Source organism: Curtobacterium sp. MCBA15_004 (assembly GCF_001865055.2).
Lineage (GTDB): Bacteria > Actinomycetota > Actinomycetes > Actinomycetales > Microbacteriaceae > Curtobacterium.
This window is the reverse complement of the sequence record NZ_CP126266.1, coordinates 227,926-284,508: the sequence shown is the minus strand read 5'-3', so window position 1 is coordinate 284,508 and position 56,583 is coordinate 227,926. Positions and strand designations below refer to the sequence as shown.

57 protein-coding genes and 2 pseudogenes (2 of these 59 cut by a window edge) are annotated in these 56,583 nt (G+C 65.2%); 18 read left to right on the top strand and 41 right to left on the bottom strand.

The features are described 5' to 3' along the window. The 3 genes from QOL16_RS01405 to QOL16_RS01395 all read right to left on the bottom strand — a co-directional run. Window positions 1-931 carry the 5' portion of a Mu transposase C-terminal domain-containing protein gene (locus QOL16_RS01405; protein WP_071245666.1) on the bottom strand. Its footprint begins 473 nt before the window's first position, so the window shows 931 of its 1,404 coding nt (coding positions 1-931); its start codon is at window positions 929-931; its stop codon lies off the left edge, out of view. 6 nt (window positions 932-937) lie between these two features. Further along, on the bottom strand, window positions 938-1,540 hold the full coding sequence (locus QOL16_RS01400; protein ID WP_055960814.1) for a recombinase family protein: 603 nt from the start codon (window positions 1,538-1,540) through the stop codon (window positions 938-940). Window positions 1,541-2,249: 709 nt separating this feature from the next. Next, window positions 2,250-3,314, bottom strand: a complete 1,065-nt coding sequence (locus QOL16_RS01395) for a TDT family transporter (RefSeq protein ID WP_240614499.1) — start codon at window positions 3,312-3,314, stop codon at window positions 2,250-2,252. A 165-nt stretch (window positions 3,315-3,479) separates the two neighbouring features. Between QOL16_RS01395 and QOL16_RS01390 the strand changes: the two genes are divergently transcribed. After that, window positions 3,480-4,412, top strand: a complete 933-nt coding sequence (locus QOL16_RS01390; RefSeq protein ID WP_208385475.1) for a LysR family transcriptional regulator — start codon at window positions 3,480-3,482, stop codon at window positions 4,410-4,412. Here QOL16_RS01390 and eno read toward each other — a convergent pair. From eno to QOL16_RS01360, 6 genes are all read right to left on the bottom strand, one after another. Further along, entirely contained in the window at window positions 4,397-5,731 is a 1,335-nt protein-coding gene (eno, locus tag QOL16_RS01385; protein WP_083393829.1) for a phosphopyruvate hydratase, read from the bottom strand. The genes QOL16_RS01390 and eno overlap by 16 nt on opposite strands. 145 nt (window positions 5,732-5,876) lie before the next feature. Further along, complete coding sequence (locus QOL16_RS01380) at window positions 5,877-6,362, bottom strand: inorganic diphosphatase (RefSeq protein WP_055960822.1); 486 nt, start codon at window positions 6,360-6,362, stop codon at window positions 5,877-5,879. Window positions 6,363-6,388: 26 nt separating this feature from the next. Next, a complete protein-coding gene (locus QOL16_RS01375) occupies window positions 6,389-6,760 on the bottom strand; it encodes a CrcB family protein (protein WP_055960823.1) in 372 nt (123 codons plus the stop codon). Next, window positions 6,757-7,260: a CrcB family protein gene (locus QOL16_RS01370; protein ID WP_228506157.1), complete on the bottom strand. Its 504-nt coding sequence runs from the start codon at window positions 7,258-7,260 to the stop codon at window positions 6,757-6,759. Before QOL16_RS01370 ends, QOL16_RS01375 begins: the two co-directional genes overlap by 4 nt. Beyond that, a complete protein-coding gene (locus QOL16_RS01365; protein WP_055960826.1) occupies window positions 7,257-8,000 on the bottom strand; it encodes a 2,3-diphosphoglycerate-dependent phosphoglycerate mutase in 744 nt (247 codons plus the stop codon). Before QOL16_RS01365 ends, QOL16_RS01370 begins: the two co-directional genes overlap by 4 nt. Then, window positions 7,997-8,503, bottom strand: a complete 507-nt coding sequence (locus QOL16_RS01360; protein WP_060915497.1) for a universal stress protein — start codon at window positions 8,501-8,503, stop codon at window positions 7,997-7,999. The genes QOL16_RS01365 and QOL16_RS01360 overlap by 4 nt, the downstream gene beginning before the upstream one ends. Window positions 8,504-8,937: 434 nt before the next feature. On the opposite strand from QOL16_RS01360, the gene QOL16_RS01355 reads away from it, so the two are divergent. Further along, window positions 8,938-9,471, top strand: a complete 534-nt coding sequence (locus QOL16_RS01355; protein ID WP_071282847.1) for a hypothetical protein — start codon at window positions 8,938-8,940, stop codon at window positions 9,469-9,471. A 142-nt stretch (window positions 9,472-9,613) separates the two neighbouring features. On the opposite strand, the gene QOL16_RS01350 is transcribed toward QOL16_RS01355, so the two are convergent. Further along, the gene (locus QOL16_RS01350; protein ID WP_175473046.1) at window positions 9,614-9,772 is read right to left on the bottom strand and encodes a hypothetical protein; all 159 of its coding nucleotides are present in this window, start codon (window positions 9,770-9,772) and stop codon (window positions 9,614-9,616) included. Between the two features lie 507 nt (window positions 9,773-10,279). Here QOL16_RS01350 and QOL16_RS01345 point away from each other — a divergent pair. After that, window positions 10,280-10,612, top strand: coding sequence for a hypothetical protein (locus tag QOL16_RS01345; RefSeq protein WP_071282843.1), 333 nt, complete (start codon window positions 10,280-10,282; stop codon window positions 10,610-10,612). Between the two features lie 52 nt (window positions 10,613-10,664). Here QOL16_RS01345 and QOL16_RS01340 read toward each other — a convergent pair whose 3' ends face one another. Beyond that, window positions 10,665-11,213: a hypothetical protein gene (locus QOL16_RS01340; RefSeq protein WP_071245658.1), complete on the bottom strand. Its 549-nt coding sequence runs from the start codon at window positions 11,211-11,213 to the stop codon at window positions 10,665-10,667. Between the two features lie 55 nt (window positions 11,214-11,268). Further along, entirely contained in the window at window positions 11,269-11,769 is a 501-nt protein-coding gene (locus QOL16_RS01335; RefSeq protein WP_071282841.1) for a hypothetical protein, read from the bottom strand. 579 nt (window positions 11,770-12,348) lie between these two features. Between QOL16_RS01335 and QOL16_RS01330 the strand changes: the two genes are divergently transcribed. Together QOL16_RS01330 and QOL16_RS01325 are read left to right on the top strand one after the other, a co-directional pair. Continuing rightward, complete coding sequence (locus QOL16_RS01330; RefSeq protein ID WP_139266338.1) at window positions 12,349-12,522, top strand: DUF4177 domain-containing protein; 174 nt, start codon at window positions 12,349-12,351, stop codon at window positions 12,520-12,522. Window position 12,523: 1 nt separating this feature from the next. Then, a complete protein-coding gene (locus QOL16_RS01325) occupies window positions 12,524-13,099 on the top strand; it encodes a hypothetical protein (RefSeq protein WP_139266337.1) in 576 nt (191 codons plus the stop codon). A gap of 158 nt (window positions 13,100-13,257) precedes the next feature. Here QOL16_RS01325 and QOL16_RS01320 read toward each other — a convergent pair whose 3' ends face one another. The 3 genes from QOL16_RS01320 to QOL16_RS01310 form a co-directional block, all read right to left on the bottom strand. Further along, window positions 13,258-13,548, bottom strand: coding sequence for a hypothetical protein (locus tag QOL16_RS01320; RefSeq protein ID WP_071282836.1), 291 nt, complete (start codon window positions 13,546-13,548; stop codon window positions 13,258-13,260). Window positions 13,549-13,644: 96 nt separating this feature from the next. Continuing rightward, entirely contained in the window at window positions 13,645-14,058 is a 414-nt protein-coding gene (locus QOL16_RS01315) for a hypothetical protein (protein WP_066651463.1), read from the bottom strand. 21 nt (window positions 14,059-14,079) lie between these two features. Next, complete coding sequence (locus QOL16_RS01310) at window positions 14,080-14,313, bottom strand: hypothetical protein (RefSeq protein WP_139266336.1); 234 nt, start codon at window positions 14,311-14,313, stop codon at window positions 14,080-14,082. Window positions 14,314-14,981: 668 nt separating this feature from the next. On the opposite strand from QOL16_RS01310, the gene QOL16_RS01305 reads away from it, so the two are divergent. Next, the gene (locus tag QOL16_RS01305; RefSeq protein ID WP_071282834.1) at window positions 14,982-15,296 is read left to right on the top strand and encodes a hypothetical protein; all 315 of its coding nucleotides are present in this window, start codon (window positions 14,982-14,984) and stop codon (window positions 15,294-15,296) included. A gap of 252 nt (window positions 15,297-15,548) precedes the next feature. Next, on the top strand, window positions 15,549-15,728 hold the full coding sequence (locus QOL16_RS01300) for a hypothetical protein (RefSeq protein WP_139266335.1): 180 nt from the start codon (window positions 15,549-15,551) through the stop codon (window positions 15,726-15,728). A gap of 275 nt (window positions 15,729-16,003) precedes the next feature. Here QOL16_RS01300 and QOL16_RS01295 read toward each other — a convergent pair whose 3' ends face one another. Next, window positions 16,004-17,113, bottom strand: coding sequence for an acyl-CoA desaturase (locus QOL16_RS01295; protein ID WP_066651471.1), 1,110 nt, complete (start codon window positions 17,111-17,113; stop codon window positions 16,004-16,006). Window positions 17,114-17,616: 503 nt separating this feature from the next. Here QOL16_RS01295 and QOL16_RS01290 point away from each other — a divergent pair. From QOL16_RS01290 to QOL16_RS01280, 3 genes are all read left to right on the top strand, one after another. Beyond that, window positions 17,617-18,117, top strand: coding sequence for a hypothetical protein (locus QOL16_RS01290; RefSeq protein WP_139266334.1), 501 nt, complete (start codon window positions 17,617-17,619; stop codon window positions 18,115-18,117). Between the two features lie 107 nt (window positions 18,118-18,224). Continuing rightward, window positions 18,225-18,464, top strand: coding sequence for a hypothetical protein (locus QOL16_RS01285; RefSeq protein ID WP_139266333.1), 240 nt, complete (start codon window positions 18,225-18,227; stop codon window positions 18,462-18,464). A gap of 94 nt (window positions 18,465-18,558) precedes the next feature. Then, entirely contained in the window at window positions 18,559-19,521 is a 963-nt protein-coding gene (locus QOL16_RS01280; protein ID WP_071282830.1) for a helix-turn-helix domain-containing protein, read from the top strand. A gap of 40 nt (window positions 19,522-19,561) precedes the next feature. Here the strand turns inward: QOL16_RS01280 and QOL16_RS01275 are convergent, their stop codons facing one another. Further along, a complete protein-coding gene (locus QOL16_RS01275) occupies window positions 19,562-20,467 on the bottom strand; it encodes a LysR family transcriptional regulator (RefSeq protein WP_071282828.1) in 906 nt (301 codons plus the stop codon). Between the two features lie 163 nt (window positions 20,468-20,630). Here QOL16_RS01275 and QOL16_RS01270 point away from each other — a divergent pair, with 163 nt between their 5' ends. After that, window positions 20,631-21,695 carry a TDT family transporter gene (locus tag QOL16_RS01270; protein ID WP_232750747.1) on the top strand — a complete coding sequence of 355 codons (1,065 nt, stop codon included), beginning with the start codon at window positions 20,631-20,633 and terminating at the stop codon, window positions 21,693-21,695. Between the two features lie 105 nt (window positions 21,696-21,800). On the opposite strand, the gene QOL16_RS01265 is transcribed toward QOL16_RS01270, so the two are convergent. The 3 genes from QOL16_RS01265 to QOL16_RS01255 form a co-directional block, all read right to left on the bottom strand. After that, window positions 21,801-22,514, bottom strand: coding sequence for a M23 family metallopeptidase (locus QOL16_RS01265; RefSeq protein ID WP_066651477.1), 714 nt, complete (start codon window positions 22,512-22,514; stop codon window positions 21,801-21,803). Between the two features lie 382 nt (window positions 22,515-22,896). Then, window positions 22,897-23,493, bottom strand: coding sequence for a DUF305 domain-containing protein (locus QOL16_RS01260; protein WP_066651478.1), 597 nt, complete (start codon window positions 23,491-23,493; stop codon window positions 22,897-22,899). A 107-nt stretch (window positions 23,494-23,600) separates the two neighbouring features. After that, complete coding sequence (locus QOL16_RS01255; RefSeq protein WP_066651479.1) at window positions 23,601-24,056, bottom strand: hypothetical protein; 456 nt, start codon at window positions 24,054-24,056, stop codon at window positions 23,601-23,603. A 203-nt stretch (window positions 24,057-24,259) separates the two neighbouring features. On the opposite strand from QOL16_RS01255, the gene QOL16_RS01250 reads away from it, so the two are divergent. After that, window positions 24,260-24,760: a DUF4396 domain-containing protein gene (locus tag QOL16_RS01250; RefSeq protein ID WP_066651481.1), complete on the top strand. Its 501-nt coding sequence runs from the start codon at window positions 24,260-24,262 to the stop codon at window positions 24,758-24,760. A 34-nt stretch (window positions 24,761-24,794) separates the two neighbouring features. On the opposite strand, the gene QOL16_RS01245 is transcribed toward QOL16_RS01250, so the two are convergent. The 3 genes from QOL16_RS01245 to QOL16_RS01235 all read right to left on the bottom strand — a co-directional run bounded on the left by QOL16_RS01245 (window position 24,795) and on the right by QOL16_RS01235 (window position 29,601). Continuing rightward, a complete protein-coding gene (locus tag QOL16_RS01245; RefSeq protein ID WP_200884126.1) occupies window positions 24,795-25,979 on the bottom strand; it encodes a permease in 1,185 nt (394 codons plus the stop codon). A 314-nt stretch (window positions 25,980-26,293) separates the two neighbouring features. Next, window positions 26,294-27,385: a site-specific integrase gene (locus QOL16_RS01240; protein WP_066651460.1), complete on the bottom strand. Its 1,092-nt coding sequence runs from the start codon at window positions 27,383-27,385 to the stop codon at window positions 26,294-26,296. Between the two features lie 1,736 nt (window positions 27,386-29,121). Further along, window positions 29,122-29,601: a hypothetical protein gene (locus QOL16_RS01235; RefSeq protein WP_071282826.1), complete on the bottom strand. Its 480-nt coding sequence runs from the start codon at window positions 29,599-29,601 to the stop codon at window positions 29,122-29,124. 996 nt (window positions 29,602-30,597) lie between these two features. Between QOL16_RS01235 and QOL16_RS01230 the strand changes: the two genes are divergently transcribed. Beyond that, complete coding sequence (locus QOL16_RS01230) at window positions 30,598-30,948, top strand: Lsr2 family protein (RefSeq protein ID WP_071282824.1); 351 nt, start codon at window positions 30,598-30,600, stop codon at window positions 30,946-30,948. Between the two features lie 51 nt (window positions 30,949-30,999). Here QOL16_RS01230 and QOL16_RS01225 read toward each other — a convergent pair whose 3' ends face one another. Together QOL16_RS01225 and QOL16_RS01220 are read right to left on the bottom strand one after the other, a co-directional pair. Continuing rightward, window positions 31,000-31,302 carry a hypothetical protein gene (locus QOL16_RS01225; RefSeq protein ID WP_071282822.1) on the bottom strand — a complete coding sequence of 101 codons (303 nt, stop codon included), beginning with the start codon at window positions 31,300-31,302 and terminating at the stop codon, window positions 31,000-31,002. Between the two features lie 36 nt (window positions 31,303-31,338). Beyond that, complete coding sequence (locus QOL16_RS01220) at window positions 31,339-31,527, bottom strand: hypothetical protein (RefSeq protein ID WP_066651452.1); 189 nt, start codon at window positions 31,525-31,527, stop codon at window positions 31,339-31,341. Window positions 31,528-31,979: 452 nt separating this feature from the next. On the opposite strand from QOL16_RS01220, the gene QOL16_RS01215 reads away from it, so the two are divergent. The 3 genes from QOL16_RS01215 to QOL16_RS01205 all read left to right on the top strand — a co-directional run bounded on the left by QOL16_RS01215 (window position 31,980) and on the right by QOL16_RS01205 (window position 33,669). After that, on the top strand, window positions 31,980-32,576 hold the full coding sequence (locus QOL16_RS01215) for a hypothetical protein (RefSeq protein WP_071282820.1): 597 nt from the start codon (window positions 31,980-31,982) through the stop codon (window positions 32,574-32,576). A gap of 278 nt (window positions 32,577-32,854) precedes the next feature. Next, window positions 32,855-33,244, top strand: a complete 390-nt coding sequence (locus tag QOL16_RS01210; RefSeq protein WP_139266332.1) for a hypothetical protein — start codon at window positions 32,855-32,857, stop codon at window positions 33,242-33,244. Between the two features lie 212 nt (window positions 33,245-33,456). Continuing rightward, the gene (locus QOL16_RS01205; RefSeq protein WP_071282816.1) at window positions 33,457-33,669 is read left to right on the top strand and encodes a hypothetical protein; all 213 of its coding nucleotides are present in this window, start codon (window positions 33,457-33,459) and stop codon (window positions 33,667-33,669) included. 387 nt (window positions 33,670-34,056) lie between these two features. Here the strand turns inward: QOL16_RS01205 and QOL16_RS01200 are convergent, their stop codons facing one another. After that, window positions 34,057-35,139, bottom strand: a complete 1,083-nt coding sequence (locus tag QOL16_RS01200; protein ID WP_139266331.1) for a hypothetical protein — start codon at window positions 35,137-35,139, stop codon at window positions 34,057-34,059. Between the two features lie 507 nt (window positions 35,140-35,646). Here QOL16_RS01200 and QOL16_RS01195 point away from each other — a divergent pair. After that, window positions 35,647-36,964 (top strand): annotated as a pseudogene (locus tag QOL16_RS01195) (ISL3 family transposase). A gap of 1,496 nt (window positions 36,965-38,460) precedes the next feature. Here QOL16_RS01195 and QOL16_RS17240 read toward each other — a convergent pair. The 9 genes and pseudogenes from QOL16_RS17240 to QOL16_RS01150 all read right to left on the bottom strand — a co-directional run. After that, window positions 38,461-39,060 (bottom strand): annotated as a pseudogene (locus tag QOL16_RS17240) (NB-ARC domain-containing protein); the annotation flags it as partial. A 1,188-nt stretch (window positions 39,061-40,248) separates the two neighbouring features. Continuing rightward, window positions 40,249-41,868, bottom strand: coding sequence for a hypothetical protein (locus QOL16_RS01185; protein WP_139266330.1), 1,620 nt, complete (start codon window positions 41,866-41,868; stop codon window positions 40,249-40,251). Window positions 41,869-42,115: 247 nt separating this feature from the next. Beyond that, on the bottom strand, window positions 42,116-43,603 hold the full coding sequence (locus QOL16_RS01180; protein ID WP_071282809.1) for an LA2681 family HEPN domain-containing protein: 1,488 nt from the start codon (window positions 43,601-43,603) through the stop codon (window positions 42,116-42,118). Between the two features lie 223 nt (window positions 43,604-43,826). Continuing rightward, window positions 43,827-44,264 (bottom strand): hypothetical protein, encoded by a 438-nt coding sequence (locus QOL16_RS01175; protein WP_071282807.1) that lies wholly within the window; start codon window positions 44,262-44,264, stop codon window positions 43,827-43,829. After that, a complete protein-coding gene (locus tag QOL16_RS01170) occupies window positions 44,261-45,154 on the bottom strand; it encodes a hypothetical protein (protein ID WP_071282806.1) in 894 nt (297 codons plus the stop codon). The genes QOL16_RS01175 and QOL16_RS01170 overlap by 4 nt, the downstream gene beginning before the upstream one ends. Further along, window positions 45,147-45,911, bottom strand: coding sequence for a hypothetical protein (locus QOL16_RS01165; protein ID WP_071282804.1), 765 nt, complete (start codon window positions 45,909-45,911; stop codon window positions 45,147-45,149). Before QOL16_RS01165 ends, QOL16_RS01170 begins: the two co-directional genes overlap by 8 nt. A 50-nt stretch (window positions 45,912-45,961) precedes the next feature. Beyond that, entirely contained in the window at window positions 45,962-46,804 is an 843-nt protein-coding gene (locus QOL16_RS01160) for a hypothetical protein (RefSeq protein ID WP_139266329.1), read from the bottom strand. Window positions 46,805-47,315: 511 nt separating this feature from the next. Continuing rightward, window positions 47,316-49,079: a restriction endonuclease gene (locus QOL16_RS01155; RefSeq protein WP_139266328.1), complete on the bottom strand. Its 1,764-nt coding sequence runs from the start codon at window positions 49,077-49,079 to the stop codon at window positions 47,316-47,318. Window positions 49,080-49,717: 638 nt separating this feature from the next. Beyond that, window positions 49,718-50,917 carry a hypothetical protein gene (locus QOL16_RS01150; RefSeq protein WP_139266327.1) on the bottom strand — a complete coding sequence of 400 codons (1,200 nt, stop codon included), beginning with the start codon at window positions 50,915-50,917 and terminating at the stop codon, window positions 49,718-49,720. Window positions 50,918-51,350: 433 nt separating this feature from the next. Between QOL16_RS01150 and QOL16_RS01145 the strand changes: the two genes are divergently transcribed. Continuing rightward, window positions 51,351-51,608, top strand: coding sequence for a hypothetical protein (locus QOL16_RS01145; protein ID WP_071282793.1), 258 nt, complete (start codon window positions 51,351-51,353; stop codon window positions 51,606-51,608). Window positions 51,609-51,801: 193 nt separating this feature from the next. On the opposite strand, the gene QOL16_RS01140 is transcribed toward QOL16_RS01145, so the two are convergent. The 6 genes from QOL16_RS01140 to QOL16_RS01115 form a co-directional block, all read right to left on the bottom strand. Next, complete coding sequence (locus tag QOL16_RS01140) at window positions 51,802-52,389, bottom strand: hypothetical protein (protein WP_071282791.1); 588 nt, start codon at window positions 52,387-52,389, stop codon at window positions 51,802-51,804. A 53-nt stretch (window positions 52,390-52,442) separates the two neighbouring features. Next, entirely contained in the window at window positions 52,443-53,600 is a 1,158-nt protein-coding gene (locus QOL16_RS01135) for a hypothetical protein (protein WP_071282789.1), read from the bottom strand. A 487-nt stretch (window positions 53,601-54,087) separates the two neighbouring features. Beyond that, window positions 54,088-54,534, bottom strand: a complete 447-nt coding sequence (locus QOL16_RS01130) for a hypothetical protein (protein ID WP_071282787.1) — start codon at window positions 54,532-54,534, stop codon at window positions 54,088-54,090. A 24-nt stretch (window positions 54,535-54,558) separates the two neighbouring features. Further along, window positions 54,559-55,323 (bottom strand): hypothetical protein, encoded by a 765-nt coding sequence (locus tag QOL16_RS01125; protein ID WP_139266325.1) that lies wholly within the window; start codon window positions 55,321-55,323, stop codon window positions 54,559-54,561. An 83-nt stretch (window positions 55,324-55,406) separates the two neighbouring features. Continuing rightward, window positions 55,407-56,033 (bottom strand): hypothetical protein, encoded by a 627-nt coding sequence (locus tag QOL16_RS01120; RefSeq protein WP_139266324.1) that lies wholly within the window; start codon window positions 56,031-56,033, stop codon window positions 55,407-55,409. A gap of 400 nt (window positions 56,034-56,433) precedes the next feature. Next, on the bottom strand, window positions 56,434-56,583 hold the final stretch of the coding sequence (locus QOL16_RS01115; protein ID WP_071282780.1) for an ATP-dependent endonuclease. The gene runs 1,671 nt beyond the window's last position; the window shows 150 of its 1,821 coding nt (coding positions 1,672-1,821); its start codon lies beyond the right edge, outside the window; it ends in the stop codon at window positions 56,434-56,436.

Genomic DNA, 56,583 nt, shown 5'->3' with positions numbered 1-56,583 from the left:
TGCGGGCGTTGTAGCGGCGGATGAACGTGTTGATGGCACTGTCGACACCGGCGAGATCCAGCGCCGGCGTCGGCGCCGGCGCCGAGGATCCGGGTGCGAGGTGGCCGGGGAGCGTTGGGAGCAGCTCGGTGTTGATGGTGCCGAAGAACCGCTCGATCTTCCCGCGGCCCTGGGGGCGAGCGACCTGCGAGTGGATGATGCGGAGGTGCAGCACGGCGGCGGTGTCGCCGATTCGGTGGCTGGTGAAGTCGGACCCGTGGTCTGTGTAGAGCACGTCTGGGATCCCGCAGACAGGCCAGTCCGGTTCCGGCTTGTGCCAGATCGCTTGCCGGAGCGCGAGCGCGGTGTTCGCGGCGGATGGGGCGCCGAGGAACACCATGTACCCGCAGACCGCGCGGGAGTAGTCGTCGAGGATCACCGTCAACCACGGCCGTTCGGGCTTGCCGTCGGGTCCGACGATGAGCAGATCGAGCATCGTGTGGTCCGCCTGCCAGATCGCGTTGGGGCGATCCGCACGACGTCGGAGCAGCAGTTCGTGCTTGTCCCGATATGACGCGGGCCCCTCAAGCGCGAGCGTCACCATCCCGGGATCAAGCCCGTTCACGATCGACCGCACAACGGAGTACGACGGCGCTGAGAGACCTCGTTTGGTGCAGTAATTGTCGACCTGGCGGTGAATCGTGGCGATCGAAGGTCGTGGCTTGGTGAGTGCGAGCCCCTCAATCAGGCGCACCAGTTCCGGTGCCGTCCGTCGGGCGCCGTGATCGGTGCGGGTGCCGTCGGCGAGAGCCGGGTATCCGCCGGTTCGGTAGCGGGCCAACCAGCGTTGCAGGGTGCGCTCAGCGACGCCCGTGGTGCGGGCCAGGGTGGCGAGCGGGATGGCGTCCTCGACGTGCAGTCGAAGGATGCCCCACCGCTCGCTCGCGTCCATAGCCAGCTACATCGTTGGGGAAGGCTTGGTTCGTCGCGCCGCGACGGGCTCGGCGTGCTTCGCGAGTGCACGGTAGATGGTGGTGCGGCTAACGCCGAGCACGTCGCCGATCTGCGCGACGGTCATGTCCTGCTGTTCGTAGAGCCGGCGTGCGGTGCGCACCTGGTCCGCGGAGAGCCGAGATGGTCGGCCGCCGGTGCGGCCGCGGGCTCGAGCGGCGGCGAGGCCGGCGTTGGTGCGTTCCTTGATGAGGTCCCGTTCGAACTCCGCCAACGCGGCGAAGACGTGGAACACGAGCCGGCCGCCGGGCGAGGTGGTGTCGATGGTCTCCTGCAGGGACCGGAACCCGATGCCGCGCTCGGCGAGAGCGTGCAGCTGATCGATGAGGTGCCGGATGGACCGGCCGAGCCGGTCGAGTCGCCAGACGACGAGAGTGTCGCCGGGGCGGAGCTGGTCGAGGAGCTTGTCGAGCTCGGGCCGGTGTTGGAGCGACCCGGACATGGTGTCGACGAACACGCGGTAGCAGCCAGCGGCGTTGAGCGCGTCGATCTGCAGCGACGCGTCCTGGTCTGTGGTGGACACGCGCGCATACCCGAGAAGGTGACCCATGAAGAGAACGTAGCGAAACTCGACCAGGAGGGGTAGTGGCGGCACGTAGATTCTGGGACTGGGTTCCGCTACAAGACACGGCGCCTCGCACCCGGACTGAGCGCCGGTACGGATAGTTGTAGCGGAATCGTTCGTATTTGTTACGTCTGCCGCGCTCGCGCGGCGAGCCGGAGTGCTTGCACGGAACGGAGGTGTTGTTCCGATCGGTGGCGGCCGTTGGCGGGAGACGGATGTGGTGCTGCGATGACCGGAAGGAGTCGGGGGTGCTCGTCCAGGGTGAAGTGTCGCATGACGCCGTCGAGGGCAACGGCCCCGTACGTGACGATCGCAGTGAGAGCGGGGAGGGCCGCGAGCAGTGTGGCGAGGGCATGCCGCCCCTCGTCGATGTCCTCGAGTCGCACGCGGTCGGGCAGTTCCCATGGGACAAGGTTCCAGCGGACGTACTCGCCGCGTGCGAGTCCGGACTCGATACGGGCTGCTCGGAACGCGGCCGCGGTCGGGCCCGGGTTGTCCTCGCTGCAGATCGCTGCGTGCGCTGCGGCGATGGTCTGGGGGCCAGGCGACTGCATCAGGACCAGGACACGGCTGAATCTGCCGCCGGATCGTGGGTCGAAGCTCGGGACGAACCGTTGGCTGCCGTCGGGCGCGGTCCGCCACGTCTCCGCGAGACCGTTCAGCGATCGAACGTCAGCGAGTTCCTCGGGGGTACTCATGCCGGCTGTGGCGGTGCCAGCAGGGTGCCACGGATGACGGATCCGTGAAAGGTGCGAAGGGCAACGGTGATCCATGCGGCGACGAGGCCGGCGTAGTAGATGACGGCGAGGACGGCAACGACGGTCAGGCCTGAGTGCAGGGCGAGCCCGTTCAGGCCGGTGACGCAGGTCCCGACGGGGAACGTGAAGGACCACCAAGTCAGGCTGAACGGCAAGTGTTCGCGGGCAGTGCGGATGGTGATCGCGAGGGCGATGACGGTCCACAGCAGCGCGAAGCCGAGCATCGCGAACCCGTACACCAGCGCCACGACCAGCAGGGCATGCGCGGTACTCGCATCGACAACGGTGGGGGCGTTCGATGCGAGGAGGTTCACCGCGGTGATCGACTGTCCGACCGGCCCGAGGACGATCCACAGAGTCGGGACCATGCCGGCGGCCCCGACCTTGTGCTGCGCGAGACGGTTCCAGATCAGCGTGATCACGACCAGCGACGTGATGAGGCTGAGGCCGAAGAAGCCGTAGCAGGACCACAGCAGCGTCTCCCGCGCCTGCCCGGCGGGGGCGTACGGCAGCAGGAGCGCACCGGTGGAGGCGGACACCATCGGCGGGACGATCGGCATCAGCCAGCCGCCGAACGCGGAGTCGGGCTTGTTCTCGTGGCGGGTGAACGCCAGGTACGGCACGAGCACTGCCGTGAGCAGTCCTCCGATGGTGCCGATGGTCCACAGGACCCAGTCGATGGTGACGGCGGCGGGCAGGCCGACCCAGTCCTTGCCGAGCAGGAGTGTCCCGGCGCCGACGGTGAGGAACGCCATCGGTGGTGCGCCGTAGAAGTGCGAGATCACCGGGTTGAGCTGGTGCCCGGCTGCAGTGCTCCGGTAGCGGATCCAGTGCAGCACCGTCGCGGTCGTGAGGGCGACGAGGAGCACCGCGGCGATCGCCCACACGACCGTCGCCGCGAGGCGCAGCCCGGGGAACTGCAGCGGCAGTGACGCAGCTGCGACAGCGACGATCCCCGTGCCCATGATCGACGCGAACCAGTTCGGTGTGAGATTCGACACGATCAGGCCTGGCCGCTCCAGGTCACGGAACAACGCCGTCTGCGGCCGTTGGGGCAGCTGGCTACCGTTCGCGGGTGCAGGGTCCGTGCGGAGCGTTGTCATGGGCCAAGCCTGCGCGAATCCTGCCTCTGGCGGTACCCGGAACCTCTTGGCAGGGCACAATCAATGATTGTGGCACTACGGCGACTCACGGACCGAACCCTCGACCTCGACACACTCGACGTGCTCGCACGCGTCGCCGAGACCGGCTCCCTCTCCGCTGCCGCTGGAGCGCTCGGCGTCACGCAACAGGCAGTGTCTGCTCGGATCCGGGTCGCCGAGCGCATGGTCGGTCACTTGTTGGTGCACCGCTCGACCACGGGGTCGGTGCTGACCGAGACCGGCAGGCTCGTCGTCGGGCTGGCCGGACCGGTCCTCGACGCGTCTCGCCACCTCGAAGCAGGAGTGGCTGCGCTGCGGACTCCCACGGGTTCGCTCGTCGTCGCAGCGTCACAGACGATCGCGGAGCTGCTGCTGCCGGGCTGGCTGCTCGAATTCCGCCGCCGCGAACCCGACGTGCGGGTGCGCCTGATCGCGGGCAACTCCGCCGCGGTGACGGACCTCGTGCAGTCGGGTGGCGCGAACCTCGGGTTCACGGAGACCCCGGTGACGGCGGCAGGTGTGTCCGCGCAGGTGATCGCGGACGATGAGCTCGCGGTCGTCGTTGCGCCGGAACATCCCTGGGCTCGGTCGACCGGGATCACTGCGGAGGTCCTGGCGGCGACGGCTCTGCTCCTGCGGGAAGAAGGTTCCGGAACTCGCGCGACCCTCGCCGCATGGCTCAGGGAGGCCGGTTTGAGCATGTCGGTTCCGGCCGCGGTGCTGGAGACCACGAGCATCATCCGGGCGAACGCGCAGGCTGGAATTGCACCGGCGGTGATGAGCCTTCGCACGGTCGCCGCCGACATCAACGACGGGTCGCTGGTGCGGGTCCCGCTCGCTGGGCCGCCACTTGCCCGGCCGTTGCGGGCGATCTGGTCGGGAGAGCCTCAGCCAGCTGGTTCTGCTTTCCTGCGCGTCGCCCACGAGGTGACCGGTCGGGGTCAGCGCAGCCCGTAGGGCAGCTCCGGATTGTTCTCCGCGATCTCGGTGAGCCGGTTGTACTTGGCGACGCGTTCTCCGCGGGCGGGTGCGCCGGACTTGATCTGTCCGGTTCCGGTGCCGACGACGAGGTCCGCGATGAACGTGTCGGTGGTCTCGCCGGACCGGTGCGACACCATGCTCCGCATCCCGAGCGAGCGTGCGACGCCGATCGCGTCGAGGGTCTGGGAGACGGTGCCGATCTGGTTCGGCTTGATGAGCGCCGCGTTCGAGAGCCCGTCCTTCCCACCGTCGCGGATGCGCTGCGGATCGGTGACGTAGAGATCATCGCCGACGATCTGGAGCATGTCGCCGAGCGCGAACGACATCGCCTTCCAGCCGCCGTGGTCATCTTCGGAGAAGCCGTCTTCGATGCTCCGGATCGGATACCGGCTGATGAGGTCGCGGTAGTAGTCGACCATGCCTGCGCGGTCGAGCCGGCGGTCCACGACCCGGTAGCTACCGTCACCGAGCGCGAACTCGTTCGCCGCCGGGTCGAGTGCGATCGCGACGGTGTCCACGCCGGGCTCGTAACCGGCGGCACTGATCGCGGCGACGAGGAGGTCGAGGGCCTCCTCGGGCGCGGCGATCGACGGGGCGAAGCCGCCTTCGTCCCCGAGACCGAGACTGCCGAACCGTTCCCGGACCAGTGCCGCCAGCGCGTGGTAGACGTCCGATCCGATCCGAACCGCGTCGGTCATGGTCTCGGCGTTCACCGGGGCGATCATGAACTCCTGGAAGTCGAGCGCGTTCGCTGCGTGCGCTCCGCCGTTGAGCACGTTGAAGTGCGGGACGGGCAGGCGGGGCGTGCTGCCGGTGACGTCTGCGATCCAACGCCAGAGCGGCAGCTCCGCTGCGGCGGCGAGAGCGCGTGCCATCGCGATCGAGGTCGCGACGACACTGTTCGCGCCGAGCCGGCGGTGGTTCGGGGTGCCGTCGAGGGCAGCGAGGGCGGCGTCGGCCTGCCCGATCGAGGTCCACGACTGGCCGGTGATCATCGGTGCGACGTCCGTCGTGATGAGGTGCAGTGCCTGGCTCACGTCGCGGCCGCCGTAGCTGCTGCCGCCGTCGCGAAGCTCGACAGCCTCATGCGCGCCAGTGGATGCGCCTGCGGGGGCGTCACCGGTGACGACGGTGCCGTCCTCGAGCTCGAGACGCACCTGGATCGTCGGGTAGCCGCGGGAGTCGAGGATCCGGGAGCCGTGCAGGCTGCTGATGGTGACGGGGCGGCTGGTGTGGGTCACGTACTCGCCCTGATGGTGGGTGGTGTGGTGGACGTTGCTGATGTAGTCGTTCACGGCGGTTGTCGCCTTTCGGGTTGGTCGTGCGGGTGTGGGCCGCGGGGAGGCGGAGGGACGACCTCCTGGCGATCACTGGGCGCCAGTTGCCTCCCCACGGCGGTTCAGGGCGCGCACTGGATGGTGTCGGGTGCGCGGGTGCCGGTCAGGGGTGCGGGGTGAACCGTTCCTGTGCGGCGCGGATGATGGCTTCGGCGTCGACACGGTTCGCCCACCCGTTGGTGGTGACGTGCTTGCCGTGCTCGATCTCCTTGTAGTGGGCGAAGAAGTGCTCGATCTCCGCCAGGACCGGCTCGGCGACGTCGGAGATGTCCTGGACGTGGTCGAAGCGGACGTCTCCGGCGGGGACGGTGAGGATCTTGTCATCGCCGCCGTTCTCGTCGACCATGCGGAGCATCCCGACCGGGCGGACGTCGATGACGACGCCGGGGAACGTGGGCCGGGGCAGCAGCACGAGCGCGTCGAGGGGGTCGCCGTCATCGCCGAGAGTGTCGTCGATCGAGCCGTAGTCCTGCGGGAACACCATGCTGGTGAACACCGCCCGGTCCAGGCGGATCCGTCCGGTGGCGTGGTCGACCTCGTACTTGTTGCCGCTGCCGCGGGGGATCTCGATCGTGATGTCGAAGTGCATGAGCTGTTCGTCTCCCAGTCGGATGGTCAAGTGAGGGTGCCGAGGGTGACGCCCCCGGCGGCTGCGGCGACGGAGACGACGAGCATCCCGAGCCCGTTCACGGCAGCCGCGGTGGTGCGGCCAGTGCGTGCGAGGCGGACGGTCTCGAAGCTGGCGGTGCTGAACGTGGTGTAGCCACCCATGAGCCCTGTTCCGAGCACCGCGACGGGGGTGGCGCCGAGGTGACCGGCGGCGCCGGTGATCAAGCCCAGCAGGAACGAGCCGGTGATGTTGATCGTCAGCGTCCCGACCGGGAGCCGGAACTGCCGACCCCGGTTGATCGCACCATCCACGAAGAACCGTGCGGCCGCGCCGACACCGCCAGCGACCGCGACGCTGAGGAAGGCCAGGGCGCTCATGATGTGGCCCCGTTCGGTCGGACCAAACCCGCGATCGCGAGGCCGCTACCGGTGGCGATCGCGCCGGCGAGGACCGTCAGGAGCGCGTACCCGGTGCCGGCCAACCCGCGGCCAGCGAGGAACAACACCGCGGTGCTGGTCGCGAGGGTGCTGTAGGTGGTGAACCCGCCGAGGACACCGGTTCCCAGAAGCAGGCGCAGTGTCCGGCGGCGACCCTCGTCAGGTCCGCGATGCGCGAGGTGTTCCAGCAGCACACCCAGTAGGAGCGCGCCGGCGATGTTGATCCAGAAGATCGCCCAGGACACCTCCTGCTGAGCGGGGAACGCGGTGCTGAGTCCGTCGCGTGCGGCGGTACCGATGGCGCCGCCGAGTGCGACGACACCGAGGTACCGCCACCGCAGATGCACTGGCCGGTCGATACGTTCCGGGTCGTTGGCGTCGATGTCTGGGTCGGGCGGGAGCTGCCCATCGGGCAGGTGCGTGTCCGTTCGGGAGGTCATGTTCCACCTTCCGCAGCGACCGCTGCCGCTGCTGCTCGTGCTGCCGGATGCAGGTACTCCCCACCCCGCGGACAGAACCCACCGTCGCCGTCGAACCGGTAGATCAGGGGTTCGCCCGTGGGGAGGTTCAGGTCCGCGAGCTCACCGTCAGTTAGGCCGTCCATGCAGGCACACAGTGCCCGCAGTGAGTTGCCGTGCGCGACGACGAGCACTGTCTGCCCGTCGCGGAGTGCCGGGGTGATGCTGTGCGACAGGACGGGTTGGACCCGGCGGATGACGTCGGAGAGTGTTTCGGTTCGACGAAGTGCCGCCCACGGCAGTCCACGAAGCGCCGGCGTCCGCCGGAGCGCCAGCCACGCGCGGATCGACATGCGTGGTGGCCGTCCCGTGCGGGTCCGACGAACAGCGAAGAACTGCTCCGCCCCCAACGCCGCTTGCGCATTCTGCTTGGACATGCCGGTGAGGGCGCCGTAGTTCCGCTCGTTCAACCGCCACGTCGACTCGATCGGCGCATCACGTCCGAGGACGTCGGTGACGAGCTCCGCCGTGTGGAGCGCCCGCTCGAGCGTCGACGTGAGCACGAGGTCCGGTCGGATGCCGGCATGCAGAAGTAGCAACCCAGCCCGATTCGCTTCGGCGCTGCCCTGTTCGGTCAGCGCGACGTCTCGCAAGCCGGTGAAGGTACCGGCAGCGTTCGCAGTGCTCTGTCCGTGGCGGAGCAGAACAAGCTGGCCGGTCACGGGGTGTCCCACGGCAGTGGGGCATCGAACCCGACCGGATCAACGGGCACTACGAGCACTGAACGGTGCTGCTGATGGGTCAGCCGTACCGCGACCGACCCCGTGAAGAACTCCGCGATTCGACCCGCTCCCGTCCTGGCCCCGACGACCAGCATCGCCGCGTCGCGGTCTTCGGCCACTTGCGACAGTGCCCGGCTCGGATCCCCGACACCCGGGACGAACGTGACGTCGACGCCGTAGGTCGTTGCGGCAGCACGTACTGCCGCCTTGTCACTGTCCGACAAGCCCTGCGGTGTCGTGTCAGCGGTGTCAGGGTCGATCGGTTCCACCATCACCGACCCGTCCGAGCGCGTACCGGCATCGAAGAGCGATGCATCCACGCTGACGCACACCAGCGTCGTACCGAAGCGCCGCGCGATAGACGACGCAACCTCGATGACCCCCGGAGCGAGGCCGGGCAGGACGCCGACGACGACCGGTCCGGAACCGATTGGTGCTGTCATGACACTCCCTACCTCAGGCGCGCAGAAGCGCGACCAGCTGAGATAGGGACTGTTGTCGACAACTGTCGAGGTTGGGTCCGGCAAGCCCCACTACCGGGTCCGAAGACACCACCATTATGCACCCGAACCCCAAGTCACGCGGGCCGTCTCGCGCACCCGCGACGTCCCGACACCGAAGGAAGCGATTCCGACGACACGGAGCGAAGCTGCCCACACTCAGGGAGTTGCTGGGTTCCGTCTCTCAGCCCGGGGCCTCCGAGCCTGTACCGGTGAACGACCGACTATCGGACGGTCGTTTGCGCATTCCGCGGCAGTATCCGTTTGCGTGACGAGCACGGCGAGACGAGCGATGTTGTGCGCGTTCGTCGACGAGGAGTGGAACGATCCGTCCCCCGAATGACGACGCGAGGACATCGGACCGACAAGATGGTTCGATGGCCTCGCAGTCGAACACGTCAACCGTCGGGCAACGTCTCGGCGCGCTGGCAGTATTCGTTGCGGTCATCCTCGTCCTCGCAGGTGTCGCGGCCGGTGGCGCGTACTGGGGTGTGTCGGCGCTGACCAACGGGCTCAAGGAAGCAGCCACGCCAGCGCAAGCCGGCGCGTACGGAGCGTGCGACGAACACTCCCCGTGGTCCTGCCGAGCGGTGCCACAACGCACCGTCGAGAACCGGTTCGGGCAGACCGTGCCCGACGACTGGACAGTCCTCACCGCGGAAGCAGAGCCCATAGCAGCCGTGAGCGGCACCCCACAGATCCAAGTGTTGCTGGAAGCGCCTGCCGGCTCTGACGTCAGCTCCTGGCTGGCACTCGTCGATGACGTTCACACCACTGCCACCACTTCAGAGGCACCACCTCTGAAGGACCTTGGCATGACTTCCGTCCGCGGTGGGACGAGGGACTTCACGAAGGTGTACTCCGGCGACTACGACGACCACATCTACGTCTGGGCATACAAGCACCTGTAGTGCGGCTCCGCCGCATACCCTGCCGGCATGTCCCCGCTTCTCGAGTCGAGGCTGCAGGGCTGCCAATCCCGCTCGGAGAACTCTGGCGCGCTGGATGTCACGCCGAGCGCGGAAGTCCTTCGTTGTGTCGATAGCCGATCGGCTACCGGGCGGTCCTCGTCTGGACGAACAGGGAGAGGCCGAACACAAGCACTCCCAGCCCGAGCGGGGCAAGGATGACCAGGAACGGCGCCCCCGCTCCTTCGGCAGCGAGCATCATCGCGACCCAGAAGAACGCGATGATGCCCGTTCCCGCGCTCACCGCCCCGAAAGTGATCGCAGTGCCCCATCGCGACGCGTCCGAAGACAACGGGACGACCAGCAGACTGCAGACGAGTGCTCCGACGATGCCCGGCACGATGCAGGACCAGAACGCAGCGTCCGCCGAAGCCCACTGGTCAGGGCCTGCTCCCGTCCAATGCACGGGCACGCGAGAAGGAGGGTCTGTCCATGCCAGGCGGAGAGCGATCACTGACGCTGGAGCAAGCCAGGCCAGCAGCGCAGCCATGACAAGCGCAGCACTCACGCGCGACCGTGGCTTGATGACGCCAGAACTCGACACTCCTGCACGGTATCGCTGCCAGACGTGCCCGGTAGCCGATCGTCAAGCGGACGGGCCGGCCTGAGGGACGAGACCTCTTCTCTGCGGTCGCGAGATCGCATGAGCACCTCGTTGCCGTCGTGCGGGTCGCGCGGATCACCGACGGGCATGAGCTGTCCGTCCGGAGCACGCAGAGCCTCCGCTGGGCGCAGGCATTAGCTTCGAGTGGTGGACGAGATCCTCAAGGTGTCAGAAGTCATCGCCCTGCTGCGGCCGATGTTCCAGGTCATGCTCACGACCCCTGAACTCGCGACGCTCACGCTGGAGATCGTGCCGATCGACGACGTCACCGGCTCAGCGCTGGACGGGGACGATCTCGTCGAGCAGAACAGTGCCGTGGTCCGCTGGCGCATCATGCGCGAACGCGGTTGGTCCGGCGGTTTGTGGGTCGAGGACGGTCTCGACGCCCTCGTTCGCAATGTGCAGAGTGATCTCCAGGACTTCATCGCGGAGAGCCGATTCGGATGGGGTCAGCTCAGAGGGCCTCACGACCTCCCGTGATGTCGACCTGGTCGACGAAGTAGCCCAGTCAGGACGCCCGGTGTTCGACCGGTTATCGCTGCTGCTGCCCCCGAGTGAGAGCGATCCGTGAGCGCACGGCCTCGACGCACTGCTCCAGCGAGTCTCGGTCGGTGTGCAGCGTCAGGTCAGCTTCGATTCGAGGCAGCTCATCCCCCCAGCGGTCGTAGACCGCGCGCAAGTGATCCTCTTGACGCGAAACTCCGCGGCTCGGATCGGCCAATGCTCGCTTGAAGGCGACTTCGAACGGTGTGGTCGTCGCGATCGTCAGCGATGGCACTCCGTCTGGTGCTTGCCGGAGCAGTTTCCGCACCTTCTCGCTCGTTCCGACGCCTTCGACGATGACGCAGCTCATCCCCGCGCGGAGCCACAGCCCCACGACTGTCTCAGTAATGCGATGGGCAACTTCCCAATCCGCGAGCGTAGGTAGCGCCATCGACGCGATCAGGTCCAGCTCAACCGCGGCAACTTGCTCGCCCTGCGCGCGAAGCGCATCGCTGAGAGCGGAGCTGAGAGCGCTCTTCCCTGACGCTTGTGGCCCCGCGATCACCACGTAAACAAGGGGTCGAGTACATGTCGTCATCCCGGCAGCGTGCTCGACAGACGCCAGGCCCGCAAGAGTCTCGACAACCGATCGGCTATCGGACACCGAATCGGGCCCAGGAGTCGGCGGGTAGCTCCGGCTGGCCTGGGACGGCGTGGTGCTCGAACGTGCACGTCGGGTCGATTTCGGTCGCGACCGTGCGCCAGAACTTCGCTGCTACTTCGTTGCGGTCCTGGTAGGCCACCGCCCATCTCCCCGGGTGCACCGCGGTCAGTTCCGTCACGGCGGCACGTCCGATGCGAGAGCGTCGTGCTCCGTGCGCGATGAAGAAGCTACTGATGATGTGTTCCTCTTCGTCGAGTCCGCGGAGGACCGCGAGTCCGACCGGGTGCGGTCCGAGGTGGAATACGTGTGCCGACCAGCCCGGCTCCGCAAGGCCGGCGTCGAGTCGTTCTTGGCGGAAGCGGCCGCGCTCATCGGGGAGCGTGCCGGTGAACGCGGACATCTCGTGCCGGAACATGGTCCAGAGCTGTTCGAGCTGATGGCGGTGTCGTTCGTCGGCGGTGGTGATGGTCAGGGGCGTTGGGGTGCTCATACAAGAAAACCTCCGCCGTGGTCGGCGGAGGTTTCGTCGCTGACAGTATATCGCCCCGTCCGGCACCCGATCGGCTACCGGGACGCGATCACGACACAGAGCGAAGCGAGAAGGACGACACAGAGCGAAGCTGCTCACAGGGACGCCCGCTCCCGAGAGCGGCGCGGAGACGCAGCACCCGCCCCCGGATGGGCGTCCGGATAGCGCCCCGCCATCGCGACTGTCTGCGGACCACCTATGTGAGACAGATGGTGAGCGCTGCGTGCGACCGCGATGACTCGTACGCCGGAGGACCGGCTACTGAGACGTCACGGAAAAGGCCGCCTTTTCGGATATGGATGCGGGACGGCGACGATCGGCGTGGCGTCGCGATGGACGGTGCGCCCGGCTGATCCTGGTGTCAGCTGCACCCGGGAACCTCGTAATGCTCGCGAACATCGAGGCACAGCGCCAAGATCTCGCGGAGATCCGGGCCGTCGGCAGGGAACGGCGATCGTGCGCCAGGGTTGAGGGTCGCTTCATAGCAGGGCAATCGTGCCCTCCCAGATTGCTACTGTCGACACGAGTCGAGAGGGCATCATGAAGCGCTACGAGTACGTCACTATCAATGTGTCTGGCGATGAGCCGAAGCATGTCGCGGCCTTCAACGAGACCATCAACCGTTACGCGGCAGAGGGATGGACGGTCGCGCAGATGGTTCGCCCGTCCGTCGTCGGTCCACTTGGGGTGCTCTTCGAGCGAGACGAAGCTTAAGGTGGCTCGCACAGAACGCCCTACCCAGGCGATGTACGCCGCGATTGGACGCACGGCGGCGGAGTCGGCCCGGGTCGAGCAGAACCTGCGCGAGTTGTTCGCGCTCTTGATCGAGTCGCCTTACGGCCGGGTGCTCGCGGCGGGCGAGGACATCTCCCGGCTTCAGCAGATGTGCCTACGAGTCGCCCGCTACAACAAGAAGATCACCGAGGCGCAGCTGGAACAGCTGATCGCGATTGACAGGGCGATCACCGCGGCTCGGCCGCAGCGCAACTTCCTCGTGCACTCGGTCTGGTACCGGATGAAGACGCCCGGTGAGCACTATGGTGAGCGGAGCAGCCGGCCCGCCACCTCCCGAAACGGTGCATCGACGTCAGAGCACGCCGTTTGGACACTCGATGACGCGAGGGAAGTCGCGAACTACTACGAGAAGATCGCGGGGTATTTGGAGCGGTTCATAGACCAGACATTCGAGGGCGTTCGCATTCCGCTGGTGATGAGTCGCGCCCAGGAAGAGAACATCCGGGAGCGTTGGGAGAAGCTCATGGGCGATGCCTGGCAGCTGCCGAGCGACTAAATCAGGTCCTCAGCCTTCGCTCGGCGGCGGCCTGGATGCCCGAGAGAGCCATTCGACGACGGTGGCGAGCGCGACCAGGGCTGATCGCTGCGCACTGGTCGATGCGTTCTCGAACGAGTGTGTCCGAGAGCGGATGCCTGGGCGGACGGTTCTGCGGTCTACAACCCCTTGCGCTTGTTGGTCTCCCAGTAGCCGAGTACCACGTCATCCTCCGGCAGCTCTCGTTCGACGAGCAGCAGCAGACGACGTCCTTGGCGTTCGTGGGAGCGCGCAGCCGCCTCAGTCGGCCAGCCAATTTCGATGCCGTAGTTCTCGTTGAAGTCGCGAGCCCATTCGAGAATCTCGCGCTGAAGTTGGGGCGAGAACGACGGCGTGCCAGCGTCGCAAGGGCCGTCGTCGTCCCACAGCGGCCAGTCGACGCTGTACTCGTTCATCAGCCGGTAGCGCATACCCGCAGGATCGCACAGCAGGCAAAACGCCGTCCGGTGGCCGATCGATCACAGGACAGCTCTGGCGCCGGTTGGAGAGGGCTGGGCGAATCGCTGTCAGCGATGATCGTCTCCGATCTGGGCGACGACGTGGAGATCAACACGGTTGCGACCGGCCCACTGCTGGACGTCGTTTGGTCGTCGGGCGACCAGGAGCTCCTGTACGTGCACGTCGTGAGCTGCGAGGTCGCGCCGGACCCGCGCACCGAATCGGCCGAAGCGCACGATCGTCGCGACCGTCACTGCGCCCGACCCGATGATCAGGACCGGGAAGATCCAGGTCGGACCGATATGCATGAGCCCGAGGGCCCAAGCCAGCGCCCAGATCGTGAGTTGCGCGGGGAACGCGATGGCGAAAGAGAGCTTCCTGCGCGCGATCTCGACGGCGTAGCGATTGCCGAGCAGCGGACGCCACGGTGCGGCGAGACGCTGGATTGCGCCCTTTGGTTGCTGGTATGACACGATGCTCACGCGCGCGGTGTGGCCGGTGGCTTATCGGCCGCTACGATCCGGCGCTCGGAGAGCGCGCATGCTGCGGAACACCCAGATGTACGCAACGACGATGACTGCCGACAGGAGCACGATCACCACCGTCCAGATGAGCCAGTCGGAACGGTCCGGGTCGCCGAGCGCCCCGGAGACGAGCGTGCTGATCGCCATCGCGGGAAACAGCAGGCTGACCCAGATGAAGACCCAGCCCTTGGCGCGCTTCGACATCGTTGCCACACAGCTACAGTCCCATTCGCCTCGGTAGCTGTCGATTCGACGATACTCAGGGTGATGCTGGCGGTCCCGATGAACCATGGGCCACCGGTCGCCTCGCTGGTCAAGCGGGATTACGTTGCTGATCGTCAAGGCGCCTGTGACGCGGTCGAGGTATCCGTCTCATGCATTCGACTGATCTGAGGTAAGCGGTCACTCGTTCGCATCGCCTGGCTAGTTCGGAGCGGGCGTCCGTCGACAGGTGGTGAAGCTGGAGTGCGTCAGGCCGTCAGCGGACGGCCTGATCTGATCGTCCGCTGCGATGAGCGTGACTCGAATCTGAACACGGGTCGGGCGCAATCGGCATGGCCGACGCCGTACTGGTCCTCGTCACCAGCGGCTGCAGGCTGATCGCTGCGAGGTCGTTGCCAGAAGGATCTTTTGCGAGGTAATCGTTCCCGTGTCGACATCGCGCTAAGGAGCTGACATCGCCCCGCGCGTTTGGGCACCGCGATGACAGTTCCAGCCACCGGTGCGTCTCCTCGGCCCGCGCATGAGGGACACCCGTTGGATGTGCCTCCGGGAGCGGCGCGTACGGTACAGGAGCGTCGTTGGACTGGGCGCGTCGGGGATGATTTTCACGGTCGCCGTCTTCTCAATCCCGCCTTGTCCCGCGGCGAGAGCGGTTGATCGTGCAGTACCTCCATTACGGGCATACCCGCATCCTCGTCACCGACATGGTCGGCAAAGCGGTGCTGGCCTACAGCGCCTCGTTGGCGCAAGCCGCGGTCGCTGACACCGTCGCAGTGCCGACCGTTGATGATGCTGGACTACCGGTGACGGTGCAGGTCATGCTCGCTCCGGCGATCCCGATCCTGTTGGAGCCGGCGCCGGAGGACGCCCTCGAGGACGCAGGCGACCTCGCCGCGCAAGACTTCCTCACGGATGCGCGCTGGAGAATCAGCGCCCTTCCCCCAACCGGTCCCGATGCCCGGGACCGCAGATGAGTAGGCACACCAGAGGTGCCACGAAGAGCTGTAGCGGCTCCCGGGGGACCAGCAAGAAGCCTGTGCACCGTCAGCCCTCGTCTCGTACCGCGCGGTGACGTGACGGTGGTGAACAGCCGATTGCGCGCACCGGCGCTCAGGCGGTCCACTTGCGCGCGCCTGATACGGAGCCGAGCTGCATCGTTGTGCCCGCTGGGCAGGTCATTGGGCAGAGCCCGAGCGGATTGCTGCACATCGGAGATCGGAAGGCCCATGGAAGCTGAGCCGGGAGGAAGCCCGGCCGAGACGATGGCGTTCGTGGTCGGTGCTCTGCGGGCACGAGGTCATGTCGTCGATGCGGACACCACTGACCGCATTGCACGGATCCTCGCCGGCGACCTGACCGCAGAGCGGGCGCGGGCCGAGATCGCTGCGAAGTATCGTCAGCGGTGAACGGCCCGTCAGACCGCCGATCCGAGCCGGTTGTCGCCGTGATGTGGATGGCTGCCGGTTAGGTGCTGGTGGTCCAGCGGTGCCAGGCGTCGATTTGGTCTTGTGCGGCTTCGAGCGAGTGGTGGGTGCCGTGAACGGAGCCATCGAAGGTCACCGCTGTGTAGTCGCCTGCGGCGATGCCGGAGCCGACGACCGCTCCGGCATCGTCCGTCGCAGTCCACAGCTCCGTGTCATGTGAGCTCCAGTGCAACAGTGAGATCCGTTTTCCGCTCACGTCAGTGGATCCGCATCTGCGCGACCATCGGGCAGAAGAACGGGTCGCGGGCGCTGAGACCCACCCGGTTGAGGTACCGCACGACGATCCCGTACGAGCGCAGCAGCGTGGTCTCGGTGTACGGCACGTCGAGGGTGTCGCAGTGGTCCCGCACCAGCAGCCGCGCCTGCCGGAGCGCCGGCCGTGGCATCGAGGGGAACAGGTGGTGCTCGACCTGGAAGTTCAGGCCACCCATCAGGGACGACACCCACCACCCGCCGCGGATGTTGCGCGAGGTCCGGACCTGGCGCGAGAAGAAGTCGACCTTCGCGTCGTGCGCGATCGTCGGCATGCCCTTGTGGTTCGGCGCGAACGAGGCGCCCATCATCACGCCGAACACGGCCAGCTGCACACCCAGGAACGCGCACGCCATCCCGAACGGCAGGAACCAGAACACCACCGTCAGGTAGATGCCGAAGCGGGCGAGGAGCAGGACGCCCTCGAGCCAGCGGTGTCGGACGTCCGCCTTGGTGCCGGTGCCCGTCAGGACCGAGGTCACGGCGTACCGGTGCAGGTTGACGCCCTCGAGCGTCAGCAGCGGGAAGAACAGCCATCCCTGGAAGCGCAGGAACGTCCGCATCAGCGGGCCCTTCGCCGCGGCGGCGTCATCGGGCAGGAAACGGATGCCGTCGGGGGCGATGTCCGGGTCCTTGCCCACGGTGTTCGGGTTGCCGTGGTGACGGGTGTGCTTGTTCATCCACCACGAGTAGCTCAAGCCCACCAGGAAGGTCCCGACCCAGCGGCCCGCGTGGTCGTTCCACTTCTGCGACGCGAACACCTGGCGGTGCGCGGCCTCGTGCGACAAGAACGCGAACTGCGTGAACAGCACGCCAAGCACCCCCGCGACGATCAGCTGGAACCACGAGTCGCCGAGGAACGAGAACGCGACCCACGCCAGGGCGAGGGTGGCGACGAGGCCGCCGAACAGCGACCAGTAGAAGCCGGTGCGGCGACGCAGGAGACCGTGGTCCTTGACCTGCGCGAGCAGCACCGAGTAGGTGGAGGTGCCGGAGCGGCCGCCGTTCCCGGGACGGGTGCGGGTGAAACCGGGGGCGAGCGGGATCGTCGTCATCGAGGACCGACCTTCTGGTGCTGAGCGATCCTTCGACCGGTCCGGAGAGTTCACGCATCCGCGCTTGCCGTCACGCTACGGCGCCGGGATGCATACCACCCGTGAGTCGGCAGGAACCTCCGCCCTCAAGCTGCGGTCTGCTGTCTCCACGGCAGCGGCTGCGCGGCTCCTGCTATCGAACAGGCCCAGGAGCCGGACGACACCGTCTTCCTGATGAGCCAACGCCCGAAATCCATCCCGCTGCGGCCGAACTCGGCCAACCGGATTCCCGACCTCGCCGATCGGCCATCCCCATCGGCCGCGTGCACAGAGTCGTGTGGTCATCCCCTGACCCTCCTCGTACGCAGATGGCCGGCAACAGAGGAACCGCCGGACGCGTCCGTCTGCAACCTGCATGCTGCGACCAACCGGCAGGAGGAGACTCATCTCAGACGGTTCCGACCACGATGCTCGCCGAAGCGCACGCATCCTGGCGGTCACCACCGTCAACGGAAGCAGTCATCATGACCGGCCCATCCACAACCGCTGACCAGCACCTCGCCCTGACCAGCGTCGTCGCATCCGGCCTGCCGGCATCGCTCGGCACCGACGCCGCCGAACGGTTCTACGACGTCCCCGCAGTCTTCAACCGACGACCCAATCCTGAAGAGATCGCAGCGCTGGAAGGCTCCGGAAGTCACCATTCGTTACAGCGCGCCGGCTACCCGGATGTGACGCTCGCTGTGCACGACCGGCGTCTGATCATCGGCAACACCAACCTCGGCCAACTCGAACGGGGCCTCTCGACCACCATCGCGAACCTGGTGCACCAGATCAGCAGCAACGCCCTCGCCACGATCCGCCAGTCACGAGCTGACGCGCAGACCGCGCAAGATGCACAACTCGCTCGCGCCCAAGACACCACCCGCGCAGCCGAACGCATCCACTTCACCCCCGACACGTCCATCACGCCTGACAACGGCGCGCCGAACACGGTCGCAGAGCCGAAGCCGGCAACCCGGTGAGCCAGCCTTCCCCGGCAGTGACGGTCTCTGCGGAACCGTCCAGGATGCGGCTCCGTCCGGATGGGCTGATCACCACCGGTTTGACGGCGGCGACGAAGGAGAACAGCATGCCGGATCACGCAACCCACGTCACGCTCGACCCCGCCGGAGTACTGCGAACCCTCGTCCTCCAAGAGCCCGACCACCCAGACATCACCCTCACTCTCCGCGGAACCGCCCCAAAAACGCTGCAGTACAACGGGCGGATCTGGGCAGCCACCCACCACCGGCTCCATCGACCAATGGCCCGCAACGGCTACCAGTACACGCTCCTGCAACCCCCGAAAGCTTCCCCGGAACACCCCTGACAGCTCCGTCGCAGACCGCCGAATCACCGGAAGGCGTGAAACGGTTCCAGCCGCGAGCAACGATGTCGGCGGTTGGCGGCATACTGACTCGCGGATGCCGTCGGACAACCTGCCCCCAGTCGCCGTCGACCGCCGAGGTACGAATGTCGACGAAGCGGTCGCGTTCTACGAAGACGTCTACGCGAGCCAGGACATTCACATCGGCAAGCCCACCGCCGACGGATTCACATGGCGGTACCGCGCCGTCGGCGACGACGACGAGCTCACGCTGGGCACATCCGCTGTCGACGCGAACCGCTGGGGCACCATCGGCCAACACGGCACTTACATCCTCGCCTGGACCACCACCCCGGGCATCGTCCTCGACGTCGACACGCGAGACGCGATCGCGATGCCACCGAACGTGCCCGTGATGTACCCATCGGGGCGCCCGTTCGAGTTCAACGCTGCGCCAGGTACCCAGCACATGATCCGCTTCGACGGCACCTTCCTCGAGAACGTCGCCGCAGCCCAGCTCGGCGCAATCCCCGGTCCGCTGCAGTTCCGGAACCTTCCCGACCCGGAACAACTCGAACGCCTCAGACAGGTGATCCGTGCGGCAGCACCCGAGCTGCTGCACTCCGGAACGGGCCGGTGGCGACGAGCAGCTGTGAACATGCTTGTCGCAGAAGCAACAGTCGACGCTTTCCACGCCACCCCCGACGTCGACATCGTCTTCCACGACGGCCCAGCGACGATGCGCTTTGCGCAGGAGTGGATGGTCGCTAACGCTCATCGACACATCACCAGCACTGACGTCGCCCAGGCGGCCGGCATCAACGCCCGCGCCCTGCAAGCAGCCTTCCAACGCCACGCGGACACCACCCCCATGGCTTTCCTCCGCCAGATCCGGCTCCACCGGGTCCGTGCACAGCTCGTCGCCGGCGAAGCCCCAACGACCGTCATCGCAGACGTCGCACGAGGCTGGGGCTTCGGACACCTCGGACGATTCGCCAGCTACTACGCCGACACCTTCGGAGAACGACCATCCGACACGCTCCGCAGACCGTCACGGTGACTCAGCAGCAACACAGAATTGGGTCCCGATAGCCGATTGGCTATCGGGACTGCTGAGCGCTATCGAGGAATGCCATGACGGCGGGCCCCGGGTGGCCGGTCCAGATTGCGCGCAGCGATCGGATCAGTGGCGGGCCGAGCAGCGGTGCCCGGACGAGGGCACCGTCGGAGAGGTCGCTGCCGACGGTGCGGAGACTCATCACCGCGGGCGCGATGCCCGCCCGCGCGTTGGCGCGGATGATGCCCGTCGTCTCCAGCACCGCCGCTGGGACGACCAGGCGGAGCCCAGCACGGTCGAGCCACGCCTCGACCGTGGCGCGGGTGCCGGACCCTTCCTCTCGGAGTAGCAGCGGCGTCTCCGCGAGGTCATCCGCGGTGATGCCCGACGCGCTTGCCCACGGATGGTGCGGAGCGACGACGACGACGAGTTCGTCTTCGTCGACCACCAGCGAGGACAGGTCAGGTGGCGCAGCAGGGGTCTCCGTGAATCCGAGATCGGCAGCGCCGGAGCGAACGAGGTCGATCACGGCGGCGGAGTTCCCCGCGATCAGGCGCACCGACGCATCCGGCGCGATAGCCCGGTGGGCGAGCAACCATCCGGGCAGCAGCAGCTCGGCGATCGTCTGCGACGCTGCGACCACGAGGGATCCCGCGGGTTCTCGAAGCGCGGCGACTCCTGCTTCGAGCCGCCGGGAGGCCTCCAACACCGGGACGGCCAGGCCGAGCACCACTCGGCCTGCGTCGGTCAGCGCGGTCCCTGATGCCGTCCGGTGCGCCAGCGGCTGGCCGATTGCCTGTTCCGCGGCACGCAAGCGCGCTGACACCGCCTGCTGTGTCACCCCCAACACGTCGGCCGCTCGGGTCAACGAACCGGTCTCCGCGACGCGGACGAGGACCTCGAGGGTGTCGAGGTCCAGAGTCCGGTCCGTCAGCCGCCGCAGTGCCACAAGCAACCATTGTGCCCTGCCAACGAGTTCGCCGTTCCAGAACCACGGGGCACACGCGCACGCTGGGTGCATGTCCGCTCACCTCGCCCACGCACCCGCGACGTCCGAGCATGGTGTGCGCGATCGGCGGTTGTTCCGGGAGTTGGAGCGGCCTGGTCTGATCGTGTCGAATCTGACCCCGAACTGGTTCGCGTCGATCATGGGCACCGGGATCGTCGCCGTCGCGGCCGCATCGCTGCCGCTGCAGTTCCCCGGTGTCCGGACGGCGGCGACGATCGTGTGGGCGATCGCGGCGGCCCTCCTGGTCGCCCTCACCATCGCGACGGCCCTGCACTGGGTCCGCTACCGGAGCACCGCAGCGAAGCACCACCTCAACCCGGTCATCTCCCACTTCTACGGGGCACCGCCGATGGCGTTCCTCACCGTCGGCGCCGGCACGATCCTCCTCGGTAAGGATTGGATCGGCCTTCCCGCCGCCGTCACCGTCGACTGGGTCCTCTGGAGCATCGGTACCGTCGGCGGACTGTTCACGGCGGTCCTGGTGCCGTACCTGGCGTTCACCCGTCACGAGAACACGCCCGATTCCGCGTTTGGCGGTTGGCTGATGCCGATCGTCCCGCCGATGGTGTCCGCCTCCACCGGCGCGCTCCTGCTGCCGTACGCGCCCGCCGGGCAGGCGCGGGAGACACTGCTGTGGTCCTGCTACGGCTTCTTCGGCCTCAGCCTCATCACGTCCCTGGTCGTGATCACACTGATCTGGAACCGGCTCGCGCAGCACAAGGTCGGCGCCGCAGGCATGGTCCCGACTTTGTGGATCGTGCTCGGACCGGTCGGGCAGTCGATCACCGCAGTGAACCTCCTCGCCTCAAACGCCCCCACCGTCGTCGACGCCTCCACCGCCCACGCACTGCTGGTCGTGGCGTTGGTGTACGGGTTCGCGATGCTCGGCTTCGCGCTGCTGTGGACCGTCATCGCCCTTGCCATCACCATCCGGACCGCCCGCGAGCACCTGCCGTTCAGCCTGACGTGGTGGTCGTTCACGTTCCCCGTCGGTACCTGCGTCACCGGCCTGAACGGCCTGGCCCTGCACTCCGGACTCACTGTCGTCGCCGTGCTCGCAGTCGTCTACTACGCCGGCCTCGTCGCCGCATGGATCACCGTCGCCGTCCGCACCTTCCACGGCTCCGTCATCCGCGGCACACTCCTCGCACCACCCAAGACAGCGTGACGACCCTGGCGCGGATCAGCCTTGCGACCAGCCATAGGGCGTTACCAGGATCCATGACCGCGTCTCGGTAGCCGATGGCTGGCCGGACACCGCTGGGACCAGCTCCTACAGCGTACGTCCGGCATTGGCGGTGAGCCACGGGATCGGGTCGATGGGTGTGGTGCCGCCGGGCATGACCTGCAGGTGCAGGTGCGCACCGGTGCTCGCGCCGGTGTTGCCGACGAGGCCAACGAGCTGCCCGACGGCGACGGTGTCACCTGGGCGGAGCGGCGAGGAGCCGAAGATCATGTGCGCGTACAAGGTGGACACAAGCCGACCGTCGATCTGATGGTCGATGATGACGTACTGCCCGTACTCGGGGTGCGTTGTCGACACTCGGACAGTACCGGCAGCGACAGCTCCGATGGGGGTGCCGGCGCCGGGGGTAAGGTCCGCGCCCTGGTGAATCGACGAGCAGGTCGCACACGGGGCGCTTCGCGGGCCGAACGGTGAGCTGACGGTGATGGTTCCGGCGACGGGCCAGCGGATGTCGCCGGTGCCGGTGTTGACAATCGTGCCGCCCGTGGTCGTGGGAACGCTCTGCTTCGTCGAGGCCGGTGCGCCCCCCGTTGACGCGGCCTGCGAGGCGGGTGCGGTCTTGGTGATGACGGGCTTCGGGGCCGGCTTGGTGATCGTGTACCCGTCGCGGTCGACCGCGAGAGCCAACCCGGACGCGGTGAAGCTCTGCTCGGCGGTGGCAGGAGCGACACCGGGCACGACTGCCGCGGGGCCGGTCGTTGCCTGCGCGGGCAGCGCTGCGGCAGCGGTGAACAGCGCCATCGCGGCCGTGGCACCAGTGATCGGGACCGCGGCGAGAACGCGTGACCGCAGTGAGCGGACCGGTGTTGCGGGTGCAGTCGCGACGGTCGGCAGCGGCCGCAGTGCCGGCTGAGTAGCGGCAGTGATCGTCGCGGTTCGGGTGCGGCTGGCGGTCGGGGCTGCGGCGGCGCGTTCGGCGGCGAGGGCTTCGCGGCGCGTCCGGGGTGCGGGAGTCGTGGGGGTCTGGGGGTGCTGCTGAGGCACGGGCAGGCTCCAAGAGGGGTGGTGGCCGGCAGGCCGAAACGTGGGGTGGCCCGAACGCGGGTCGAGCGGGAAGGGGAGGGTGGGGCCGGTCGTGGGCCGCGGCAGGAAGGGGGGAGCCTGCCGCGACCCACGCCGGGGTTTAGAGGGACGCGAGCATGTCCTGCATCTGGGTGATCTGCTCGGTCTGGCTCGACACGATCGACTTCGCCATCGCGATGGCGTCGGTGTTCTTGCCCTTGTCGACTTCGGTCTTGGCCATGTCGACGGCGCCCTTGTGGTGCTGGACCATCTGCTCGAGGTAGAGCTTCGCGGCGTCCTTCGCGGACGCCTGGTCGAGGTCGCTCATGTCGGAGTCGGACATCATCCCGGACATGGAGTGCCCCATCCCGGAGTGCTCCGACTCGGTCGGCTCACCCCAGCCCTGCAGCCAGCTGGTGAGCTGCTTGATCTCCGGGGACTGCTCGGCCTTGATCTGCTTCGCGAGGGTGGTGACGTCGGTGTCGACGCCGGAGCCCTTGGCGAGGAGCATGTCGCTCATCTCGACGGCCTGCTTGTGGTGCGGCAGCATCATCTGCGCGAACATCACGTCCTGGTCGTTGTGCGCCGACGCCGCCGACGTCGACGAGGACGACGAGCCCGTGTCGGAGCCGCTGTTGCCGGTCGAACAGCCGGCGAGGGTGAGGCCGAGGGTGAGTGCAGCAGCGATTGCGAGTGTGCGCGTGGTGGTGGTGTGCATGGTTGGTCCGTTCCCGTGGATGCGTCAGGTGGTCCGGGCAGGCGGACGCCTCCCGGATCTGGGCATGCGGGAGCCACCCTTCGGGGGTGGGGTCCCGCAGGGGCGGATCAGATGCGGATGATCTGCAGCGCCGTCAGCGACGGCGGTTTCGGTGCCGCGATGCGGCGCGGCAGCCGGTCGGCCAGCGCGAGCAGCCGCGCGATCAGGTGGAGGACACCGCCGGTCCGTGCACGTAGCAGCGCCCACGTGAACAGCGCGATCGTCAGCGCGCACGCCATCCCCATCAGCGAGCACATCAGCGCACACAGGCCGCTGTCGCAACCCGCGTCGGTGAGGACGGTCATCACCGCAGTCGCAGGAGCTACGTGCTCGGAGTGGCCGGCGGCCGCGACATGGCCGTGCTCGGCCGCGGCAGCGGGAGCCGCCATCGGATGCTCGTGGTCGGCGGTGTGCCCGGCCATCGTGTGCATCAGGACCGTGAACCCGACCAGCAGCAGCAATGCCAGCGTCGCCGTGGCCTGCAATAGCAGTCGGCGACGCGGGGTGGCGGTGGTGGTGAGCATCAGTCTTTCGAGCAGACGGGTGGAGTGAGCGTTTCTATGGTGCGGTACCCCGCGGGCGGCGGCAACCTGGTGTCCGGATTCACACCGAACCCGCCGCGACCGGACGAATCGGGAACACGGCGGAAGGTTCAGCGTTACAGCGCATGGTACCCCCCAGGGGTATACGTGAACTGTTGGCGTCAGCGGCGTCGGATCGGAGCAGCATGGACACGCACGAGCACCACCAGATGAGCGGGAACGAGCACGCCGGCCACGGCGGTGGTCACGGGGCGACGACGTGGTCGATGGCGGCGCAAGCGACGCTGCACTGCTTGACCGGCTGCGCAATCGGCGAGGTCCTCGGCATGGTGATCGGTACCGCTGCCGGCTTCCACAACGCCGGCACGATCGTCCTGTCGATCGTCCTCGCGTTCATCTTCGGCTACGCCCTCACCATGCGCGGCGTCATCAAGTCGGGCCTGACCCTGGGAGCCGCGTTCAAGGTCGCTCTCGCCGCGGACACCGTATCGATCGCCGTCATGGAGCTGATCGACAACACCGTCATCGTTGCGATCCCCGGTGCGATGGACGCGCAACTCAGCGACTGGCTGTTCTGGACGGCGCTGCTGTTCTCCCTCGCGATCGCGTTCGTGATCACCACGCCCGTGAACCGGTGGATGATCAGCCGCGGTCTCGGCCACGCCGTCGTCCACGGCCACCACTGACCGGTCCGCGGGTTAGCTCGATCGCGGCATGCTGTCAGGCGTGTGAGTGCTCGTGTGCGGCGTGGTCGTGGCCACCGTCGTCGGGTGCGCCCTTCATCATTCGCAGCATCGACCAGGAGCCGCTGCGGATGAACACGACGAGCAAGAACGCGGCGATCAGCAGGAACACGATGTTGAGCCAGGTCGTGTAGTTCCAGCTGATCGAGGTCGTCACGATGCTCAGATGCCGATTCGTCGGGATCAGGCTTAGCGGGGTGAACAGCAGCTCGACGGCGTAGCCGGCGAGGACCATCGCCCCGTAGAAGATCCCGGTGATGCGGAGGGCTGCCTTCCAGCCGTAGTACTTCCGGTAGATGACGATGATCGGGATGATGATCAGGTCCGCGAAGATGAAGCTGATCACCCCACCGAAGCTGATCCCGCCGTTCCACAGCACCGCGGCGAGGGGCACGTTCCCGACGGAGCAGACGAAGCTCACCATCGCCAGCACCGGGCCGATGATCGGGTCGATGATGAACGCCAACGTCGGATGCCCCTCGAAGAACACCGCCTGCAGCCACGCGTTCGGCACCCACGCGTCGAACGCGCCGGCGATGAGCAGACCGATGATGATGTCGCGGAGCACGGACGCCCAGTCCATGACGAAGTACTGCGACACGCTCGTCAGCCCAGGCTTCGAGAACAGCCGTCGCCAGAACCCCTGATCGCCCTGCACGGACATGTCCATCGCCGCGTGCCCCTCCATCGATCCGGCGAGGCCCTTGTCGGCCTGCTCACGGGCGGCGTCGAGGATCTTGCTGCGCATCCAGAGCCGGAACCCGAGGGCGATGAGGATGATCATGATCGGCCCGCCGACGAACTCTGCGATGGTGAACTGCCACCCCATCACGAACGCCAGGATCAGCCCGAGCTCGACGACGAGGTTCGTCGACGCCACCTCGAACGCCATCGCGGATGACAGGCTCGCGCCCTTCCGGAACAGGGCACGCGCGAGCGCGACCGCGGCGTAGGAGCACGACGATGACAGCGCGCCGAGCCCGGTCGCGACGCTGATCGCGCGTGGCGAGTCGTCGCGCATCAGCTTGGTGATCTGGTCAGTCCGGACGACGGCCTGGATGATGCCGGACAGGGTGAAGCCGAGTACGAGGGGCCAGAGGATCTCCCACCCCATCGAGCCAGCCGCAGCCAACGCGTCACCAATCGCCTGCAGCACGAACACCGCTACCTCCTCCATCGGTGTTCGAGCTTGCTCCGCCGTAAGGAATTGGGTGTCACAGCAAGCATGTGAGGTCACACACGATAAGCCCGGGCCACTGTCTCAATAGACGGTCGTTCACCGAGACGGAGCGTCGTCTGTCTCCGTTCACGTACTTCCGGGGCTCCGACTGTCTCAGATAGCTGGTCCGAAACTGATTCCGGCAAGGTGCCCTATGCGAGACGGTGTCCTGCAATGGGGCTCGGGCATCAAGACGGATGAGGTCGCGCCCGCGGACGCGGCCGCCACCACGACCACGACCACGAGCACGACCACCGCTACAGCTGTTCCGCTCGTTGCCGGCTCAACGCGGAGGTAACGTTGTCCAGATCGTCGGGGAACAGCGCCGCGTAGGTGTCAAGAGTCACCTTCGCCGACTTGTGGCCCAGCATCCGCTGTACGACTTTGACGTTGGCACCAGCGCTGATCGCGAGTGACGCAGCGGTATGCCGGAGGTCATGTGGTGTGACTCGACGGAAGCTTGCGTCGGCCGCCATCGTCCGCTGGACGGCCTTCGCGAACCATCCCTGACTGGAGTGCCCTGGCCGGAGGAAACCTCCGGCCGAAGACGACCAGAGACGATCGTCGGGGTGCTTGTCTCGACAGGCCGCGGCAACAGCCGAGTCGAGGAAGTCAGGAAATGCGACGGAGCGCCGCTCATGCGACTTCACACTGCCCAGGACGTGTTGACCGTTCACCTCCGTCACTCCCTCGCGGATGTTCAGACGACGTCGACCGGGGTCAACGCTACGAACCCGCAAGGCAGTCGCCTCGCCCCATCGGAGCCCGGTGTACGCAAGTAGCCGGACAAGCTCGCCATACCTGGCCTCCGAAGCCAGCGCCTCGACCTGCCGATGCGTCAGGAACACCTCGTCGGGGATCGGTTTCTTCTTGACTGTGAGGCCGCGCGCAGGATTCTTCACCACCCGGTTCTCCTCGACGGCTTCATCGAGGATGCCAGCGAGCAGGTCTCGTGCCCTCGCCACCGAGGTGTGCGAGAGCGAATGCCCGAGTTCGTTCAGCCACGTTTGGACGTCTCGCTTGGTGACTCGGCCTACGGCGTACCCGCCCCACTTTGGTTCGACATGCACGCGCCAGCAGCTTTCAACGGAGTGGAAGCTACTTTGGGTGAGCTTGAACCGGTGCATCTCGAGCCAGGCTCTCCCGAGCTCGCCGATGGTCACTCGCGCATCCGTTGGATCGACGTAGGAACCTCGCAACTTCGACACCTCGACAGTGTTGAGGTAGTTGAAGGCATCGGTCTTGCGGCGGAAGCCGCGGTCATGACCGCGAGTCCCATCAGGTTTGGTGTACCAGACCTCGTAAAGCTTGCCCCGCGTCTTCGTCTCGTAGGACTTGACTGTTCCCATCGATCAGCGCAGTTCGTCGGCGGTGCTGGCGTACTCCTGCTCGAGAAGCCATGCCTCGACGGCTTCCGGACGGTAGAGCGGGAATCGTCCGACTCGAACGAATCGCGGGCCTGCCCCAGTGACACGCCACTGGCGCAAGTTGCGGGTCGTCACGTGGAGCCGAGCAGCAAGGGCGTCCGGAGTGAGCAAGTCGCCGGTCTGAACTGAAGGACTAAGGGCGGCCTTAGACATGGGTACTCCTCGAAAGTCGATGCTTTCGAGGAGGCCGTTTAGCCGAACCTGTTAACGGTTGCTTGGCGTACCTGCTCGTCGAGCCGTCAATGGCTCTGGCCCTTTTCAATCATTCAGACCTGCAGCAGACCATACACGTCCAGCCAGTTGGTGACAAACGTACGCGGATGAAGCAGCTGACGATGCCCCTCGGACGCGTCTGAGGCTGCGACAGCGCGCCCGCGACCAACCAGCTTCTAAGCCAAGGGCTTCGCCGGAGGTCACTGAGCACGCGTGAGACGCCCGCTCTGGGTTCAGATCCGACTGCACTGAAATCATTTCCGAAATCATTCAGCGGATCGTGTCGGCCAGCGCCAGGAGCACCGACGCACCATTGCCCGTTCCGGGTCCACGCCTCGCAAGAGCGTGGTCAGCCGACGGTGTCCGTAGGGGAGCGGAGCGGAGGGGCGGCACCGACGGAAGGCACCCAAGGACGCCCCCGATGGGGCGTCGGAGGGCAAGGAGCGTAGCGACGCAGTAAGGGCCACGAGGAGCGCAGCGACGAGTGGTGAGGGGGCCCCGGAGACCGAGCGCAGCGAGATTCTCAGGGGCTCCCGGAGAGGTGTCGGCTGCGCCGACCGACGAGCAAGGTTCCAGGTCGCGAAGCGGACTGGAAACGCAGCTCGGCGTCACCTCCCCTTATGCCCTTTTCTTCTCCTACTCGCATCCGGAGCTCCAGCGACGGATCGAGGTCACGATTGCTGCTGTGATCGGGGGAAACGGATGGATCAGCCTCATCTTGATCACCACCAGATCCGAAGGATCAAGCCTGGTGGTGGTGATCAAGTGGCATCCGTTTGCCCCGGAAAGTCGGGGTTTGGGTTGATCCACGGTTCTGGGCGTCGTGACGCCGGGGATCAACCCATGGAGCGCAGCGACGCCAGGGGCTGAGGAGCCTGCGGATCAGCACCTGATCAACCCCGACGCAGACGCGGGCACGCGGCTGCCTTCGCCCTCGCAAGCAGCGCAGGTCGGAGCATCGCGGAGACCTCTCGCGTAGCGCCGTAACCTCATCGTCGCGGGGGAGGAACGACGCCATGACGGGCCTCGCTGCCGCCGCTTCAGCGGCGCCCTGCGGTTCTCCTTTCGCCCCATCGGGCACGACTGCGGAGTGGACGTGAACGAGGCTCGTGACAACAGGTCAGGCTCAGATCCAGCCACGCGACCGGGCGCCCTCACGATGGGAGCCTCAGCCGATGCGTTCAGCACCGAGCTTCTGTGCCCCGTACCTGGCCACGGCTGATCCAATTGTGGGCAAATGCTGCCCAGGGGTGGCCTGCTCTGGGCCGCGAGGCGACCGCCGAAGCTCCCTCGACGGCAAATGGAAGGAAAAGAGGGCCACCCGGACGCGTTCAGCGTCGGATGGCCATGCTGTGACCGGTTGGCGGTCATGTGTGGGTCAGCAGGTGGGCGGATCGGTCCGCAGCGACCAGCGAGCGACAGCGAGAGGGAGCGTTGCGGCCCCGCTACGGCCACATATGGCCCACAGTCGGCCGCGCCGTGACCGACCAGTGCCGGCGGCCCCCAGTCGGTACGCTGCGGCCGAGAGCCCAGCGCACGCATCCGACTCCCTCGCTCAGCGCGACGCCGAGCCGCTGATCATCGCCGCGATCGCGGCGCACGTTGGGATGCTGCTGGCGCCGGCGCGCGTCGAGTTCGACGACGGTGTCCGTGTCGAGCTCGACGGAGCACCCTAGGACCGGAGGGTCCTCGTCGAGGCGTACGCGCACATCGGCGCGCTTCGAGGCGGGCAGCCGAAAAAGCTCCCGACGGACGCCTTCAAGCTCCTCTGGGCTGGCCGGAAGCTCGAGGCGGCGCGGCTCGTCATCGCGGTCATCGACGTCGAGGTCGAGCAGTACCTGTTGCGGCCGAAGGCGTGGCTGACCGCGGCACTTCGTGACAGCGGCGTCGAGGTCGTCCGAGTCGCGATCGACGACGAAGCGCACGCGCGCGTCGAGGCGGCGCAGGGGCTGCAGTTCATGGAATCTTCCACATCGCGAGGACTGGGCGAGTCATCCGCTGCTGACAGACCGAGGGCGGCAAGTCCACCTTGACGCGCTCACCCGCCAACGGCGGCCAGAGCAACGGGACACGTCACCATGGGGTGGCGCGCCCAGCCCGTGCGAACACGCCGTGCCGGCGTCGACCACACAAACCAACCCACGATGAGCGCCTGCTCCCCGGGGGATTCTTCCTCGTACCGGTTTGTACCGGATTTCTCGGTACACGCTCGCGCTCGACGACGCAACGAAAAGCCCAGTTCAGGCGGCGAGTCCTGGCCGCCTCACCGGTCCTGGGCTCGCGGTGTTCCACTTCGCGTACCCGACGCAGGACGGCCTGAAACCGGATCTGATCAGGGGAAAGCACGCCCTGTACCAGCTGTACCGCTTTTTCGAGGGAACTCTATGCGTGTGCGTGTGCGTGTGCGTGTGCGCGCATGCGCGCATGCGCGCGTAGAGGTCCGCAGAAACCGGTACAACCGGTACAAACTGCCTCTCTACCCTTCTACTTCCTTGAGAAATCAGGGAAGTAGGGCTCACGGGGGGTACCGGTTCTCGAAAATCACGGCTCAGAACTGGTACACGACTCACACCTGCACGAGCCCTCAAAAGCCGGTTTGACCTGGGGAAAGCTGCCTCGTGGGCCTGTACCGGTTTCTGAACGCAAAAGTGGTACACCCGGTCCGTGCAGACCCTCGAGTAGGTCGAACTGACCGGCGAGCCTGAGCGCCGGTGCCCGACGAAGGCCGCGGCGCCCCGCTGCAGCGATTCAGTGCCACCGAGTCGCAGGTGACCCGACGGCCTGCGCTGCGCGGACGCCGAGCTTCGCCCTCCGCATTCGATTGACATGCCTTGAAACAGACATGTCGACTATTCATTTCCCATAGTGATCAGTCATCTGACATCATGAGAGCGCAATAGCCCCGCAATAGGAGAATCACCATGGCGCAGAAAGTCATCACCACCCTCGTCGACGACCTGACGAACGAAGAGCTGCAGGACGGTGCCGGCACCACGGTGCACTTCGGCTTCGACGGCAACAACTACGAGATCGACCTGTCGAACGACAACGCGGACAAGTTCCGCGAGGCGTTCTCCGACTACATCGCAGCAGCCCGCAAGGTCGGCGCGCGTGCTTCTCGCCCCGCTTCTTCCGGCGCTGCCTCAAAGCCCCGCGGCAACGCGGACGAGCTCGCGAAGATCCGCGAGTGGGCCAACGCAAACGGCCACGAGGTCTCCACCCGCGGTCGCATCGCACAGAGCGTCCGCGACGCCTACGACGCGGCGCACTGATCTCGAGCGGGGCCAGGAGTGCTCACGTAGCACTGGCCCCACGAGCCTCGTTCAGCGCTCCCTCCCTGCGCGGGTCACCGCGCCCCTCCAGACCCACACCCGGTACGTCGAGCCGTCGCGCCTGGAGACCTCCACCCGCACGGCGCGGTCCGTGTAGCCGGTGACGACCGCCCGCTCCTGCACGCGCACCTCGACGAACCTGAGCCAGACGTCCACGGTGTCCCCGTCGACGACGTCGACGACCGGCATCGGGCCGATCTCGTCTTCAGACAGCGAGACCGGCGAAGGCCTCGTCAGGAACTCGTTGATCGCGCTCCGCGAGACGTCCGTTCCGTGCCTGCGGTTCTGTCCCATCGCCCCATCATCGCACTCAATCGAACATACGTTCGATCAGAGTTCGCGGCGCTGCTTCTGGACGGCCGCGATCGCCTCGGCATCCGCTTCGATGCTCGCGATCCGCTGGGCCTCCGGGTGTCCACCTCGGATCTCCCTGTCGTAGTCACGCACCAGCCGTCTGCGCCGCGCGGCAAGCTCCTCGACGGTGAGCCACTGCAGGGCCTCACGCTCGTCGTCGTTCACACCGCTGACGGTAGGCCCCGAGCGTCCACGAGCGTCCCCGACAGCAGGAGCATCCGTCTCCGGACGCGCGACATCTTGGGCTGCCAAGCGGGCGATCCCGGCCCGCACTCGGCCGCAACAGCTCAGCCTCATGTCACTTCAAGGGGTCGGATCCAAGCCGACGAGAATCACAGTTATCGCACCTATTCGATCGACGACGCCGGCCGCGGCACGGACCGCACTGTCGACTCAGCCGTCCTCGCGAGCCGACAAGCGCGCCTCGCGGATGATCGCCCGAACGTCTCACCAGGGAGCCTGGGCGTTTTTCTCTCGTATACGAGCAATTCAGCAAAACCCCAGGTGAGAGGCATCCTTGGCGCGCTGGACAGCACCCGGTTCGAGGGTGCAAGCTGCGGGCTATGCACGGTCCTCCACAGCCACCTGCCGCTCCTTCTCGCCGGCCAACGAACGAGGTGATCGATCGTTTCGCGCAGGCCGTCGCTCGGCTCGAGGTCGACGGCGACTGGCTGGTCGAAGCGCTGACGCAGCACATGCGGTCGATGCCGTCAACAGATCCATCTCTGTCCGCCGACGACCGGAAGCTCCTCCTCGCGGATGTGGCGTCCAGCTTGGGGATGCCGATCGATCGAGAAGCAAGTGCAATCGGCCGGGGTGACCTCCACTTGAAGATCGTGAGGACGTGGCTCAACTCGGTCTGCGCCACGCTCTCCGTTGATGAGACGAAAACCTTCCTCCAAATCGATGACGAGGAGCTTGTCCGCCGAGTCGCAAGTCGACACCTGGTTCCTGTCAAGCTGAACGGTCAGCTCCGCTTCCCCGATTGGCAGTTCGACCCTCGCAATTCGCCGATGAAGACGATTCGCAACCTCCCAGATATCTTTGAGTCCCTCGAGGCTGACGGAGCTGGTTGGCAGAGTGACGCGGCGTTCATGGCGACCCCTCAAGACTCGTTGCGGGCAGTGGTCGCTACGACCCCTTATCAATGGTTACAAGCGGGCGGAGCGGTCTCCGCAGTCCTGGACCTCATCGACGGCAGGGATACCTTGTGAGCGCATCGCTCAGCTCCGGAGAGAACGACTTTCATCGAGTTCACGCCCAAGAGACCGCTCGAGTAGTCACAGGGCATCTGAGTCAATCCGGCAGAGCGACTTTCGGTTCTTGGGAGCACCTGACCGATGAGGAGCGGGGCAACATCACCGATTGGGTTGAACTCGTCTTTCTGTCACAGATCGAGGCGTACGGGCCCGCTCTTAGGCGCCTGGGCATCGACGACATCGGCGACTAAGCAGAGACCGCGAAGCGGTTCCCAGTAGCCGGCGCCTCCTCTGTGATCGGCTTCCATAATGATGACAGCGATTTCCGGGAAGCAACACCGATGGACTTGGAAGATGAAACCGATGCTGAATTTGATGACGACGACTTCGAGTACGGGTTGGACAGCGCACTTGATGAAGTGCTGGTGCCTCGGGGATGGCTTTCGCTACGACGCGGCCACCTAGGCAAAGCGCAGGTGTGGGACATGTGGTACTTCGAACTCCCTTCTGGTGCCGCGATGTTCCTTTCTCCCGTCGAGAAAGGCGGCTACCTTGTGATCCACCGCGTGGGCTCGGCAATTCAGGAGCCAAGGTTCTACTCGATCTCCCGGGAACGCCTGATCGAGCAGTTGAACCGCCTCGAGACCCAGGGAACGCTCGCGTGGCCCACACTCTTGTCCTAAGAAATCGTCTGTGAGTCTGGCAGATGGCCGGCGAAAGCGGCCTACGCCGTTGCACACGACGAACGACCCTGATCGATCTCGGCGGCAACGCCCTCCGCCGCGGCTCTTACCGCCCGAGATGCCAGCCCGAAGCAGGATCAGTCCGGCCCGTCGGTTCGACGTCTGCCAGCCGGAACGGGAGACTGAGAGGCGAGCCCCGATCGGAACAGGACATGATGGCGAAGATGGAAGCTGCGGACGGCACGTCCGAGCGCAAGCGGATCTCGATCCCGAAGGTCGACACTTCAGTGCTCGACTGGTGGGAGCGTCAGCATGATGCGGGCATGTCCATCAGACTCCTCATCCGACGAGAGATCGAGCGGTCTGGCTACACAGACATCGTCCACGGCCGAGTAGAACAACGGCTTCGGAACGACGAGGTGTGATGTGGTCGTCGTCGCGCCGAGCTTGACAGGACCTTGCTGGACGAGCCCGACCGACGCTCGCGCTACGTCTCATGGGAGGACGTTACGACTGGGCTCGCTGGCCCGGGGCGGATGGGACGGCCGCCTTGGAAGGTGTCCAGCCGTCGTACGCATTGCGCAGATCGCGCGCGATGCGTAGGACGCAGCGCACTGAGCACCTTCCGGGAGCGAGCACCCACCCGTACCGCCGCCCGTCTCGCGAACCCCGACTCAGCGCGAGCACACAGGATGCGTCCGCAGACCCTGATCGACCAGGAACGCCGCGACTGGGAGTGCGCAGCGCGCGCAAGCGCGTTCGCCCGGTCCCGGCGGCCTGGGAGGCAAGGGGGCCGGCGGCATGGCGGGGAGCTAGCGCCACGAGCTGCCCGCGAGCGAGCCAGGTCCGCGCCGGTAGTCAGTGCTCGACGTCTTGCTCCCGCCGTCGACACGGCCCGTCCCGCGCTCCGACGCCCGCCGCATGACCTCCGCACGCTGCTCTGGCGTCAGCGGCTCGCGAACGCTGCCCCTCGTGAACCAGAAACGCTTCGCGCCGCGGCGCTTCTGCTCATGCCGGGACACCAGGCTCGGCCGCTGCATCGCGCCCAGCATGGCGATCACAGCCGCTCGCAGGGATCCCCCGGGTGCGTCTGGTGTGGCGAGCCCTACGGCGTCGCCGAACCGTGTGACCAGCTGAGCGAGCAGGTCGTTCGAGCGGACGCGCTCGTCCTTCGCAATCGGTCGGATCACCTCCGACCAAAGGAACCAGCGCCAGCGCTCGCCCGAGACCCGCGTACCAATCGGGTCCTCGCCGGCAAGCCACGCCGGCCACTCCCCCAGCACCGCCATCGCGGCAGCCCGCTCGCTGCTCGCCAACCACGCCTCGTGATCGCGCTCCCGCGCCACCTCGATCTGGTTTCGCGCCGCTTGTCGAGCGGCCTCCTCGGCGGCCCGCCTGGCAGCGGCCGCGGCCTCACGGGCCAGATGCGCGAGAGTGGCGTCCCTGAGCTCGACGAGCTCCCGCGTAAACATTCCGTCCTCGAGGAGCCGCCACTGCGCCAGCGGCACGACGCGAAGCTCGCCCTCCTCCTGCGCCAGGATGGTCGCCCGCACGGGCGACCACGCCCTGCTCGTCGCGTACGCGACCTCCTCCGTGAGCGGATTGATCCACAGCACCGGCGCCCCTGACGCCGCGATCTCCCGCTGGGTGGCGTTGAGGTACATCACCCCATCGCGCCACCGCGACTGCGCGCCGGCGTGACCGAAGAGCCACACGTCGACGATGCCGTTCCGCCGATAGGACTCGTGCCGTTCCCGCCACGCCTCAACGCTGAGCGCGGAGTACTGCACCTCGAGCGCGAACTGCGGCCCATCGGGCAACGTCACAATGACGTCAGCGATCCGCTCGCGGGTCTCGTTCGATGGATGTTCCTCGATCGCGGTGGCTCCGGGCATCGCCCATCGCGCCCACCGCGCCAGGAGCCCCTTCGCAAGCACATGATGCATCCGCTCGGCGCCGTGATCGGGACCTTTGCCAGATGCCGGTACCCGTCCCGTCGGCCCGCCCTGCTCCGGTCGACCGTGGTGAGGTCCGGCATCGGGCATCTTGGCACCGGACACATCAGTCCGCTCTTAGTCGGTGCCCGACGGTCCTCGGCTGCACCCTCGGGAAGAAGCACGAGCCCACGTGCGCCGTCACGCCGCGCGGCGTAGATGAACCGCCGCTCGCCCTCGTGCGCGAAGGCGGCATGGCGCAGCGCGTCTTCCTCGGACATCCCCACTCGCGCATCGTAGATCGCGGCGCCGACGATGTCGCCGGTAGCCGGTTCACGGCTCTTCCCAGTTGAGGGTGTAGTTGGCGGGCATGTGGCGCGGGCGGCAGTCAGCGCGTCGGGGCACGGGTAGAGGTCGAGGCCTTCCGAGGAAGAAAGTTCTCACACAGCCGTCCAGGAAGACCTCGACGTGCTTGATGCTACCTTCGCGACCCCTGACCTGACGACGTTCTTCCATCTCGACGAGCTCGGTCTCGTCGTCGTTGGGCAGAAGCTGGAGCCGGACCGGGCGGTACTCGCCTGCCGGGTCGCCGAAGACCCGACCGGGCTGAATCGGTAGTGCCGGCACTGCGGCTGCGAAGGCCGACCGCGTGACACCGTGACGCGGGAGCTGGCGCACGAGCCGTCGGGTCGGCGCCCGACGACGCTGCTGGTCACGATCCGCCGCTACAAGTGCACCGGCTGCGGCCACGCCTGGCGCCAAGACACCACCCGCGCCGCCGAGCCGCGCGTCAAGCGGTCCCGGACCGCCCTGCGGTGGGCGCTGAACGGGCTGGTTTGCCAGCAACTGAGCGTCGCCCGCCTCGCGGAGGCCCTCGCGGTGTCATGGGACACCGCGAACGCCGCCGTCCTAGCTGAGGGCAAGCGCGTCCTGATCGAGGACCCCGACCGCTTCGACGGCGTCACAGTCATCGGCGTCGACGAGCACGTCTGACGCCACCCGCCGCGGTGACAAGTTCGTCACCGTCGTCATCGACCTCACCCCAGTGCGCGACAAGACAGGTTTGTCGCGCTGCTTGACATGGTCGAGGGCCGCTCCAAGCAGGCGTTCAAGACCTGGCTCTGCGAGCGGCCGAAAGCTTGGCGCGACGGTCTCGAGGTTGTCGCCATGGACGGGTTCACCGGCTTCAAGACCGCCACCACCGAAGAGCCGCCCGACGCCGTGGCAGTGATGGACCCGTTCCACGTCGTCCGCCTGGCCGACGCCCTGGACCGCTGCCGGCGCCGCGTCCAGCAGGACCTACACGGTCACCGGGGCCGCAAAGAGGGTCCGCTCTACCGCGCCCGCCGGACCCTGCACACGGGCGCAGGCCTGCTCACCGACCGCCAACACCAGCGACTGACCGCGCTGTTCGGGGTCGAGGACCACGTCCAGGTGGAGGCAACCTGGGGCATCTACCAGCGCATGATCGGCGCCTACCGTGACCCCGACCAGGCCCAGGGCAAGCAACTCATGACGAAGCTGATCGAGTCGGTCACCACCGGCGTCCCGGCCGCGCTGGTCGAGCTCCGCACGCTCGGGCGGACCCTCAAACAGCGAGCCCAGGACGTCCCTGCCTACTTCGACCGACCCGGCACGAGCAACGGACCCACCGAGGCCATGAACGGCCGCCTCGAACACCTCCGCGGCTCCGCGCTCGGCTTTTCGGAACCTGACCCACTACATCGCCAGAAGCCTGCTCGAGACCGGCGGCTTCAGACCCCGACTACACCCTCGATCGGGATGAGCCCCATTTCGGCGCGCTTGAAGGACAGCCGCATCGGCGGTCGGTGACCCACTCGGCGGGGCGTAGCCGGCGGCGGTCGCCCGCGTTCAGCCCGCGCCCTAGTCGAGAAGACGCACTCGTGCTGCTCGCGGCCCTTTCGCCCCCGAGACGCGGTCAAAGGCAAGTATCGACTCGTCTGCGACCCTATGCCACTGGTTGCGCGACAGGAAATCGTTTCGATGCGCAAAACGCGATTCCTTGATGTCGTTGAGGAATATAAAATCGCTTTCTGGCCTGGGTAGCTTGACGCTAGCAATCCCACGCTCGAGTAGCTGTGGATCGACGATGCGTACACGCTGCTCAAGTTTTGTCTGAAACTCGCCCGCCCGTCGACTGAGGTAATCATCAGACTGCGCGGCATTCACGACGTGGCTGGTCCAATGAGCGGCCGAGAGCAGCCAGTCGACGAGCTCGGTCGAATATTGCTCAACCGGTAGCGCGTAAGCGAAGTCTGTCGCGAGTTCAGCGAGTTCGACAGCCGAGCCAACTCGGCCGTTCCACAGTTCGCGGATGAGGCCATAACTGACAGCACGGAATGCAAGCAAAGCGACATCCTCGAACTGAGCTTTAGTTAGCGCCTTTTCAACAATGCTCCGACAAGTGGTCACGGTATCGGCGTAGTTGGTAAGCTGCAGATGCGCACGGGAAATGCCGAGCAACACATCTGGGGTGGGTTCTGTGCGCGCCGCGCGCCGAAAAAGTTCCAGGGCACGTTCAGCTTGGCCCGACTGATCGAGAATGTAAGTGCCGAAATGATAGCAGACCAGCGCTTCCGACGGGCCGGACTCAACGGCCTCTACCGCCCTTTCGTAGGCGGCCTCAGCCAGTCCATCGTCATGTCGGAGGCTTTGCACGAACCCTTCAATTCGCCAAGATTCGTGGTACGACGGGGAGAACTTTTGCGCCTCGTGACACAAGCTCACTGCATGGTCAAGGCGACCTTGATCGGCAGACTTCAGCGCATCCCGGAGGATCCTCGCGGTTGGCACGTCCTGGGGTCCACGAATGTCGAGCGTTCTCGCCTCATAGCGATTCAACCTCTGCTCGCCAGTCATCCTGCTCCCCAGTTCGCCGAGACGCTCCGCTCTGTCGAGTACTAGACGTCGCATCCCCTGGTCAGTAGGCTTCTTCCGCGCAAGATATGCCGATGCGAAATCGCCTACCGCGTATGCACTCTCCAGTTTGTCGATAGCGCTACGAGTCATCGAAACGAAGTTGGTGGCGAGCAGCTCCAGAAGCGCCGTCTGGATCTGTCGCGCAGAGAACTCATTCAAATACGCAAGTTCCGCTTGCATGCGCGAGCCACGCATGACCTGCATCGATTGCAGCACCTGCCGCGAATCTATTGAGAGCTTGTCGTAGACATTGGACATGCAGTAGTCAAGAAGAGCATCATCATTCGCAACGATCTCCGATGGGCGTTTACCGAATTGAACACCTGCAACAAGCCACTTGATGTAAAGCGGATGTCCCCTCAATTTCCCGACCAGCTTGTCAAGCCCCTCTGCGTCGAGGTTCTTCAGCACCGGTACATTGCGTCCGTGCGCGAGTGCCATCAGAAGTTGTCGAGACTCGCCGTCGGTGAGCGGGTCAAGTTTGACCGGATTCTCCATTTGGAACCCGATACGGGATGTAATAAGAACCTTGCTTCCACGCGGTAGATCTCTTAAAAAGTCCCGCAGGCGCTGATCCATGACGGTTTCCATATTGTCCAGGATAAGCAGCACCTTGAAGGCTTCGAGATAATCTAGGAGTTCCGCCACGGGGTCCGCGGCAGCGCTATTTCCACCCAGCTGCTTTGCGGCCTCTGCAAATAAACCGACAGAGTCGAGAATGGCGCCATTGATGCGCTGAACCTCGTGGGTAGTGAGCGTGCTGGACTTCGCAGTGACCCACACGACCGCGTCAAACTCGTCCGTATGGTTGTCGAGAATATCGTAAGCAACCTTGAGAGCAATGGACGTTTTCCCAATACCTCCGTCGCCCAAGATGGATACTGCTGGCCATGGGCCGAGGACGTGCTTCGTTATTTGCCGCAACGCACTTCCGCGCCCCATGAAGCCCGTCTCGTCGAAGTCGGGCACTGGGAGGTTGTGAAAAGGCTCTTCAACTGGGTCCGTGCGGAGCTGGATCGTTAACCCGAGAACGTATGAGGGGTCCTCCTGCAGGTGTTTCCACGTGTCAGCTGTTGCAACCCATCGGCTGCCGCGCACATTTGCCAGCTTCTGGCAGATGTCGGAAAGTGTCGGCAAATCTTCGATCTCGAGAGGGCGGTTGTGAGCGACTCGATTTCGGATGGCAATGAGGCGCTCCGACTGCTCCTTGAGTAGATCCAGAACCTCTGAACTCACTAGCTGCTGCGCAATAGCCTTGTTCTTGAATAGAATTTGCGAGACGTCAGGAAAATCCAAGTATTGGACAAGGTCCGTGCGAGACGGCGTCCGAGACCCATTATCTCGCGCGAAGCGGCCTTGCGCATTCTCCTCGGCGACCTTCGGCCATGAAGCCGGGGTTCCGTGTTCATCGAGGTGAAGGATCAAGTCGCGCCCGTCAGTCTCCATAGCGGAGACGATCGCGAAGCAGGTGAGACGGGATGCATTGAACGTCGACACGGAACCTCCTGAGTTCTTGCTCAAGCTACCGGGAACACTCGACATGGCAAAGCCTCGTTTCTGGGATAACGTTGCGCACGTCGACGACGCTGACCGTGACGCTGTAGTTCGCCTTAGTGCCACGGGCGCCGACGGTTCGAGCATGTGGCTCTCGCTGAACATCTGCCCGCTGATCCAGTTCTTGCGCAGCGCGAGGCAGGGCTCAGCTCGACTTAGCTAACGACTGGCGTGTAGGTCGAGAGCTCCGGACCGGGCAGCCCGCTTGATCAGCGCAGGACCCGACTTCGACGTGAGGTCAGACATCCTCTGCTGTACTTGCCCGCGAGCGCGCGGCGCCGAGCGATCCCGAGCGAGATCTGCACCACGGACGCACCACGAGCACTCCACGAAAGAAGAAAACCCCCGCGTGAACGGGGGTTTTCTGTGGCGGGCCGTTTGCGTTTCTTTAAAAGCCCAGTTCAGGTGAGGGTAGCCCTGGTGCTGAACCTGGGTTTCCCCCGAGCGGGACGCTGTTTTCCCGTGATCTGTGTTCGTAGCCGAGCGCCTCGTGGGTCGCGGAGATTTTTCAGGATTCGGCAGACGGCCGGGCCGTGCTGGTGTCCGGGTCTCCGTCGCCGAGCGCTGTCGCGTCTGTCAGCGGGAGGCCCAGTCCAAGAGGTGCTGCAGGGAAAAGTCCGCCGCCTTGGCGTCCGGGTCGACCTGTGTGGCGGCAGCTCGGATTGCGCTGACCGGCAGCCAGGTGGGCGCCTCGCGGTATATACGTGTGAAGCCCGTTGTCTGCCAGGTCTGCCGATCCAATTGCTCCGACCATTGAGCGCACGCGATGAGGATTGGACGGACGAGCTCCGGTCGGGCAGCGAGGAGACCCGTGATCCGAGCCGCGACGGTGTCGACGCTCGTGAGCGCGGCGATTTCGTTGAATGTCCTTGGACCGCCGAGGAGTTCATCCGCCCAAGTTCGCGGGTCCTCCCAGTCAGTTCTGCCCAGCAGATCGAGCGCCCGGTTGCGTGCCGCTTCGATCACCTCCGTTGGTGCGTCATTGCGGCGTGCGGTGGCGAACAGCAACGCCACGGCGGCGGCGAGAGGTTCCCTGGTGGCGTCTTCGTCTAGGAGGCGGAGCTGTTCGGAGAGGTCAGCGTTCCTGCTGACTGCGACTGCGAGATCGGCGGTCGCATCCACGTCGACCGCGATGGACGACACCGTGCGAGGAAGTGTCATCGCGTAGGCGGTCGCGGCTGCGAGTCGATTGCGGAGATCCGGGTCGTACGGGCGATTGTCGACGCGGTGGTGAGGGCGTCCTTCCTGCAGCAATGCCCGATGTTCGGCATACGCGTCTGCCTCTTCCGCCTGCGGCTCATCAGGCGGCGGTTCGGGGGCGGTGACTGCCTCACCTCGTGCCCTCTTGAGCAATCCACCGATCGACGTCTCGACGTCGGCGAGCGCCTGATCGAAAGCATCATCGTCGCCAGGGTCGGACCCGCCCTGCCAGACCGCGGCGCCCTGCTGTAAGCCGACCAAGTGCCGTCCAAGGTCGTCGCACCAGGCTTGCAGCTGCGGACGCGCAGCGCGCGCCGCTGCGAGCTCGACACGTGCCCCCTCCACTTTCGGCGTGAGTTCTTCGGCAGCGGCGGCAAGCGTCGCCACAATGCGGCGTTTGATCGGTTCCACTTCGACGGTGGCTGGTTCCACAACCACGTCGTTGCCTTCGTCATCCCATACGGGGAAGCCGGCTTGCGTCCGTTTGCGAAGGTCTTGCCACGACGTAACCGCGGCGTGGGTGACGGTCCGGTTGCGTTGGGCGGTGAGACGGACCGCTTCGACCTGACGCACCAACTCAAGCGTTGACCATACGGGCTCGTCTTCCGACAGCGCGAGCACCTCCTCTGCTTCGTTGTCGGTCAGGGGCCAGCTGTGGATTTGGTCGTATTCGCGTATCTGCGCCGCCTTCCACTCCCGGAGCATCTCTGCAGGGAACCGGTCGGGGAAGTCGTCGATTTCGTAAGAGTGCTGCGTGCACAGCAACAAGAGGTTGTCGAAGTCGCGGTTCTCCTCCGGGGGCATCTCGATCCAGCGAGGTCCGCCGCGACGCCGGGCATGGATGTGGGCGACGCGGCTGTTCAGGACGCGGTCGCCGCTTTCACCATCGACGTTGTACAGGGGCCGCCGGCAGTCGGGATGTGCGCACCGGTATGCCGCGCCGTACAGGCTGCGGATCGTCGATGCCGTCACGGGTGGGTACTCGTCGGAGGCCATGCACCAATTGTGGTTGTCGCCGGTACCGACCGCACCGCTTCTTCCGCGTCGTGAGACGCAGAACGCGCACCGTCGGTCGATCCGCCTGAGTTCTGATGATGGACATCCACAGCTTGAAGGCTGGGACCCCGGCTACTCGCCACTGCCCAAGCACGTGCACGTACAGCAGTTACGGGGATGTCCGTGGCAAGGAAAGGGCAGAACCGTCGACGCTTCAAACGCGCTTATCGTGCCCCTACGTTTACGCCTACTGCTGAGTGAACACCGGAAGCGGGACGTGTCCTTCGTCTGGGCCGTCCCCCTCGCCGTCGGCGATGAGGTCGAGGAGGTAGAGGAAGGCAGCTCGAGCGACGCCGAGGGAAGCGTGCGACGCGTCGATGAGCTCACTCGCTTCGACAAGGACATGCGTGTCGGTCGCTTCCTGTTCGGATTTGTCCCAGGTCAGGTTGACGAGGCGGTGGGTGCCGGCGTGCCGCAACGCTTGCGCAGCGGCGTACATGCCGTCTGGTCCCGCGTCGTGGGCGAGTTCAGCAAGACCGAGAGCCGCGAGCGGCCCGGTTTCGCCCGGCACCGGGAGCGAGCTGCGCAGCGCGGGCGGGTTGCCGGTCGTCCAAAACGAGCGGAATGTGATTTTCCCTGGCTCGTCCCCGACGGAGAAGTGCTCGTTGACGGCGACGGCGACCTTGTCGAGCAGGTCCAGGGTCGCGCGTTGCGCGAGAACGAGTGCCGAGGACGCTTCGCCGTACACGGACATGTCCAGAGTGTCGACGTAGATCCCTGGGTCGTCGGCGGCTTGCCCGAACGGCGTGCGGCGGAGCCTCGTCTCCCCGGTGAACGCAAGACGACGAGCGACTAGGTACTCGGCCTTCAGCACGTTGACCGATGCAAACACTGGCGGCATCTCAACGCTGACGGTTTGAAGTGAATCGATGCTTGCCGAATCCCATTGGATGTCGTCGGAGCCGAGACCTTCGATAGCTGTCGCCAACGCGAACCGATGCTCCGCAATCCACTGCTGGTACTCATCTGTCAGGTCTCCGCGATGTTCGCGGTGTCCTTCGCCACCGAATCGGGGCGCGGCGTCCCAGCGTTGCGCAACTTCCTCCCCAGCAAGCTCAACCGTCCGTTCACGGTGCGCGACAGCATGTTCAGCGAGTTCGTCATGAACCACGGCGTAGTGGCCGGTTGCTCCACGGCCCGCGAAGATCCGGCGCCGAAGCAGCTCAGCAGCGTTCCCGGATGCGTTCCCGTTCGTCGGGTCTGCTCGCAACGCATCTCGGTAAGTCTGGTACGCCTCAACCCATCGACCGGAGTCGTCGAGCAGGTTCGCGAGGTTACACAACGCCTGTCCGCGGAGGAACCCGGCTACGCTGCGGTCGTAGCCGACCTCGGCGAAGAGCAGTCGAGCGTCGCGGAGCTGGTCGCGGTCGACAAGGCGAGCATTCAGCCTCGCTCGGCGAGTGCTGGTGTCGAACTGCAGCTGGTGCCGGGTACTTCGCCCGTTCCCGGCGTTGTACTCCAAGTTTCGACGGAGGTTGTGCTGAATCTGGAGCGACCGACCCCAGTCCGCGATGTCGATTCCAAGGTTCGCCGCGCGACGTTCGCCCCTCATGCCGGCGAAATTCACCACCGCCGACGAAGCACTGAAAGCCGCAGTGGCGTATTCGTCAGCGGCCGACGGGTCTGCGGTATGCAACTCCTGCAGCTGGTTGAACAATTGCTTCGCCGCGCTCACGCAAGCAGAATGTCCGTTCGCACTTGCGGACAGGATCGTCTGTACCTGATCCATCAGCCGGCGCCGCACGTGCAACTCTCCTCATCGAACCGACGATTTGACCGCCGGCCAAGGATGAACAAGTATCGACACTCCCCGTAGGGAAGCCCGGTGGCCAAGGAGCCGGCGAGTTCATGCAGGATTTCGGTCGCGTCGCAACTCTTCAGGTCGGGTCGCCGCCGTGCTACTCCACCCAGCGGGTGAACCGGGCGCTCGAGTAGGCGAAGACCACGAACGCTTGATCGCCGGTGAGGTATCCGATCTCGATGTCGAGGTCTTCGCTCTGAGACGCAGTGTCGGGTCGCAGTGGTTCCGGGAGATACCGGACGACAATTCCCGGCGCGCCATCGGCTGGATACTCCCGGTTTTTCAGCATGGGCTTCCACTGCACGAGTTCGCCCGGTTCGAAACGCTCATCCTCGCTGCTGTATGCCGCGAAAGCGTTCCGGAGATCCGCCGGATATTGCTCATCCGAAATAGCATCGGCGTACCACTGGCGGCGTTGCTCGGGTTCGTTAAGGCGTTCGAGGAGCTGCAGCATCCCGGTGATGCCGAGCCCTAAACCCTCCGGAAGCTCCGGCAACTCGTCAGACCGTTCGGGCGTCGAATCCGGAGTGCTCATACGCCTCCCTCGCGATCAGCGTTCGCGACATACCCGAGGCGCGCAACGTCCGGATAGGTGAAGCCAGTCAGCTTCGGGATGTGAATCGCGCTGGCGCGCCCGAGATTGCTGGGCACGCTGATCGTGTAATCCGTTCCGACAGCAATGAGCGAACTCAGGAGACCCAGCAGATTCTTTTGCCCGCTGACGGGCACGGGCGTCGCCCCTCGAAGCTGCGACAGCCTCGAGGCCGACAACGCAATCACACGTTGCTCAACACTTTGAAGGAACACGTCATTTGTTGGCGCAAACTTCGCGCGAGTAGCACGCCTTGCTACAGAGTGCAGACGCTGCTCGTCGTACCGTTCCCGGTAGTACAACGCTCGCGTCATAAGATGCTCATAGTCGTTGTGCTGAACGAGGGCGCGGAAAATCGCAAAGTATGCGTCTGCGTCGCCGTGCGAGAGCTCTTGCTTGTCGAAAAGAGCTGCTTTGAGCAGCGCAGTAACGTCTGTGATCGGTTCGCTTATCAACTCGTTCAATTGCGCACGCGAGCCGGTGGTCCAGGCGAAACCCATCCGCTCAGTTCGGTTCCACCGGCCAACCTCTCGTTGAAACTGCGTGAGGCTGCTCGTCGCTGCGCGACTGATTCTGCGCAGTTCCGCGATGACCGTGCGGCCAACAAGCCACACGATCTCACCCGGGTGGATCAGCACTTGTTCCGCTGGTGGAATTTGTACGGCGAATCGGAGGTCGTCGTGTCCAATCTGTCGGAGCGACTCTTCTGTCCACGATGGCGCTTCGGCGATGAAGAACTCGTCCCCCCGCTGCACGATCGGATCAGCGGTCACGAGTTGGGCTTGGTTACCGTTGAGGTCCGTGTCGAACCCGACGATGCGGTACTCACTCATCGTTCGTCCTTCCCAGATCTTCCATCATAGAGACGTACGGGCTGTCGACCTCTACGCTCACAGCGTTCACGAACTCCTCATGCGGCGGAATCTCGCTCGGTCCGAGCGGCGGTTTGTCTTCAAACCAGTCCCAGTACCCTTCTAGCGCACCGTGCTTGAGGTACACCCTGCGGACGGTGAGTGGCATCGGAGCGTAGTCCTGCGCGAGGATCCGCCCCTCCCATGTCCACCCTCGGTCGTCGGTGTCGTCCGTGAGCACGATGGCTGCCACTGGGGACTCCCGTGGTCGGCTATGCCGCTTGTCAAGCCGGTAGTCTCCTGGCGGGTATGCGCCGCTGATCCACTCATTGAGTGCCGCTTGATGCGTCTCCGCCGGAACGTTCGCACCGTTGACCACATCTGCGGGCGTTGGAGAACCGGGCCGGAGGTGGATGTGCTCTTGAGCGAGCCCGCCGGTATCAAACGGCGTGGTGATCGCACCGTGCGCGCCGCTGGAGATGATGGGGTCGAACATGGCGATGGTCTTACCGAATGCTGGCGAGTTACGCCCGACGCCGTAGTAGACGCTTCGAGGAAGCCCAAGCAACGCTTCGGAGTCGAGCGTCGTACCGCTGCTGATATACAGGCTGAACAGTCCCGTCAGCCGGCAAAACAGCAGCTTTTGCCACTCCATGGAGGTCTTCGTCCCGGGCGGAAGGTCGCGGGAACCTTGGATCCACGGCCGCACGAGCGGTGAGGACTGCTCAGTGGGTGACATCAGGCCGAGCGTATCGGTCGGACGAGGGAGACGGTCGTCCCCACTTCAGGTCACCAGGACCAGCTTGTGTTCTGTGCTGGCGGTGGCGAGGGCGCCGGCTCGAACTCGGAGACGATATACGCAAGTGCGCTGCCCATGAGGTTCACGACGAGCGCCGCTTCCGCATGGCTGATCCGCACAGTCTCATGCTGCCCGTGTCGGGCTCCGGGGAGGGTGCTCGCGTAGCCGTAGAGACTCTTCAAACCACTCCGCAACGCCTTCTCGTGAGGGGCATTACGGTCGCGGAACAGCACGTCCAGCGCACCCCCGAACGACGCCGACGGGGCTTGGGCGAGTATCTTCGCCGCAGCTTCGAGAGCGTTCACCGATTCCCGGACCGCGCCAGGACGGTCCGCTGGTCGCGCATGAAGGGCCTGCAGCGCCCGCCCGTACTGATCCCCCGCCGGGGTGAGAGCACCACCACTGAGCAGGCCGAGCGTTTCGGATGCGAGCTTGTCGATGTTGAGCTCGGCAACGGCAGGGTCGTACGCCTCGAACTCGCCACCTATGAACGTGTAAGCCAAACCTTCACGGCTGAGCAGTTCCTCGAGGCGTCGACCGTACTGTTCTGCATCGTGATGACCGGCGGGCGTCAGCGCCTCCAGCAGATCGAACACCTGGACCCAGGTGGCTGATCGAACTTCTTCTCGAAGGGAGTCCTCGATATAGGAGGCCGTCCAGTCGTCGCGAGGCTCCACACCCAACGCGTCACACACCCAGCGATAACCGCCCTTCAGCCCGTGGCGCTCCTTCGCCGTGTCGCGGAGGAACGTCCGAAGGGAAGGCGGGGCGACCTCTACGCGGGTGCGGTCCGGCGGGGTCGCACCCGCGTTGTGCAGGTCCCGAATACTCACGCGGTTGAGCGTAGCTGGCCGTGCGCGGAACCTGAGTGCTGCGGACGGTCGCAGGCATGCTCATCGAGCGTGGTTGCGCTGGAACACTCCTCTGATCGCGCATTGGGGCGGTTGGAATGGGCGGGCGGAACGGGCGGCCGCTCCGACGATTCCAGACCTAGTCTCCGGCTGACACCGCTACATGTCCGCTTCCCCGGCCGCAGCCCACCACGCGAGCGACCCGATGCCGGCGTCGGGCCGGCGCCGAGACAAAGACACTGGCTTTCGCGTGGCGATCATCGCAGCCCCCTTGCGGCAGCGAAAGAAGCGGCGTAGTCACGCACGATCACCGTGAGAAGGAACGTCATCACGCGATCAGTCCTACCGGTGCTGACTCACCGCAGCAGCGGAAATCCCCTCGTTTCTGGCACAAGAGCACCGGATCCGTCGGCGCAGACATGACCCGCGGATACTGCTCCGGTTGCGACCTCTGACAAGCTGGAGTCCCTGCCTGCGAGCGAATGGTAGGCGTCTAGACGCTCCGGAAGAACATTCGCCCAGCATGCGCGATGTCGCTTGGAAGCGCGGTGATCACTTGGTGCAGCATGTTGTCGGCGCCGGGGTGTAGCAGGATTTGGCCGTCGGCGAGGAGGTCTCCGCTGACGGCGAGGCCATGCTGCCGCACCCATCCGAACTCCCAGGTGCGTTGTGCGATTCGCACGGCTAGCGGTGAAGTGACGGCGAATTCGGCTGGGAAAGATGGTGCGGCAGCAGTTGGGGTGAAACGAAACGGTTCCCACGTTGCTGCACGGTACCGCTTGGTCATCAGTTCCGACGCTCGCACCCATGCGTCGATTTCCGGGAATGTGAGCTGCTCACGCGGTGGGACGCGCAGCGGGTATGGGATGAATCGTTGCAGCGTGCGGAGAGCGCGCACGACTTGAATCGTCTTCTGTAGCGCCGTCAGCCGTTCGTCGTTTGGGTGTTCCGCGTCAGGTTCGGCCCTCATGTCGAGCATCACTGGGCCATCAGGCACAGTCAGGACGACTGTGCCCGCGCTCAAGGAAACGCGCAGCAGCGCGAGCGCAGCATCAGCGTCAACTGGCGTCATCCCCTCAATGGAGAAGGGTTCGACTGCTACGCCGTGGCGTGTTTTGTCGGCGTTGCCGTACGCCGAGAAACGGGCGGTGCCGCCCACGGTGCCGGTCCAACTCCACCCTTGCCCTGCCGGCCCGAACACTCTCGAACTCATCTCTGCTCTCGCTTCGAGGGGCTCTTCTCCTGCAACTGTGACTGTGAGTTCATGCACTCCGCTGTGCTCGCCCTCGTAGTCGGGGAGCGAGGAGATCGTGGTCGGTCCTGTCGGACCTAGACCTGAGATCGTTCCCGTGACCTTCGCGGGCATGTTGGCCAGGGGCAACCCGAACTCCTCATAGTCCCGGAGCGCTTGTCGTTGGTCGCCGGTCACAGGCTCGGGGACGACGTCGAGCTGTAGCGGGCTGTCTTCCACCGCGAGGTCGTACCGCCGATACACCTCCGTGATGACTTCTACGTTGTCGCGGACGGCTGATGCTCGCCAGACGAGGTCGACGGGTACCTGTTCGAACTTGCGCTCAGGGTAATGACGCTCGGCTCGCACCGAGTATTCGTACCGGAAGTGCGGATCTCGTGCGTTGACTGTTCGGAAGAGTCCGGCAAGACCTTCTTCGACGTCGCCCTGCTCGAGGAACGAGTCAGTACCGTCGCTGAGCAGGCGTGCCGCCTTCAACGCCCGCAGGGCGTACTCCTCGGCTTCCAACCGTCCGCCGTTGAGGTAGTAGTCCACAACTTCGGGGTACTTCGTCGTCCAGGCATCTAGATTGCTTCGACCTAACCACCGTGCTGTGACGCCGCTTCCTGCGGTGAGGTCTTCCAGCCAGTTTTCGTCTCCGTCGGTCGCATCGCGGGGTCGGACCACCCACCAGTTGCGGAGGGTCACGTTGCGTGCTTCCACGTGGTCCCGCAGGCGAGACCACGACTTGGTGATCGACCGCTTGTGGTCGCTGTTCAGCGCTTCGGTGTAGCGCTTCACCTGGTAGACGGTCAAGGTTGCGTCATCGTTCCGGACAAGCACGTCGATGCCATGATCGCCCTGCGCTGGCAGGCGTCGGATAGCATGCGGGTTATCTCGCATCAGGAACAGCGCGGCGACTGCCTCGACGTCATCGCCGTCGTATCGTTCCCATGGGACTCGTCCTGGCATCCTCTCATTCTGCTGCTTCTGTTCGGGTCCTGGTGGCAATGACTCAACCAGCACCGTCAAAGCGCAGCACGACAACGCCGTTTGAGGGCCCTCCCACGGGGGGATGCGAGGGCGTCGCCCCGGACGAGAAGGACCGATCGCCGTGTCGGCGGTCACACTGCAACCTCAGCAGCTCACTGGCTGCTTCACGCTTCGGATCCGCAGTGCGAGCAGTACCCCGTCGTCTCCGGCCATGACGGCCCGCAGCGCGCTACCGGAGCCCGCTGGTTGCTTATCACTGAGAAATACTCTACGCTGACGATGCTTCTCCCTTTCTGAGGTGATTCAAACGCCTGGCGTCGCCGGGCAATTCGGCTCACCCAAGAAGGAAGGAGGTGAACTATGTCTCAGCCAAAGTTTTCGAAACTTAGCGGACCACAGCGCTTGATGCTTGTCTTAAGCGCAGCCAATTTGATAGTTGGGCTGGTTCGATTAGCGCTAGTACTATTCACCTGATGAGGCATCCGGCCGCAAGACCGGATGCCTCATCGGCATACCTTGCCCCACCGAGCATTGTCATGGTAACAAGCGTGGTATTTGATCACCAGTCGGCTGAAGGCAGAGAGTCAAATTGACGGCGTGCGCACTGCTCTGGCACGTCGAAGGCGTAGCCACAACCGCCCTCGCGACGCGCGCGGCTGCGATAAGCGCGACTACCGCGCAGCTGTGGCCGCAGAGGAAACCCGCACGCCTGCTCGATAGGTGGAATCCTGCGCCATACGAGATGCTCGCATCTGCTTCGACGTCGTTCTAAGTGCACGCGGCGGTCTCTGGTTCCTCGTGCGGCGTGTGCGGAGTGCAGCCCAGTCCCGGCGGGCGTCATGTGCTGCTTTCGCGAAGGCTTGCATCTGAACACAGCGGGCGCTCCAGACGATGGACCAGCGGGACCGCGCCGGCACCGCCAGCAGCACCAGCGGTCCCCATCCAGCCAAGACCAGCGCGCCGCGAACCGGCCAGACAAGCGGACCGTCCTCTTGGAGCACCGCGAATAGCACCGGAACTACCGACGAGGGCAGCAGCATGATGACAGCGCCTCCGAGCAGACGGCGCTTGTTCGTTTTGGTTGACGCGGCGGAGCGTGTCGCGAGGAGTGCGCCCGCAACAACGACCGCCACGGCAGCCACGACGGCGAACCGCCCGTAGGTGGTGAGCGCGTCGAGTGACGTTGCAAGCTGCTGGAACGTCGCTCCCGAAGCACACGCCAACATCACAGTCACGAGCAGCATCGTCAGCACGGCAGCGACGGTCGGCATCAGGACCAGCCACCATCCCGCGCCCCGGATGGTCCTGCCAACAGCCGGTCGGTACCGTCGTACTAAGCGGCTCCACGCACGCATGTCAGCTCGGGCGCTCGCCCGGAGCCGACGCCGAGTCGCGAGCGCATCGTTACCCAACCAGCACGCCAACGCACTGATGAACAGCGTCGCAACCACCAACAGCCACAGGCGGTTCGCCGTGGCCTGATGTCCGATCGAACCGACGACGGAGAGCAGCAATGCACTCAGTACAACACCGGTGACGACGATGGAGATCAGCGCGATGATTCGGCGCTCCACGGAATGTCGTTTCGGACTGCTTGATCGGCTGACGAAGAACACCGCCGCGACGAGGGACAGCACAACGGGCCATGCGATCGCGATCAGGGCGCTGCTGTCGACAGCGACTTGTCGCCCAAGGTTTTGCAGCCGTTCAAAGGCATACGTGAATGCCCCCTCGGTCACTCCGACAGTCATCATCACCCAGTAGACCGTGATGTAAGTGACTGCAGCGCCGACAAACGCTATAGACAACGGCACGGACAGATAGGTTTTCAGACGGCGACTCTTCGGCCGACGCGCTCGCCAGGAGGACATGCCGAGAGTGTACGAAGTACCGCGGACACCTCAGGCGGGAGGACCGCGCACAAGCGTTCGCGCAGCCCTAGGAGGTCAGCACCCAGCTCGTGGGTCATTGACGGGCACACGGCCGCACAGATCTCATCGAGGACCCAGACGTCGACAAGAAGCTGCTCGCGCCACAGATGATCCGCGCCATCAGCCTCGGTGCCCGAACAAGCGCATCGGAGCCCGCGCAATCCACCTGTTCGACTCGCTGCCCGCGCGAGGACACGAACTCACCTCGTTGTCGTTCGACCGGGTACTCGCAGCTCACTGACGCTGTCCACGAAGCGCTCCCCCCGCAACTATCTCCCCGAAGTCGGCGGAACAGTCGAAACAGAACACCTGAGGTCGCGGTCGGAACGGTCCCGCAGCCACCGGCTGTGAAACGCTCGGAGGGTTCGTAGAGATGACCGAGGATAAGCTCACGCGGAAGGTATTGAACATCATGCGGAAGGTATTGAACAGCATGCGGAAGCGACTTGCAGGCGAATGGTCCGGGTGGGACGGCGAAACGCTCGTCACGCTCTTCGATGGCTCTCGCTGGCAGCAGGACGAATACTACTACGAGTACCGGTACTCGTTCATGCCGTGGGCCACGATCGAACACGGGAAGATGCTGGTGGACGGCATGAACCGAGCGGTCCGAGTGCGGCGCATCGACTGACCACTTCGTCGCATCGGCCCGCTGCTACTTACGCACCAAATCCGGATTCCGTGGTACGACGGACCAGGTAATGCTGCTGTCAGCAGGTGCTTCCATCCGGTGTGACAGGCGGCTGTCGGCACGACGACGGGACGTGGGTCGCACCGGTGACTGGACTCCGCTGGGGCGAGAGATATGTCGCGCCCCATGTGTTTCAGACGCCTTCGCCGTTCGTCGCGGCGTCGACGATGACTTCGAGGAGTTGGTAAACGTCGTCCAGTGCTTCTGCGAGGCCGTAGAAGTCTACGGTTCGCGCTGGGAACTTGAAGAACGCCCGCATATCTGAAACCAGTGCCCCGTCGCCCATCGCTGCCAAAAGTTGCAGGACGCGCGCAATGGATTCGGGGAGCTCTTCAAGCTTCAGCGCACTGCTGTGTTCACCGAGCTCGTGCACCAGCTTGGTTAGCTTGTGACCAACCTTCTGAGGATTCTTGAGGCGGGCATTGACGGCTTCCCGCTTGAGGTCGGCGTCGCCCTCTCCGTCCCGACGTCGAATTGTCGCCAGGTCCCGGATATTTGCCTTCAGCTCAAGTTCGATCGCTTGTCGCCAGAGGAAGAGGAACGGAAGCAGCATGACGTCGTCCCACGGCTGGTTCGTGAAGCTGGCGCGCAGCCGTCGAGCCGCGTCCGCGTAGCCGACTGCGACGAGACGTTCATTCATGAGGAACTCGTTGTACTGAATAAGACCCGAGCGAGCTGTTGCGGGATGTTCGGTGAATAGCGTCTCGTCAGACTCTGTCATGCGTCGTTCTGCTCCTCGATTTGACATGTGTTCTTGCGATCGAAGGCTGCTTGCTAGTTTTTGCGCTGAGGTCGAACGCAGTGGGCGCTAGCGAGTGTTGCCGCGTCGTGGTGCGGGACGTTGGCCGTTACCCGTTGCGCCTTTCGTTCCTTTGGCTGGTGACGGCACCTGTTGCAGGCGCGCCGCTCGTGTGGCGCGGCGAGGAACGCGCCGTTCACCTGTTGACCCGCCTGTCCGCCCGCGGCGACAAGAATGAGTTCCGCGGTCGCTCCCCACATTGCGGTCCATGCGTCCGTGTGGTCGGCGTTGGCCGATCCGTGGTGCGGTGCTGTGGCTAGGGCTACACGCTCGATCGGGAGGTGGAGTCGGCTCTCGGCCGTCCATTCGCCTGACGAGTCGCTCCACACCATTGCCTTATTCGAACCGACGCACCAGCATGTCCAGAGGAGACTTGTGAGGGCTCGACGGTTCTGGATTGTCAGCGTATAGAGCATGGCCAGGTGTTGCACAGTCGCCGGCGTTGTCAACGATTTCGGCTCGACTTCGCGCCCGTTTGGGATCGTGATGAGACCAGCAGATCCTTCTGAGCGCCATGGCTGCGGTTCGGGGTTGCGCATGGCGTGTTCTATCGAGAACAGCTTCACGGTCGTCGGCGACTGGTGCGCTTCTTGGACGATCTGCAGGATCTTCCTCACGCTGTCGACCGCTCGTTTTGCGACCGCTTCCCTCGTGCCGATGCCTTCGAACTTCTTTGTTCGCGGGGCGAGAAGCGCCTCGACCTGCTCTTCGAGCTCCTTCGATTCGTTCAACGCGGTCACGCGTTCGTAGGCGGTGTTCCAGTCGATGGTGTCAAGAACAGATTCGCTTCGAACGTTTCCGCCGTCGTCGTCGCCTTGCGTGGCGACCATCGTCCAGTTGTCGAGCCCGAGCTCCTCAATCACAGTCTCGGACGTGACGCGTTGCCGCCGCGTGGTGGCGACCATTCGGGCTGGTGTTGCTGCCGCAATCGCGAGGGCTGCCCACTCGTACGGAAGCCAGATTTGCTCCGGCCAGTGCTGCTGACGGTCCGCTTCCGCCGCGAACCCGCTCCAACCGCCGATGTGGTCGTCGTCGTCGTGCGTCAGCAGCAGGATCTGTGGGTGCTGCGCTGCAACGTGTTCACCGGTAACCGCACCCGCGCCAAGGTCGATCGCGGCAACAGTTCCGTCCACGCTCCAAAGAATTGCTTCCCCTGGCCACTTCCCTCCTTCGGCTAGGGCAATGAACTCTGCGCCAGGAATGTTCATACGGGTACCGTCCTTCCATCATGCTCCCCCACAGGGGCTCGCTCGTGAGTCAAACGGAGTGCTTGCGCGCAGCCTAATGATCGCATCGGCTGGCGCCATTTCAGTACAGGTAAAGGTAGGCCTTCATCACAGCGTTCCCCTTGAAGGGTGCGGAATTCGTGTCGATTCCCCGGGTGGCGTGTTGATCCAGGTCAACCGTTCGGAATTGTGGAGTGCCCACGGAGACCGTGCTTGCCTCGATTCGTCAGACTGACAGCACGCGAGGCGCCCAGCTGCGCTTCTGCCTTCCTCACGTCGACGGGCCGGCGGCCGCGTGAGAGCAGCAGTCGGGCGACTCAGCGCCGCTGGTGCGGCGTAGTGCGAAAGTTTGAGTCGCCTCTGGTTCGAACGCAGTAGATCCGTGGACAGCGCGTCAGCGGACGCTGCCATCGGTGGGGATCAGGACACCGAGTTTGGTGTCGACACTGTGGAGATAGTGGAGCCGGTCGAACTCGTGGAGTAGGTCGGCGAAGGACTGCAGTCCCTCGTGTTCGGCGCCGCAGGCCACAGCGAACCAGCATGCGGGGTCGAAGATCGGCAATTTGACTGCCTGACACAACTTCTGATCCTCGTCCTCGTACTCGATGATCGTGAAGTCGGCCGCCGCAGTCAGTGATTCGTCCGTGCAGACATGTCGTGCACTGACGAGGATAGAAGACGGTCGTACTGCGACAGTGGGAAGGAAGTGCGCCGTCGAGTGGTCCGTTCGAGCGCAGAAGAAGACCGCCCACCGTTCGCCGTCGCGGACGGTGACGACGGTCCCGTGAGGGAGCGAAGAGAGGCTCTCCGATGGAAGTGGACGGTATCGCTGGGTACTCATGCACTGCCCTATGCGGCGAAAGGATCATCGGGGGCCAGCCTTGAGCTTGTCACCCGCCCATTCCTTCTCCTTGTCGCCGAAAGCGTCCAGGAAGGCCGGCTTAAGGCAGTACGTCCAGATCCCGTCACCTGGGTGCGCGTACCAGTCAGGGCAGGACACGGCGCCGACGAAGCGGAGCGCAATGACCCGGACGTCGTCGATGAGGATCTCAGTCAGCTGCCGGGCGGCGAGCTTGAAGACGCGTTCCGCGGCTGCTCGCGCAATCGCCTCAGTGGCACCAGTGAAGAGGTCCGCGGCAAGCTGCCGTACAGCGACCGTCGCGAGGTCGTCGAGCGCCGTGCCGAGCGTGTCGTACGCCTCGAGCAGAGCGACGCTAAGCACGCAAATAAGATGACCTGCGACATGGGCACGGATGCGCTCGCGGTCATTGTCCGTGAGACCTGCGCTGGCTGCAAGCGCATCCACGAAGATGCGGTTCGCCGGTGCGACGCTGTCAGCAAACGCCAGCACCAATCGGTTCGTTTCGTCATCGGACCACATCGTTTCAACGGGCCAAAGCGCGAGTTTCGCGGCGAGGTAGTCTGTGGTCTCGGCGGTCCTCGCGCCGTCGCTGCTCTGCAGCATGTCGAACGCGGCGCCGATGACTGCCGGCTGGTGCACAATCACGTGCTGCCGGCCTTCGATAAGTGGCGCGAAACGATGGCTGCCGCGCCACCCATGTAATTTCTTGTCGCAACCATTGCAGTCGCAATGCTTCGCGATTGAATTTGCGCACAGTTGGGTATGCATGTTCTGTCCTTCGTAGTCGTGGTCTCGTCCACGTCAGCTCGCTGACGACTTTCTGGGATGACGGACGCGGATTTTGCGCCGCCTCAGCGCTCCCGGTCGGCTCTGGCGGTGCGTCGGCGAGCACTCTGTCCGCGAACTGCTCCGCCTATCGTTTGCCACAACTCGACGAGCGGTCCGAAGTAGTATTCGCGACCGGGAGTGCCAGCGACCCGTCGCGCATCGTTGCGTCGCCGCATCCGCTCGTGAAGCAACCCGGTCATCCCCAGGAATATCAGTGCGACGACGAGGAAGGAACCGGCTGTGATCTGCTGCGACGCCGCGTCCTGCGTGGTGTGTTCGTGTCCCGCCGCTATGAACGCGCCGATGGCGACCGCGACAAAGAGCACGGTGTATGCCGGCATCAGCACTCGGGCGAAGTCGAGGCCGACGGGAGTGGGGTTCTGCTTTGCGTAGGACGCAGCGTTCTCGCGGACGATTCTGCTGAGTTCGCTTCGTAGTTCATCTTCGTCGGACGGTGTCATGAGACGGGTTCCGACTGCGTGGCCGTTTGGAAGCGACCGGAGGCCGTCAAGGAGCGAGGACGCTCCCTGCGCCCGTTCGACGTGGCGACGCATGCCCGACACCCGTACCGTGGTGACCGTGCTGGCGATACCGCCGACTGTTCCGAGGATTCCGAACGTTCCGGTGATAACAGTGAATGGATCGGTCATGCGCTGCTCCTGTGCGGTGGGCGGCTCGGGCCGCCAGTGGTGGGCGGGTGTTCGGGCATCACAGCGATCCGTACCGGCTCGCGTGGTGCTCCAGTTGCCGCATGTGCTCGATCGACTGCGCATGCGGGCTTCTTCTGCTGTCCGCGCATAGGGTCAGCGCCGACGCCAGATGCGGATGTCGGTGGGATGTGTTGCGATGAACGCGACACCGAGAGGAGGAACGTCATGACCACGCCGCTGCTTCGAGTTCGGCACACGAGTGCTCCCACCCCTGATGGTTGCCGCTGGTGCGGTGTTCCCCGCTCATCGCACGCTCATTCGTATGCCCGATCCGTGCGGGGCCACTACTGGGAGTCTCCAACCTCGGCGCAGCGTCTTGCTCGGATGCGGGCCCGCCGGCTCAGTTCGCGCGCGTGAGCATCTCCTCGAATGCGGCGACGAGCTGATCGGGGACTTCGCTGGGTTCCCGGAGGCTCAACGCGAGATCACGGAGCGCCTCTGGCTTCCCGGATGGTGCAGAAGAGGATCCGAATTTCAGCATGGCGAGAAC

Bases quoted from the DNA above. Each gene is read 5' to 3' on its own strand.
- QOL16_RS01130 (WP_071282787.1), bottom strand. From the start codon at position 54,534: ATGAGTACCCAGCGATACCGTCCACTTCCATCGGAGAGCCTCTCTTCG.
- QOL16_RS01230 (WP_071282824.1), top strand. From the start codon at position 30,598: ATGGCGCAGAAAGTCATCACCACCCTCGTCGACGACCTGACGAACGAA.
- QOL16_RS01300 (WP_139266335.1), top strand. From the start codon at position 15,549: ATGGAAGCTGAGCCGGGAGGAAGCCCGGCCGAGACGATGGCGTTCGTG.
- QOL16_RS01320 (WP_071282836.1), bottom strand. From the start codon at position 13,548: ATGCGCTACCGGCTGATGAACGAGTACAGCGTCGACTGGCCGCTGTGG.
- QOL16_RS01370 (WP_228506157.1), bottom strand. From the start codon at position 7,260: ATGACCTCCCGAACGGACACGCACCTGCCCGATGGGCAGCTCCCGCCC.
- QOL16_RS01205 (WP_071282816.1), top strand. From the start codon at position 33,457: ATGATGGCGAAGATGGAAGCTGCGGACGGCACGTCCGAGCGCAAGCGG.
- QOL16_RS01340 (WP_071245658.1), bottom strand. From the start codon at position 11,213: ATGACGACATGTACTCGACCCCTTGTTTACGTGGTGATCGCGGGGCCA.
- QOL16_RS01260 (WP_066651478.1), bottom strand. From the start codon at position 23,493: ATGCACACCACCACCACGCGCACACTCGCAATCGCTGCTGCACTCACC.
- QOL16_RS01355 (WP_071282847.1), top strand. From the start codon at position 8,938: ATGGCCTCGCAGTCGAACACGTCAACCGTCGGGCAACGTCTCGGCGCG.
- QOL16_RS01255 (WP_066651479.1), bottom strand. From the start codon at position 24,056: ATGCTCACCACCACCGCCACCCCGCGTCGCCGACTGCTATTGCAGGCC.
- QOL16_RS01280 (WP_071282830.1), top strand. From the start codon at position 18,559: ATGCCGTCGGACAACCTGCCCCCAGTCGCCGTCGACCGCCGAGGTACG.
- QOL16_RS01240 (WP_066651460.1), bottom strand. From the start codon at position 27,385: ATGGGAACAGTCAAGTCCTACGAGACGAAGACGCGGGGCAAGCTTTAC.
- QOL16_RS01125 (WP_139266325.1), bottom strand. From the start codon at position 55,323: ATGCATACCCAACTGTGCGCAAATTCAATCGCGAAGCATTGCGACTGC.
- QOL16_RS01390 (WP_208385475.1), top strand. From the start codon at position 3,480: ATGATTGTGGCACTACGGCGACTCACGGACCGAACCCTCGACCTCGAC.
- QOL16_RS01150 (WP_139266327.1), bottom strand. From the start codon at position 50,917: ATGTCCTCCTGGCGAGCGCGTCGGCCGAAGAGTCGCCGTCTGAAAACC.
- QOL16_RS01330 (WP_139266338.1), top strand. From the start codon at position 12,349: ATGAAGCGCTACGAGTACGTCACTATCAATGTGTCTGGCGATGAGCCG.
- QOL16_RS01380 (WP_055960822.1), bottom strand. From the start codon at position 6,362: ATGCACTTCGACATCACGATCGAGATCCCCCGCGGCAGCGGCAACAAG.
- QOL16_RS01295 (WP_066651471.1), bottom strand. From the start codon at position 17,113: ATGACGACGATCCCGCTCGCCCCCGGTTTCACCCGCACCCGTCCCGGG.
- QOL16_RS01265 (WP_066651477.1), bottom strand. From the start codon at position 22,514: ATGGCGCTGTTCACCGCTGCCGCAGCGCTGCCCGCGCAGGCAACGACC.
- QOL16_RS01375 (WP_055960823.1), bottom strand. From the start codon at position 6,760: ATGAGCGCCCTGGCCTTCCTCAGCGTCGCGGTCGCTGGCGGTGTCGGC.
- QOL16_RS01250 (WP_066651481.1), top strand. From the start codon at position 24,260: ATGGACACGCACGAGCACCACCAGATGAGCGGGAACGAGCACGCCGGC.
- QOL16_RS01140 (WP_071282791.1), bottom strand. From the start codon at position 52,389: ATGACAGAGTCTGACGAGACGCTATTCACCGAACATCCCGCAACAGCT.
- QOL16_RS01185 (WP_139266330.1), bottom strand. From the start codon at position 41,868: ATGGCCTCCGACGAGTACCCACCCGTGACGGCATCGACGATCCGCAGC.
- QOL16_RS01170 (WP_071282806.1), bottom strand. From the start codon at position 45,154: ATGAGTGAGTACCGCATCGTCGGGTTCGACACGGACCTCAACGGTAAC.
- QOL16_RS01175 (WP_071282807.1), bottom strand. From the start codon at position 44,264: ATGAGCACTCCGGATTCGACGCCCGAACGGTCTGACGAGTTGCCGGAG.
- QOL16_RS01400 (WP_055960814.1), bottom strand. From the start codon at position 1,540: ATGGGTCACCTTCTCGGGTATGCGCGCGTGTCCACCACAGACCAGGAC.
- QOL16_RS01120 (WP_139266324.1), bottom strand. From the start codon at position 56,033: ATGACCGATCCATTCACTGTTATCACCGGAACGTTCGGAATCCTCGGA.
- QOL16_RS01285 (WP_139266333.1), top strand. From the start codon at position 18,225: ATGCCGGATCACGCAACCCACGTCACGCTCGACCCCGCCGGAGTACTG.
- QOL16_RS01200 (WP_139266331.1), bottom strand. From the start codon at position 35,139: ATGCCCGGAGCCACCGCGATCGAGGAACATCCATCGAACGAGACCCGC.
- QOL16_RS01290 (WP_139266334.1), top strand. From the start codon at position 17,617: ATGACCGGCCCATCCACAACCGCTGACCAGCACCTCGCCCTGACCAGC.
- QOL16_RS01360 (WP_060915497.1), bottom strand. From the start codon at position 8,503: ATGACAGCACCAATCGGTTCCGGACCGGTCGTCGTCGGCGTCCTGCCC.
- QOL16_RS01335 (WP_071282841.1), bottom strand. From the start codon at position 11,769: ATGAGCACCCCAACGCCCCTGACCATCACCACCGCCGACGAACGACAC.
- QOL16_RS01225 (WP_071282822.1), bottom strand. From the start codon at position 31,302: ATGGGACAGAACCGCAGGCACGGAACGGACGTCTCGCGGAGCGCGATC.
- QOL16_RS01165 (WP_071282804.1), bottom strand. From the start codon at position 45,911: ATGTCACCCACTGAGCAGTCCTCACCGCTCGTGCGGCCGTGGATCCAA.
- QOL16_RS01145 (WP_071282793.1), top strand. From the start codon at position 51,351: ATGACCGAGGATAAGCTCACGCGGAAGGTATTGAACATCATGCGGAAG.